A 57671-nucleotide genomic window follows, 5' to 3' on the forward strand; every position below is an offset into this window, starting at 1 on the left:
GGACGGCCGTGGCCAGGTCGGCGTCGGCGCTGACGACCGCGCCCGCGTCGCCGTACGCCCCGAGGTTCTTGCCCGGGTAGAAGCTCGTGGCGGCGATGCCGTCGACGCCCGCGCCGCGCCCGTGCCGGGTAGCGCCCTGGCACTGCGCGGCATCCTCCACGATGGACACATCCTGGCCGGCCAGCCCCTCCCGGAGCCGCTCGACCTCGGCCAACTGGCCGTAGAGGTGTACCGGCACGATCGCCCGGGTGGCCGGCGTGACCGCGGCGAGCGCGGCGTCCACGTCGATCAGGTACGTCCGCGGGTCGCAGTCGACGAGCACCACCGTGCCGCCGGTACGGGCCACCGCCTCGGCGGTCGCGATGAACGTGTTGGCCGGCAGGATCACCTCGCTGCCCGGGCCGACACCGACCGCGCGCAGGGCGAGCTCGAGCGCGTCGGTGCCGTTGGCCACGCCCACGCAGTGCGGTACGCCACTGAACGCCGCGTACTCCTGCTCGAAGGCCGCGACCTCGGCGCCGCCGATGAACGCGGTGCCCGCGATGATCCGCTTGAAGCCGGCCTCGACTTCCTCGGCCACCTCGGCATGTGCGGCCGCGAGATCGACCAGAGGGATCATGGGGCTACTCCTGTCAGGTTGTTCAGGTGGTCAGCGTTGCGCAGCTTGCGGGCGGGGTTGCCCACCCAGATCTCGTCCGGTGGCACGTCGTCGAGGACGACCGAGCCCATCCCGACGAGCGAGCGGGCGCCGATCGTGACACCCTCGCGAACGAGTGCGCCGGAGCCGATGTACGTGCCGCGTTCGAGCAGCGCGCTGCCGCCGAGCCGGGCGCCGGACGCGATCGTCGCGAAGTCGCCGACCACGTCGTCGTGGGTCAGCACGGCCTGCGGCATGACCGCCACGTGCGCGCCGACCGTGACGTCGGCGGTGAGCACCACGCCGGCCAGCAACACCGAGCCCGGCCCGACCACGCTGCCCGAGCCAACCTGGGCGGTGGGGTGGACGACCGTCGCGTACCGCTCGGCGGGCAGCCCGAGCTTGCCCACGACCCGCTCGCGCGTGCCGTAGTGCCGCGGGTTGCCGATGCAGACGACCACAGCCGTCCCGGGCAGGTCGGCCAGGTGGTCGACGCCGCCGAGGATCGGCACGCCGGAGCGCTCGGTGCCGTGCAGAGCCGGGTCGTCGTCGAGGAAGCCGCGCAGCCGCCAGGTGGGGTGCACCTCGTTGATCGCGCGAACGACCGCCGCGGTCTCCCGGGCGAACCCGCCGGCACCGACGATGACCAGGTCTCTCACGAGCTCGCCAGCTTGCGGAGCAGGCCGACGATGTGCTCCTGGTCGTCCTCGGTGAGCCTGTGGTGCAGTGGCAGGATCAGCGAGTCGCGGGTGATTCGCTCGGTCGCCGGCAGGCTGACCGAGGTGACGTCCGCGTACGCCGGCTCCAGGTGGGCGGCCATGATGCCGCGCCGGGCCGAGACGCCGGCCGCGGCCAGCTCGGCCAGGACCTCGTCGCGCCCGACCGGGAACGACTCCAGCAGCACCCAGAAGGACTGGTAGTTCGTCTCGCCGTACGCCGGGTCGCGCACCGGCACAAGGCCGTCGATGTCGGCGAGCAGCTCCTGGTACCGCGCCGCCAGCTCGCGCCGCTGGGCGATCAGCCCGGCCATCCGGTCCAGCTGCACAAGGCCGACCGCGGCCTGGATGTCGGTCATGCGGTAGTTGTAGGCGGTCTCCAGGTAGGCCTCGAGTACCGGCTGGGCGCTCGCGTGGCGGTCGGCCGCCGAGACGTTCATGCCGTGCTCGCGCAGCCTGCGCAGCCGTACCGCCCAGTCGCCGTCGTCGACGGTGAGCATGCCGCCCTCGCCGGTGGTGATCACCTTGCGCGGGTGGAACGACCACGCGGCCAGCGTCGCGCCGGCGCCGACCGGCTTGCCGTACGCCGTCGAGCCGGCCGCACACGCCGCGTCCTCGACAAGCGCCACGCCCCACGACGTGGCTGCCTCCCGCAGGGCCACCACGTCGAACGGCACGCCGCCCTGGTGTACCGCGATCACGGCCCGGGTGCGCGGCGTACGCACGGCGTCGATGGTCTCCACCGTCAGGTTGCCGGTGGCCAGGTCGACGTCGGCGAAGACCGGGGTGGCGCCCACGTAACGCACGGCATTCGCGGTCGCGATGAACGACAGCGACGGGACGATCACCTCGTCGCCGGGGCCGACCTCCAGCAGCACGAGCGAGAGGTGCAGCGCGGTCGTGCAGGAGCTGACCGCGACGCCGTGGTCGGCGCCGACGAGCGCGGCGAACCGGCGCTCGAACTCGGCCACCCGCGGGCCCTGGGCGACCCAGCCGGATCGTACCGCCTCGGCCGCCGCCTGCGCCTCCTCCTCGCCCAGCATCGGGACCATCACAGGGATCTTGCGCTCGCTCATGCGGTGAGGCCCTTGCTCGCGCGCCACCAGTCGACGAGGCCCTGGAGGCCGTCGCGCAGGCTGATCTCGGCCTTGAAGCCGATCTCCTGGAGCGCCGTCGAGGTGTCGGCGAGGCGCCGGGTCACGCCGTTGACCGCGCGGGCCGGACCGTGCTCCGGCGCGAGGTCGGACTTCATGACCTCGCTGAGCGCGGCGGCCAGCTCCTTGAGGCTGGTCTCGGTACCGCTGGCCACGTTGTAGACGGTGTCGGTCACGTCGGCGCTGGCGGCCAGCACGTTGGCGCGGCCGATGTCGGCCACGTGCACGAAGTCCATCGTCTGGAGGCCGTCGCCGAGGATCAGCGGCGGCGTGCCGGACTCGATCCGCTCCATCCAGCGGATCAGCACCTCCGTGTACAGGCCGTAGATGTCCATCCGCGGGCCGTACACGTTGAAGTAGCGCAGAGCCACGTAGTCCAACCCGTACATGCTGTGGAAGCTGCGCAGCATGCCCTCGTTGAACGCCTTCGCCGCACCGTAGAAGGTGTCGTTGTTGTACGGGTGGTGGCGCTCGGTCGTCGGGAACTCCTCGGCCAGGCCGTACACGGAGGCGGACGACGAGGCGATCACCTTGCGCACCCGCTCGGCCGCGGCCGCCTCCAGCACGTTGAACGTGCCGTCGACGAGCACCTCGTTGGCCAGGCGCGGCTCCTCGGCGCACTGCGTGATCCGGATCGCGGCGAGGTGGAACACAAGGTCGGTGCCCTTGGTCAGCTCGTGCACGAGCGCGGCGTCCCGGATGTCGCCCTCGACGACCCGCACCGAGCCGTGCTCGAGCGCCCAGGCCAGGTTTTCCTTGCGGCCGCGCACGAAGTTGTCCAGCACGACGACGTCCGCCGCGCCCCGCGCACGAGCTCGTCCACCACGTGCGAGCCGATCGTGCCGGCACCGCCGGTGACCAGCGCTCGCGTGCCCTGGATCTCCACCCCGAAGTCACACTTCCTCCTCGTTGAACTGGACCATCGTGCCGCCGTTGGCGAGGCTGCGGGACGCCGCCTCGAGGATGCCGAGCACGCGCAGGCCGGCACGGCCGTCGGTCAGGGCCGGGGTGCCGGTGCGGATCGCTCGGGCGTACTCCTCGACCATGGTGCGGAGCGCCTCACGCTCGGTCAGGGCCGGGGCCACCATGTCGCCGGACCGGTACGAGATGAGCATGTCGCGCCGCAGCTCGTCGCCGATCTCGTCCGGCGCGGCCACGTCGACCCCGCGGTCGAAGATGGACAGGCGCTGCGAGGGGTTGAGGTCGTCCCACACCAGCGTCCGCTTCGACCCACCCACGATCGTGGTGCGGACCTTGACCGGAGACAGCCAGTTGACGTGGATGTGGGCGATCGCGCCGGTGCTGAGCTGGAGCGTGAGGTACGCCACGCAGGCCCGCCCCGCGCCGATGCCGTCCGCACCGTGGGCGGCGACCGCCACCGGACGCACGCCGGGCGGCAGCACGAAGTCGAGGATGGACAGGTCGTGCGGCGCCAGGTCCCACAGCACGTCGATGTCGCGCTGCACGAGGCCCAGGTTGATCCGCACCGAGTCGAAGAAGTGCACGTCGCCCAGCTCGCCGGCGTGCAGGAGCTCGCGGATGCGCAGCACCGCCGGCGTGTAGCAGTACGTGTGGTCGCACATGAGGGTCAGGCCGCGCTTGTCGGCCTCCTCGACAAGCTGGCGACCCTCCGCCCGGCTGGCCGCGAGCGGCTTCTCCACCAGCACGTGCTTGCCGGCGCGCAGGGCGGCCAGCGAGACAGGCAGGTGCGTACCGGCCGGTGTGGCGATCGCCACCGCCTGGACCTGGTCGTCGGCCAGTACCTCGTCGAGCTCCGCGGTGGTCTGGACGGTGGAGTACCCACCCAGCACCCGCTTCGCGCGGTCGACGTCCAGGTCGCACAGCCACCGGAGGCGGAAGGCGCTGGAGGACTGGAAGTTGCGTACGAGGTTGGGGCCCCAGTAGCCCGCTCCGATGACCGCGACACCGATGGGCTCTACCGGCGCGGTGGCCGGGACATGGGATGAGGTCACAGAAATCCCGATTCAGTCCGTATCGAGGTGGAATGTGCCGCCGACAACCCGTGCCACGGCAGGGCGGACTCAGATCCGCTCGGGCAGGCTATCGCCCTGCGAGAGAGCCGAACCAGCGAGTGACAGAAATCCGGCAGAGCTACGCGGATCACCTGTACCTTTGGTCCCACGGGTCCGCCCGACGGCCGGTCCCGGCCGCACCCTCGGTCGTTCCGATGGCACGTTCGGCCTGCTCATGCCCCACTGTCGGGCCGGAGGTAGCGCCGCGTCGGTTAGCCGACACCAAGCGGCATGGCGGCAACAATAGGCTGTCGCGGTTGCCTCCTGTGTGGCCGCGTCGCGGCTACCTGCCTAGACGCCTAGACGTAAGGATCCGCACCATGGCCCACTCCGGCGCGCAGGTCGCGCCGAGCGCTGATGTGGACGAGCGCGCCACGATCGGCGACGGCAGCAAGATCTGGCACCTGGCTCAGGTGCGGGAAGATGCCCAGGTCGGACGCAATTGCGTGATTGGCCGCGGGGCGTACGTCGGACCCGGAGTCCGCCTCGGCGACAACGTCAAGCTGCAAAACTATGCCCTCGTGTACGAGCCGGCCCAGCTCGCCGACGGGGTCTTCATCGGACCCGCGGTGGTGCTCACCAACGACGAGTACCCGCGGGCCGTCACCCCGAGGGTCGTCTCAAGGGCGGCGACGACTGGACGGCGGTCGGTGTCGTTATCGGGGAAGGTGCCGCGATCGGCGCCCGCGCCGTCTGCGTGGCACCGGTCAGCATCGGCCGGTGGGCACTCGTCGCCGCGGGTGCCGTGGTGACCAAGGACGTTCCGGACTTCGCGCTCGTCGTCGGCGTGCCCGCCCGTCGTGTGGGCTGGGTGGGTCGCGCGGGCGAGCCACTGGTGGCCAAGGGTGAAGGGCGCTTCGTCTGTCCCCGGACCGGCACTGAGTACCTTGAGTCTGCCGGCCTGCTTACGGAGGTATAGGTAAATGGCGATCCTCGGCTCCAGACGTAGCCGGCTGGTGCTCGGCGCGGTGGCGCTCCTGCTGATCGGCGGAGGCGCTGTCGCCATCGTCACCCAGTCTGACTCCGTGTGGGACCGGTCCCGCGCCGAGCCGGCTTCCCAGCCGGTCGACGACGCCGCGACCGCGGGCGAGCCGACTACCTCGGCGGCCGCCGCCACCCCCTCCGCCACGCCGACTCCTTCGGCATCGCCGTCGCCCTCGCCCAGCCCGACGCCCTCCGCGAGCAAGAGCTCGAAGCCGGCTACGGCAGCTGGCGTCGACGGGCCGTCGGCCTGCCCGCCGTTCCCCGCGTTCCCGGACGAAAACTGCACCGGCTGGAAGCACACCGGCGTCAAGCTGAAGAACTGCAACGGTGACATCCGCAAGAACAACGCGGTCCTCGACAGCTGCTTCTTCCCGCAGGACCTCAAAATCGTCGCGAAGAACGTCACCATCAAGCGCTCGCACGTTCACGGCTCGGTCTACGCGTCGTACATGACCGACTGGGACTTCCAGGGCCTGACGATGATCGACGTCGAGGTCGAGGACGAGGGCAACACAAGCCCCGACCGCGCGGCGATCGGCGGCCCCAACTTCACCTGCATCCGGTGCCACGTGCACAACACGGGTACGGGGATCAGCATGGGCGGCAACGTCACGATCAAGGACTCGTACGCGCACGACTTCACGTACACCGACGGCGCGCACCAGGCCGCCGCGGGTGCCAACGGCGGGGCCAACCTGACGCTCATCCACAACAACCTGGAGTGCGCCCGGACCAACGTGAGCGCCGACAAGCAGGGCTGCTCCTCCGCGCTGTCGCTCTACGACGAGCCGACCATCAAGAACGTGCTGGTCGAGAAGAACCTCTTCAACACCGCGGGCGGCTACTGCACGTACGGCGGCGGGCCCAACGGCACCGACATCCGGTACATCGACAACCGGTTCGGCACGAAGTTCAACAAGAGCTGCGGGAGCTACGGTCCGGTGGCGGCCTGGCACGGGAACAACTCCGGCAACGTGTGGAAGGGCAACGCCTGGCAGGGCACCAACAAGGCGCTCAATCCCTGACACCCCGCGAGACCCCGGCGCGGGGCGCGGTAGCGTCTGGGCATGCTTGACCGTGCCTGGGGGATCGCGCGATCCCTGGTGATCTATCACGGCCAGCCGGCCAAGCACCGGCGGATGCGGCTGCTGTACGCGCAGTTTCTCGGGCCGGGCGACATCGGCTTCGACATCGGCGCCCATGTGGGGAGCCGGGTGCGCGCCTGGCGCAAGCTTGGCGCGCGTGTCGTAGCCGTGGAGCCCCAGCCCGACTGCCTGCGGGTGCTCCGCCTGTTCTTCGCCCGGGACAAGGGCGTCACGATCTTCCCGGGCGCGGTCGGCGCCGAGCCGGGCACCGCCCGCCTGGCGCTCTCCAGCGCGACCCCGACCGTCTCGTCGATGTCCACCGACTGGATGGAGTCGGTGTCGGCGGACAGCAGCTTCCGCAAGGTGCGCTGGGACCGCTCGGTCGAGGTCCAGGTCGCCACGCTCGACGAGCTGATCGCGACACACGGCGAGCCCGCCTTCTGCAAAATCGACGTGGAGGGCTTCGAGGCCGAGGTGCTGGCCGGCCTCAGTCGCCCGGTCCGCGCACTCTCGTTCGAGTACCTGCCGTCCGCGTACGACGCGTCGATCGCCGTGCTGGAGCTGGTCGACAAGCTCGGCGCCACCGCCGGCGGCTACCGCTACAACTACTCGCCCGTGGAGACCTCACGGCTGGTCAGCGACAAGTGGCTGGACGCCGCCGAGCTGCGCCAGCTGATGGACCGCCTCCGCCCCCTAGGCCGCTCCGGCGACGTCTACGCCCGCCTCTCACCCTGAAGCCCTTAAGCCCTTAGAAGATCCGAGCTACCGCGACGCCCGCCGTGGTCCAGACCGCGGTCTGGACCACCGCGGACGTCGCGGTAGCTCAGGTCTTTCGTCGTTGGATCTTTAGCGGACGTAGTCGCAGGGGACGCGGACCTGCCATGGCGGGGTCTGGTCGCGCGGGGTGATCGGCACGGTGGCCTGGTCGGTGGTGGCGCAGGCGGTGCGGGCACGGTCTAGCTCGTCGCTCCACAAGGGGCCGTCCGCGCGGGTGTTGTCGACGCGGAGGTTGACCGCGGCCACCAGGGCGAGCAGCGCGGTCAGGGCGTACAGCGGGACGCGCGAGCCGGCCGGCTGTAGCAGTGCGACCAGCGCGGTGACCACGAGCATCGCGGGCGCCACGGCGTAGCGCGGGGTCGCCGTGCCGGAGAGCAGCACCGGCACCATGTAGAGCGCGGCCGCGTGCAGCCCGGCCACCACGGCGAGGGTCCAGGCCGGGCGGGTGCGGCGGGTGTACGCGACGAGGAGCGCCGCGCCCACCACCAGCCAGGCAATCGCGGCCAGTGCGACCCAGCGGGTGTCGACGTCGTCGCCGAGCCAGCGTTCGCCGATCAGCGGGGCAGGCACCGCGCGGAGCAGGAAGCCGGTGACGGCGAGGACCGGGTCGGGGGTGAGCTCCCGCTCGCTCGAGCCGCTCAGCAGGCCGGCGAACTGGATGAGCAGGCCCGCACCGAGCCCACCGGTCAGCGCGATGCCGTGCCACTCGCGGCGGGCCTCGCCGTCCGGCCGGCGCAGGACGCGCCACAGGGCGAGCGGGACGAAGACGACGGCCACGATGTCGCTGGCCGCCACGAGGAACGTCACCGCCACGGCCAGCGCGCGGCCGGCGGGTCGGGACGGTGTCCAGACAAGCATCCAGAAGAGCGCGTACAGGCCGTACCAGTGGAAGTTGGCGATGGAGTTGAGCACATCGCCCTGCGCGACCGGGACGACCACGACGACGGCCGAGACGAGTACGCGGGAGAGCGTGCCGGTGAGGTGGCTGCCGCTGGCCACGTACACGAGCACGGCCAGCAGCGACACCGCCAGCGCCGCCTGGAGCGCCAGCACCGTCGAGACGGCGCCGGCCGGGAAGAGCAGCGCGATCGCGGCCATCAGGCGGGGTACGACGTGGAAGTAGCCGGCGTACGACGTGAGAAGCGCGTCGAACGGGCCCTGGCGCACCGCCTCGGCGAGGAAGATGCCGCCGTCCTCGGCCCAGATCGTGTCGAGCGCGCCAGCACCCGGCTGCCGCAGGAGACCGAGCGCGGTGCCAGCGGCGACGGCGGCCGCGCCGATGGCGACTCCCCGCCAGCGGGCCGGGCGGGCGGTCTCCACCCGCGCCGGCGCCGCGAACAGGGTCTCCGTGATGGTCACAGCCGTCCGTCGTGTACGGCCTGGGTGACCCAGGGGATGACCTCGTCGAGCATCGTGTCGAGGCTGGTGGTGGCCTCGAACCCGAGCACCTCACGGGCCTTGGTCACGTCCGGGACCCGCTTTTGCACGTCGTACTCGAACGGGTCGTCCGACACGTACCGGAACGGCACGTCCGGGCCCTTGATCTTCCGCCAGATCACCTCGGCCAACTCCAGCACCGTGGTCGACTCCGCGGTCGAGAGGTTGAAGTCCTCGTTCACCGCCGCCGGGTGCTCCATCGCGACCACGATCCCGGCCGCCAGGTCAGCGCCGTAGGTGTAGTGCCGTACCTGGTTGCCCTCGCCCAGGATGTGCAGCGGGTCCTGCCCCTTGACGATCTTCTGCACCAGGTCCGGGACCACGTGCGACATCGCCAGCTTCACATTCCCCGACAGCACCTCGGCCTCACCCAACGCGCGGCCCTCACCGATGCCGACACAGTTGAACGGCCGCACGATCGTGTACGGCAGCTTGTACTGCTCCCACGCCGCCCGCGCGTAGTACTCCACCGCCAACTTCTGAAACCCGTACGACGACAACGGCGGCGGCACCTGCCGCTCGTCACCCTCCGCGGAGGGCCAGTGCGTCGTCGACTCGAACACCATCGACGACGACATGTACGTCACCTTCGACAGCCGGCCGTCCCGGTGCGCGGCGATCGCGGCGTCACACGACGCGGCCATGATCCGCTCATTCGTCGCCAGCAGGTCGTAGGCGTAGGCGTGGAAGTAGGAGATCCCACCGATCATCGCCGCACCCGCGATGAAATGATCACAGTCCGCGGCCAACTCGGTCACCAACGCGGTGTCCCGGGCATCACCCTCGACGAACCGGTACCCCGGATTGTCGTCGTAGCTGTGCGTCACCGGCCCATACTTCGAAAAGTTGTCCAACCCGACCACCTCATGGCCACGGCGAAGCAACTCCTCCACCACGTAACCACCGATGAACCCGGCCGAACCGGTAACCAGAACCTTTGACACGAGAATGTGCTCCTAGCTGAGTGACGCGGGGACTGACGGTGCGGAAACGGCCTCAAGCTCGACCTGGCGTGCCCGGCGCTTGGCGATCTGCTCCATGGTGAGCTTGCGCCCGTACGCGAACCGGTACCACCGCAGGTACGACGGCAGGAACCGGCCCAGGTCGAAGTGGGACTCGCCGAGCTGGCGGTCCAGCCAGATGGTCGGGATCTCGGCGACCGGCAGGCGCAGTCGCCCCGCCTTGGCGGTCAACTCCAGCCCGATCTCGAAACCGGTACGCGACTCGATCCCCACCTTGCGCACGAACTCCGTGTCGTACGCCTTGAAACTGTTCGTCGCATCACGAGTGCCAACGCGGGTGAACCCGTACAGGGTGCGGCCTGCCCAGCGCGACATCATCCGCTTGAGCCGCGGCCCACCGACCTGCTGCCCGCCCGGCATGTACCGCGACGCGGCGGCCACCACGACCCCGCGCTCGACCAAGCGGGCAAGGTCGTCGATCTGCCGCGGGTCGTCGCATCCGTCCGCCATCGTCACCACGGTGACCGGCGCGCGGGCCGCGTCGATGCCGAAGCGGATCGCGTTCGCCGGGCCCCGCCCGTACGTGTTGAGCACCGGCCGCACCTGCGGGTGCGACTCGGCGATCCGCAGCGCGTACGGCACGGTGGTGTCCTCGGGCATGTCGTGCACGAGAAGGATCTCGCTCGGGAGCATGACCTCGCGCAGGATGCGCTCCATGCACCGGATGATCGCTTCGCCCTCGTTGTAGACCGGGATGACGACAGAGATCCGCGGCGTGATGCTCATACCCGGACGCCTTGGCCGGTCAGGCCCCACATGTCCACCACCGGCGTCGCCGTCTCCAGCTCCGCGTACTCCTTGTGCGGGCAGGCGATCACCAGCAGATCCGCCTTCGCCAACACCTCATCCAACGGCAGGAACCGCTCGTCCTTGATGTGCGGATCCGTGCACAGCGTCTCCCGCGCCTTCAACGACAAGATCTTCCGCAGCTTGTAGGCGAGGGACTCACGCGGGTCGTCGCTGCCACCCTTGAACGCCATACCCAGGATCCCGACCGTCATCGACGACAGGTCGTAGCTGTCCTCCAACCGCGACACCAGGTACAACGGCAGACCCTCATTGATAAGCATCGCCGAATGACCGAGCACGAAGTTGTTTCGGTTGAACGCCGCCAACTGCATCGTGTCCTTGAACAGACACGGCCCCGCCGCAAACCCCGGCATCGGCAAATCCGCCGCCCGCGGATAATCGAACGTGATCGCATGCCGAATCCGGGCAAAATCCAACCCGAAATCGTTCGCCATCATCCAAAACTGATTCGCCGTCGCGAACTTGATGTACCGCCACGTATTCGTGAACAGCTTCGCCAGCTCAGCCTCCTCAGGCTCGAGCGGCACGATCTGGTCGGTCAGATTGCGGAAGAACTTCTCGGCGCGACCGACCACATCGGGCGTACGCGCGGAGACGATCTGCGGCAGGTCGAAAAGCTCGGTGAGCGCCTTGCCCTCGGCGATCCGCTCGGGGCAAAAGGCCACGTCGACGCCGACGCCGAGGCCGGCGAGGAGCTTTTCGGTCAGCGCGGTCACACCTGGGTAGACGGTGGAGCGCAGGATCACGAGCTGGCCGTCGCGCAGGTGCTCGGCGCACCGCTCCAGCGCCCGCGGCACCGCGCCGAGGTCAGGGTTGAGGTGCTCGTCGACCGGCGTACCGACCACGACAACGACGTGCTCGGCGGCGGCGACGCTCGCCGGGTCGGTCGTGGCGACCAACCGGCCCGCGCCGACCACCTCGGTGAGCAGCGGGGCGGCCCCCTCCTCGTCGAACGGCATGACGCCGTCGTTGACCGTCGCCACCGCGGCCGCGTTGATGTCGTACAGCGTCACGGAGAGCCCGCGCGAGGCGAGCGCGATGCCGAGTGGCAGGCCCACCCGTCCGCATCCTCCGACGATCACCGCGTCCCGAGAAAACTGATGTGCCCGCACAGGCGCCCCTCCCGCTGAGCGTGCCGAAGCCGAAGAAAAACAAAGACCGCCAGACGGGTCCAGCGAACTGCTAGATGCTATGAAAACCCGTTGCCGGTCCGATTCGACTGTCTGGAACGTGACAGGGGTACCGGCCGACCGGGTGGACTCAGCGCTCCTGCTGGCGAGGAACCACAACCTCACGCAGGATGAGCTGTACCGCGGCGACCGCTGGGATGGCGACGAGAGTGCCGATGACACCGAAGAGGGCGGCGCCGAGCAGGGCCGCCACGATCGCCGCGACGTCGCTGACTTCCACCGAACGGCGCATCACCTTCGGGTAGATCAGATAGTTTTCCACCTGCTGATAGATGGTGAAGAAGACTATGCAGGCGATCCCGACGGTGAGCGAGTTGGCGAAGCCGACAAGGCTGACAACGACCGCGCCCAGCGTCGCCCCGATCTGGCGGAACACCGTGCCGAACACAAGCGAGGCTCCACCGAGGACGCCACCGAGCGCGCGGGTGATGTTGTCCGCGGTGACCGCCGAGGACGCGCGCTCGATGATGTTGTACCGGTCGTTGTGGCGCGACCCGGCGGCGGGCTCGTACGGCGAGGGTGAGGAAAGGGTCAGCCGACCCTCTGGGGAGTCTCCGTCCGCTCCTCAGCGGACTCCTCGGCGTCGGGCTTCTCAGCGCCCTCGGCGCCGGACTCGCCGTCCGTGAGGCCGGCGCTCACCACCTGGGTCTTCTCCGAATCGGACTCGGCGGCGAGCGGCTCGCTCACCTCGGCAGCGGCGTCGCTGGCCTTCTTGACCGTCACCTTTGCCTCGATCACCTTGCGCTCGGCCTCCTCAGTCGTGCGCTGCGCGTCGGAGAGCCGCTGCCGCTCGGCGGCGAGCTGCGCCTGTACCTCATTGAGCGTGCGCCGGAACTGGTCGCCCTCCTGGCGGGTCGCCACCGTCTGCTGCTTGACCTCGGCGAGCGCCTGCTGGGCCTGTGCCACCTGATCCTGCACGTCGCCGAGGAGGTGGCCGGCGGCGGCGGTCTCTTTCTGCGTCGAAGCGAGGTGCGACTGCGTCGCGGCGAGGTGGGCCTGCGCCGTCGCGGCCTGCTCCTCGGTCCTGCGCCGGATGTCCAAGGCGTGCTCTTCGGCATCCCGCCGGACCGTGGCGGCCTGCTCCTCGACCTGGCGCCGGACCTCGGTCGCGTAGCGCTCGGCCTCGGCACTCCGCGCGGCGACCTGCTGCTCGATGTTTGCCCGCCACTGCGTGAACTCCTGCTCGGCCGCCGCCCGCCGCTGGGAGAACTCCTGCTCGGCCGCCGTCCGCCGCTGCGTGAACTCGCGGTCGAAGTCGGCCTGGCGCTGGTTGATCTCCTGCTCGACGCTCCCGCGCCACTGGGCCAGCTCTTGCTGGGCCTGGCCGCGCACGGACTGGACGAACGCCTCGGTCTCCGCCCGGGACCGCTCGGCGAACTCAGTCGCCTCCGCGCTCAGCCGCTGCGCCTCATGGCGCGCGTGTGCCAGCCCGGCCTCCGCCTCGGCGCGCATCCGGTGCGCCTCCTGGCGTGCGTGTGTCAGCCCGGCCTCCGCCTCGGTGCGCATCTGGGCGGCCTGGTCGCGCGTGCTCCCCAGGATCGCCTCGGCCTGCTCCTGCGCCTGGGCCACCGCCGCCTCAGCGGTGGCGCGGCGCTCCGCGGAGGCCTTTTCCTCGTCGGAGCGGCGGGCGGCCAGCGCGATCTCGAAGTCGCGCACCGCGTCGGCGGCGCGTGCCCGTGCCTCTAGCAGCGCCCGATCCGCCTCGGCCCGCCGCTCGGCGAGCTCCTCGCCGGCACTGTCCAGGATCGCCTCGGCCTGCTCCTCCGCCATCGCCAGGATCTGCTCCACCCGGGGCCCGAGGTGGCGAAACGAGATCTTGTCGACGGTCGCCGCCTGGCGCCGCACATTGACCACTTCGGCCTGTAGCTGCTCCACCTGGGCGGCCAGGCTCTGGATCTGCGCGTAAGCCTGCTCGCGCTCTGTGGCGAGCGTGGCTATCTCTCCCTCGGCGCGAGCGACGTAGCGGTCTACCTGGCGTTTGTCGTAGCCCCGCATGGCCGACTCGAAAGTCGGCTCCGCCGACACACCATCACTCAGACCAAAGAGCTCTCCGCCGTGCGACATGCCACCCATCCTCACACGCTCGGCTGAACGGCGCCTGGATACACACCATTCGGCCGAGGGACGCGCGCCACTACCACCGTGCGGGGTGAGGAGGACGCCAACGCAGGCCGCACCGGCGAACCGGTACGGCCTGCGATCGGTCGCATCTGCCCCGCGATGCCGTGACCCTACTCAGCTGTCAGGACCGCGGCCTCAGCTCGCCGCACCCGCGTTGACGCGCTCGCCGTCGCCCTTGCCGGACTTGTCGTCCGCCTTGGCCGCCTGCGGCGCCGTGGGCACGATGCCCGCGAGGCCGGACAGCATCTGGCCGAGCTGAGCGGTGACCGCGTCCTTCTGGCGGGTGAGGTCTTCGACCTCGCGCCGTGCTGCCTGGGTGGTGAGCTCGGCCTCGGTGCGGGCCTCGCTGACGAGACGGTGCGACTCGGCACGGGCCTCGTTGAGGGTCTTTTCCGCCAGGGCCTTGGCCTTGTCGATCGTCTCGCTGGCGTTGCGCTCGGACTCGACCCGGCGGGCCTCGGCGCGCTGCTCGATCTCCTTGGCCCGATCTTCGGCGGCGCGGGCGCGCTCCTCGGCCTCGGCGACAAGCTTCTGCGTCTGGGCCACCTGGGCGGCGTGCCGCTCGGACTCCTCGCGCTCCGACTTCTCGCGGCGCTCGGCGAGCTCCAGCGCGAGTGCCTGGAGGTCCTTGTCGCGCTTGTCGCGGGCGTCGGTCAGCAGCTTGGTCGCCTCGGCGCGCTTTTCCTCGGCCTCACGGGCGGCCTTGGCCCGGAGCTGGGTGATCTCCCGCTCGGCGGTGGCGCGCAGGGTGGCGACCTCACGCTCCACGGTGGACTTGAGCTCGGCCACCTCGTGCGCGGTGACCGTGCGCAGCTGCTTGGTCTCGCGGTCGGCGTCGGCGCGCAGCGTGTCGGCCTCGCGGCGGGCCTGCACGCGAACCTCGGCGGCCTCGCGCTCGGAGGCGGTGCGCACCTGGCCGGCCTCACGCTCGGCGGTCGCCTTCATCGCGGCGGCCTCGGCGCGCGCCTTGTCAGTGATCTCGCGAGCCTCCAGGCGCGCGGCGGACAGGATGCCCTCCGACTCGCGCTTGGCCTCGCCGCGGTGGTCGTTGGCCTGCTCCTCGGCCAGCCGCAGGATCTGCTCGACCCGCGTGCCCAGACCGGAAAGGGTCGGCCGGCTGTTTTCCTCGAGCTGCTTGTTGGTGTCGGTGAGCTTCTGCTCGAGCGAGCCGAGGCGCTGCTCGGCCTGACGGAGCCGGCGCTGCGCATCGTTCATACGCTGCTCGGCCTCGCCGCGGGCCTGCTCGGACTGGGTCAGAGCGGCACTGAGCCGGCCGACGAAGTCGTCGACCTGCCCACGGTCGTACCCCCGTAGGACGACGGTGAAGTCATGTTGCGAGTTCGCGTTTTCGAAGAACGCGAGGGAGGACTGCTGCTGCTGCTGGGGCATTGGGACATACTGGCAGACTCACCGGGGGGCTTCGCAAGGCCGTACGGCCCCATGTCGTCCCCACTTATAAGGTCATCTTTTCGGGTGAATGAGGATGTGATCACCGCTCCCGGAAGCGGTTGATCCCAGCCTTGAAAGTGGACAGTGGCCGTGGATTTCAGGAGCCAGTCCGCGGCGGCTCGACGAGCTCGACGAGGATCCCGCCCGCGTCCTTCGGGTGTACGAAGTTGATCCGCGAGCCACCGGTACCCCGCAGCGGCTCGTCGTACAGCAGGCGCATGCCCCGCTCGCGCAGCCGCGCGCTGGCCGCCTCGACGTCCGTCACTGTGTACGCCACCTGCTGCACGCCCGGCCCGTGCCGCTCCAGGAACTTCGCGATCGTGGACGTTGGCGAGAGCGGCGCCAGGAGCTGGAGCTGCCCACCGGACGGGTCCGGGCCGACCGCGAGCATGGCCTCCTCGACACCCTGCTGCTCGTTCGTCTCCCGGCATACGCAGCGCATGCCGAAGACCCGCGCGTAGAAGTCGATGGCCTCGTCGAGGTCGGCCACCGCTACGCCGACGTGGTCGATACGAAGCAGGCCGATGCCTGTGACATAGTCGGCAACGGGCTCACCGTGGTCGCGCTCAGTCATAGCGTTAGTCTGACCGAACGACCGTTAAGTAGGTACGGGAGGGTGAGCAAAATGACCGGCTCCGTGATCGTGAGTGGCGCGCGTACGCCGATGGGTCGCCTGCTCGGCAACCTCAAGGACTTTCCGGCCACGGCGCTCGGCGGCTTCGCCATCCGGGCGGCGCTGGAGCGGGCCGGGGTCGCCCCCGAGCAGGTGCAGTACGTGATCATGGGACAGGTGCTCCAGGCCGGCGCCGGCCAGATCCCCGCGCGCCAGGCCGCGGTCAACGCCGGCATCCCGATGACCGTACCCGCGCTGACGGTGAACAAGGTCTGCCTCTCCGGCCTCGACGCGATCGCGCTCGCCGACCAGCTGATCCGGGCCGGCGAGTTCGACATCGTGGTCGCCGGCGGCATGGAGTCGATGACCAACGCGCCGCACCTGCTCGTCGGGCAGCGCCAGGGATACAAGTACGGCGACGTGGTGATCCGCGACCACATGGCGCTGGACGGCCTCACCGACCCGTGGGACGCCTGCTCGATGGGCGAGTCGACCGAGCGGCACGGCACGCGGTACGGCGTCAGCCGCGAGGAGCAGGACGCCTTCTCCGCGGCCAGTCACCAGCGCGCGGCGGCGGCACAGAAGAACGGTGCGTTCGCCGACGAGATCGCGCCGGTCGAGGTGCCGCAGCGGAAGGGCGACCCGATCGTGATCGCGGAGGACGAGGGCATCCGGCCGGACGCCACGGTCGAGTCGCTGGGCAAGCTGCGGCCCGCGTTCGCCAAGGACGGCACGATCACCGCGGCCAGCTCGTCGCCGATCTCCGACGGCGCGGCCGCGGTCGTGGTCATGAGCAAGGCGAAGGCCGAGGAGCTGGGTCTGTCCTGGCTGGCCGAGATCGGCGCGCACGGCAACGTGGCCGGCCCCGACAACTCGCTGCACCTCCAGCCGGCCAACGCGATCGAGCAGGCGCTCGGCAAGGCCGGCATGAGCGTGGCCGACCTCGACCTCATCGAGATCAACGAGGCGTTCGCGCAGGTCGGCGTCGCCTCCACCCGCCAGCTCGGGGTCAGCCCCGACATCGTCAACGTCAACGGCGGCGCGATCGCGCTGGGCCACCCGATCGGCATGTCCGGCGCCCGCCTTGTACTCACGCTTGCCCTTGAGCTCAAGCGGCGCGGCGGCGGCACAGGCGCGGCGGCTCTCTGCGGCGGCGGCGGCCAGGGCGACGCTCTCATCATCAAGGTCCCGTAGTCCGGCGCCGCGGCCTCACTTGGCTACTCTCTTCCCGTGGGTACGACGGTGGTGGTCGATGGGCTCTCGGTCGCGTACGGGCGGGGCGAGCCGGTCCTGCGCGACGTCTCTGTCAGTGCGGAGCCCGGCCGGGTGCTCGCGGTAACCGGCCCCTCGGGCGCGGGCAAGACCACGCTGCTCTCGGCGATGGCCGGCCTGCTCCCACCCGCGGCGGGCAGCGTGACCGTCGACGGGCAGGCGCTGCGCGACCGTGACCACGCGGTCGCCCGGGGCGTCGTGCTCGTCCCGCAGGACAATGGGCTCGCCGCGATCCTGACCGCTGGCGAAAACCTCCAGGTCGCGCTCATCGCCACCGGGGTCTCCCCGGCCGAGGCGCGGCGGCTGACCGCGGCCGCGCTGGAGCGGCTCGGGCTGGCCGGGCAGACCGACCAGCTCGTCGAGGAGCTCTCCGGCGGCCAGCAGCAGCGCACCGCGATCGCGCGCGGGCTGGCGCTCGGCGGCGGAGTGCTGCTCGCCGACGAGGTGACCAGCGAGCTGGACGCGGCCAACCGGCAGCGGGTGCTCGAGCTGCTGCACGACGAGGCCGGGCGGGGCGCGGCGGTGGTCTTCGCTACGCACGACCCAGAAGCGGCGGCCTCTTGTGACGCCGAGCTGCATCTCGTCGACGGCCGCGCGGAGCTTGTACGCGCCTAATAACGGGGCGTCACGGCACTCCCCGCGTTCGCCTGTGGCGGGTACGCTCCGGTCGCAGCGGCCCGCCAGTGACACAGGGGGAGAAGTCATGACTGACGTAGCGGCTCACGTGCCGGCGCAGCGCCAGGAGAGCACACCCGACGAGACGGCCGCCCAGGCACCCGTGGCCACCCCGACCGCGTCCCCGGCCACGCCGGCCCCCTCGGCGGCTCCCGCGGTCCCGGCTGAGACCCCCGCGGCCACCACGCCGGCCCCGACTCCCGCTCCCGAGGCCGAGAGCAACGGCGCCGCCGCCAAGGTCAGCGAGAAGATCAGCGACGCGGTGGACCGGGCCGGCGACGCGGTCGAGCGGGCCACAGCGGCATCCGGGCGGGTCGCGTCGCAGGTTGTCGAGCGGCTGCGCAACAACGCCGAGCTCGCCGCGGAGCGGGGCACCACCTCGATCGCCGACGAGGTGGTCGAGAAGATCGCCGGCATCGCCACCCGCGAGGTGCCGGGCGTATATGACCTGGGTGGCGACGTCGCCCGCTTCTTCGCCAACGTCAAGGAGCGGATCGGCCTCGGCGACGCCGACGAGGACGCCGACCGGGGCATGTCGGTGCGGCTGGAGGGGCGCACCGCGGTCATCAACATCACCCTCGTGATCGAGTACGGCTTCGTGGTGCACTCCGTGACCGAGAAGGTCCGCGCCAAGGTGATCAGCTCGGTGGAAAACCTGCTCGGGCTCGAGGTCACCGAGGTGAATATCCGGGTCGACGACGTACACGTGGAGGACGCCGGCCCGGTCGGCGGCGACGAGGCCCGGGCCGCCGGCTACCAGCCGTAGCAGCCATGACTGGACTCGCGGTCGCCTGCCGGCGGGTGGTGCACATCTACCGGGCCGAGGGTGGCGACGTGGTGGCGCTCTCCGGCGTCGACCTCTCCATCAACCCGGGCGAGATGCTCGCACTCGTCGGCCCGTCCGGCTCCGGCAAGTCCACGCTTGTCGCGCTGCTCGGCGGCCTGATGCGTCCGTCCGCGGGGCGGGTCAGCGTCGGCACGTACGACCTGGGCAAGCTCACCGACGCGGAGATCTCCCGGCTGCGCGGTACCGAGATCGGCGTGGTGCTACAGGGCGCGGCGCGCAACCTGTTGCCGTACGCGACGCTGCACCGCAACGTCTGGCTGGCCCAGCGCCGCGCGGCCCGTACCGCCGGTATCGAGTTGGACGACCCGGAGCGGATCCTCGACCTGGTCGGGCTGCGGGGCAAGGCGAACGCGAAGATCGGCGACCTGCCACCCGGCGCCCGGCAGCGGGCCGCGCTCGCGGTGGGCATCGCCGCGTCGCCCGGGCTGCTGCTCGTCGACGAGCCGACAAGCCAGCTCGACACCCACGGCCGCGACGAGGTGCTCGGCGCGCTGGAGACGGTCAACGCGGAGCGCGGTACCACGATCGTGGTCGTGACCCACGACGCCGAGGTCGGCGCGCGGCTCGGGCGGGCGGTGACGATCCGCGACGGGCGGGTGGGCGCCGAGGGGCGCGACGGGCAGGACTTCGCGGTGGTGGCCGGCGACGGCACGATCCAGCTGCCGCCCGAGGTGCTCGGCGAGTTTCCACCCGGCACGCTCTTCACGGTCGACCATGTCGACGGTTCGGTCACCCTTGTGGTGGGCGGTAGCCAGACCGAATCGTGACCTTGGAAGGCCGCTCGCGGGATCGAATTCGATCGCATCCCCGGTTTAAGGTCTCCGCATGCTTGCGGTGGTGCTTGGCGCGATCCGGGCACGCCGGGCGCAGGCTGCCACGCTGTTCCTGCTGACCGCGCTCGCCGTCGCCGCCGCGACCGCCGCCCCGTGGTATGTGGTCTCCGCCGCCCGCTCGGTCGCGATCGCCGACGTCACCGGCGCCCCGGCGGTTCAGCGCGTCGTGCTGGCCACCGCGCGGGTGGAGACCCGCCCGGACGCGGACGCCGCCGTGCGGGCCGAGGCGGGCCGCATCGTCGACATCCGCGGCGGCAGCGGCACCGCGTCGGTGCGGGTCTCCGGCCAGCTGGTGTACGAGGGTGGTGGGCAGGCGGCCACCGTCGCCTTCCGCGACGAGATGTGCGCGCACCTCACGCTCGTGGGTGCCTGCCCCACCGCGGCCGGCGAGGCGCTGGTCAGCGACCGTACGGCGAGCGGCTTCGGGCTGGCGGCGGGCGACACGGTCACGTTCGCGGTGGCCGGCAAGTCCCCGGTCAAGCTGCGGGTCACCGGCACCTACCAGGTCCGCGACCCGCTCGGCCCCTACTGGGCGGCCAGCGTCCTGGGCCGCGCGTCCGGTACCGACACGGCCGCCGGCGCCGGTGACCCGGTCTTCACGACGGCCGAGACGGTGGCCTCGACCCAGGTGGCGGAGCTGTTCGCGGAGTACCACGTGGTGGTCCCGGTCGAGGCGTACCTGGGGCTCGACGGCTACGACCTGGCCGCCGAGATCGACCGCCAGCAGGACCAGGCCGGCGCCCAGTGGCGGGTGGAGAGCCGAGCGCCGGCGCTGGTGAGCCGGGTCGAGCGCGAGCAGTGGCTGGTCAACCTCGGCGTGAGCATCGCGGCGGTGCAGCTGCTGCTGCTCTGCTGGTTCGCGCTCTTCTTCGCCGTGCGGCACAGCGCCGAGCAGCGCCGCCCCGATATCGGCTGGCTCAAGCTCCGCGGCGGGGCACGGTGGCGGGTGTGGGCGCTGGTGTTCCAGCAGAGCGTGCTGCCGATGCTGGCCGGGGCGGTCGCCGGCGCCGCCGCCGGCTTCGGCCTCGCCCGCCTGCTCGGCGAGGTCGACCCCGACCGGGTGGGCTACGCCACCACACTCTCACTGGCCGCCGGGGGCGCGGCGGTCCTGGGCGCGCTTGTCGCCGCCGTGGCCGCCGACCGGGGCGGGATGGGCGCCGGCGTCATCGACCTGCTCCGCCACGTGCCCGCGCGGCGCCGCGGGTGGCGGGCCGACGTGCTTGACCTCATCGTGGTTGTCGTCGCCGTGGCCGGGGTCTACCAGGCGTATGTCACCGACCGCGACCCTGGCGAGTCGACTGGCCTGGTGCTCGTCGCGTCCGCGCTGGTCGGGCTCGCCGTCGCGCTTGTCGCGGCCCGCGCGATCGGGCCGCTGGCCGTGCGGGTCGGCCACCGCGCGCTGCGGGCTGGGCGGCTCCCGCTGGCGATGGCCGCGACGCACCTGGCCCGGCGGCCCGGCACGCACCGGGTGTTCGCGCTGCTCGCGGTCTCCGTCGCGCTGCTCGGGTCGGCCGCCAGCGGGTGGTCGGCCGCGGCCACCGCGCGGGAGGAGCGGGCGACCCACGACGTCGGTGCCGACCGCGTGATCACCGTCCAGGCGCTCAGCCGCGCCCATCTGCTGGCCGCCGTCCGGGCCGCCGACCCCTCGGGCACGCAGGCCGCCGCCGTCGTGCTCAATGGGACGGGCGAGGCCGGGAAGGTGGTGCTCGCCGTCGACAGCGAGCGGTTCGCGCGGGTCGCCAGCTGGCAGGAGGAGTACGGGCCACAGCTACCCGATCTGCTCCGGCAGCTGCGGCCCGAGGCACCGGAGCCGGTGTACCTCGGCGACGGGCAGCTTGTGCTGGACGCCGAGGTGGTCGGCGAGGGTGGCCCGGTCGGTGCCCTCGTGCACCTGGTGAGCGCCGGCGGCACCCCGTTGACCGTCAACTTTGGACAGTTGGCGGCCGGCCGCCGGCCGTACCATATGGATCTTTCCGGTTGTGGCGGTGCATGCCGGCTGGCCGCGATCGAGCTGGCCACCCCCGCGGCGGTCGGCGACACCCCGGCGGACCGCACGGTGCGGATCCATGACCTGACCGACGGCGGCGCCCCGGTGGCCGCGCTGGCCGACGCGAGCCGGTGGCGCGGCCCGGTCCGGGGCGACGTGCGTGGCCCCACGGTCGCCGCGGCCGCTGGCGCCCTGGAGCTGACGACGCCGCCTCAGGTCACGACGACCGGTGTCACCCGCACGGGCCGGGTCTACATTGTCGACTCGCCGGTGCCGCTGCCGGTGGCGCACACCCGCCTCGCCCCACCGAGCGGGCCATCCGGGGATCCACGGCTCTCCCTCTTCGGCGGCGAGGAGGTGCCGGTGCGCTTCGCCGGCGTGGTGACCGCGCTGCCGCAGGTGGCGGAGCGGGGTTATCTCGTCGACCTGGAGTACGCGGACCGCCTCACCCTCGACCCCGGCCTTGGCGACGAGGCGCAGGTGTGGCTGGCCCCCGGCGCGCCGGACAGCGTCGTCGACCGCCTGCGCGAGCAGGGGTTGGCCACGTTCGCCGACGACTCGATCGGCTCTGCCCTCGACCAGTACGGGGAGCAGGGCCCGCCGCTCGCCCTCCGTTTCCAGCTCCTGGCCGGCGCGCTCGGCGTGCTGCTCGCCGCGCTCGCGCTGGCCGTGGCCGCGGCGGTGGAGCGGCCCGACCGCTCGGCCGAGCTGTCCGCGTTGCGCGCGCAAGGGCTGTCGCTGCGGGCGGTACGGCTTATCGCATACGGCGGGTACGCGGTGCTGGTGCTCGCCGGCGTGGTGATCGGCATCGCGGCGGCGGCGCTCGGTGGGACGCTGGTCGAGGCGGCGGTACCGGTGTTCGTCGACGACTGGGCCGTGCTCCCGGTACCCACCGGCCCGCAGGCGCCCGCGCTGCTCGTGGCCGCGCTGGGCGGGCTCGTCGTGCTCGGGGCGACCGGCGCGGTGGCCGCCGGACAGTTGGTACGGGCGACGGGTGGTCGCACATGATCGCGCTGGTGTTCGCCATGCTCGCCGCCCGCCGGGTGCAGGCCGTCACGGTGCTGCTGCTCAGCCTCTTCGCCACCGGCGCGGCCGTGGCCGGACCGACCTACCTGCGCGCGGTCGACCGCGCGGTGGCGCAGACCGAGGTGGGCGAGTCGGACCGGATGGAGCAGACGATCAGCGTCTCCGCGTTCGTGGGCGAAGAGGAGGAGATCACCGCGGAGGGCTTCGACTCGGTCGTACCGCGGACCCTCGACGTGGACCGGTTCGAGGTTGTCTATTCGACGACCTTCGTGGTGCTCGGCGTGGAGCCCGGCCCGACCATCTCCCGGCTCGTATTCCGCTCCGACGTCTGCCCCCACCTGCGGATAGTCGCCGGGCGGTGCCTGATGGGGGCCGGCGAGACGGTGATCGGCGAGAGCACCGCGCGCCGGCTTGGCCTGGCGCCGGGTGGCACGATCACCATCACCTGGGCCACCTACAGCGAGCCGACCCTTCGCTGGGTGCCAGCCGGCGTGCCGACCAAGCTCGCCGTCGTCGGCGTCTACCAGCCGCTCGACGTCGCGGACGGCTACTGGGGACGGTCGGGGTACTTCGCGCCCGGCAGCCCCGACAGCGAGCGCGAGCCGCTCCTTGTCAACCGGCAGACCGCCGACGGCGTCGACCACGGCCAGGACATGCGGGTCGTGGAAGCGGTGCCGGGGCCGGGCGCGCTCGACGCCGACCACCTCGACGAGGTCCGCGCCGACGTCGCCGACCTGCGCGGTGAGCTGGTCGGCGCCGGGGGCGGGTCATCCGTGTTCTTCGCCCAGCTCGCCACCGAGCTCGACGGGCTGCTCGACCGCATCGACCGGTCCCAGGCGCTGGCCCGCCGGGTGGTGCCGGTGGCCGCGGTACCGCTCGTCGGGCTCTGCTGGTTCGTCATCTTCCTCGCCGTGGCGTATGGCACCGCCGGTCGCCGCCACGAGCTGGGCCTTGTCGCCCTCCGCGGCGCCCGCCGGCCGGTGCGCTGGTGGCTGAGCGCGGGCGAGAGCACGCTCGCGATCCTGGCCGGTGCCCCGCTCGGGTACCTGGTCGGCACGCTCGCGGTCTGGCTGGTGGCCCGCGCCCGCTTCGGCGGCGGCGAGCTGACCCTCTCCGCGGACGCGTTGCCGTACGCCGCCCTCGCCACCGCCGGTGCCCTGCTGGCCGCCCTGCTCGCCCAGCGGCAGCAGCTCGCCAGCCCGGTCGCCGACCTGCTCCGCCGGGTGCCGGCCCGTACCGGCACGTGGCGCTCCACCGCGGTCGAGGCGATCGTCGTGGTACTCGCCGTGGTGGCGGTCTTCCAGCTGCGCGGCTTCGAGGGCGAGCTTGTGGGGCTGTCCCTGCTCGTACCGTCCCTTGTCGCGGTCGCCATCGCGCTCGTGGCCGCCCGGCTGCTCATGCCGCTGGCCGGCCGGCTCGGCACCCGCGCGCTGCGCCGTGGCCGGCTGGGCGTCGCCCTCGGCGCGCTGCACGTGACCCGCCGCCCCGGCAGCCACCGCCTCTTCGTGCTGCTGGCGGTGGCGGTGTCGCTGCTCGGCTTCGCCGCGATGGCGGTCGACGTCGCGTCCCGCTCCCGCGCCGAGCGGGCCAGTGTGGAGACCGGTGCCGACCGCGTGGTCACAGTCCTGCCGGTCGACGCGGGCAAGCTGCTCGCCGCGGTGCGCGAGGTCGACCCCGACGGGCGGTACGCGATGGCCGCCGCCGTGGTGCCCCCGGCCACCCCCGCGGGCCGCCCGATGCTGGCGGTGGACACGACGCGGCTGGAGCGGGTCGCGGTGTGGCGGCCGGAGTTCGGGCCGAGCCCCGGCGACGTGACCCGGCTGCTGCGGCCGGCCACCGCCGAGCCGTACGTGCTGCGCGGCACCCGCGTCACCGCCGTCCTCGACAACCCCGGCCAGACCGAGGGGCGGCTGCGGCTCGCCGTGTCGCTGCGGCCGCTCGACGGAAGCCCGACAGAACGGATGACGTTCGGCGTGCTCGACCCGGGCGTCCACACGTACACGGCGGAGGTGGGCGCTTGCGCCGCCGGCTGCCGCCTGCTCGGCTTCGACGCCATCTACGAGCGGAGCGGATCGGAGAAGACCTCCATGGTCATCCGCGAGCTGCCCGGCCTCGTCTCCGCCGAGCAGCTGGCCACGAGCGGGTGGAAGGGTGTCTTCGAGGGCGACATCACTTCCGGGCCGGGCGGGCTCACGGTCAGCGCGACCGCGTCCGGCGCGCGGCAGGAGACCTGGGTGCTGCCGCCGGACGTGCCGACTCCGCTGCCCGTGGTGCCGGTCGGTCAGCTCCCGGACTCGGTGGCGCTGACCGGGCTCGACGCCGACCGGCCCGTCCCGCGGGTCGTCAGCGAGGCGACCACGCTGCCCCGGCTCGGCGCGCACGGGCTGCTGACCGATCTGGAGTACCTCGAACGCCAGACCCTCGGCGCCACGCGACTCACCCAGCCGCAGGTCTGGCTCCGCCCGGACGCCCCGGCCGGGGTCGCCGACCGCCTCGCCGAGCAGGGCCTGGTGGTCACGGGCGACGACACGGTGGCCGAGGCGCGGGCGCTGCTCGACAAGCGGGCGCCGGCGCTGGCGATCTGGTTCCACCTGCTCGCTGCCGGGTTCGCGGTGCTGCTCGGGCTCGGCGGCCTCGCTCTGATGGCGGCCGTCGACCGGCGGCGGAGCACCGAGGACATGCGCGCACTGCGCCTCCAGGGCCTGCCCGCGCGGGTGGTGGGCCGGGCGGCACTGTGGAGCTACCTGCCGGTGGTCGCGGCCGCGCTGGTCACCGGGGCGGTGGCGGCGGTCGCGGCGTGGTGGCTGGCCGGCGGCTACCTGCCCGTGTTCGTGGACGACTCGCTCGTACTGCGGTTGCCGCGCTGGCCGTCGCCCTCGGCCGCGGCGCTGCCGGCGCTTATCGCCGCACTTGGCTTCACCGCCGCCGCCGTAGGTGTGTCGGTGGTGCTCCGCAGGTCCGCCGAAAAGCGTTCTTTGGGGTGAGCTTGTTGCTGCGCTGGGTGGGTTCGCGGGAGGGTCGCGCGTGCGAGACTAGGGAACCATGAGCGACCCACGGACCACTCCGTCGATCTTCACCCGCGGCGCGGTCGATCTCAGCGCGCTGCGTACTCCCGCACCTGCCCCCACCCGCACCGATGCGCCGGCTCGACCGGGCGCGCCCGGTGGTCCGCCTGGCGGTGGCGGCGGCGGTGTCACTGTGATCGACGTCACCGAGGCCACGTTCCAGAGCGAGGTGCTGGAGCGGTCTCTCACCACTCCGGTCGTCATCGACTTCTGGGCCGAGTGGTGCCAGCCGTGCAAGCAGCTCTCGCCGATCCTGGAAAAGCTGGCCGTCGAGGGTGACGGCGCCTGGGTGCTCGCCAAGGTCGACGTCGACACCAACCCGCGGATCGCGCAGATGTTCCGGGTGCAGGGCATCCCGATGGTGTATGCGGTGGTGGGCGGCCAGCCGGTCGACGCGTTCACCGGCGTGGTGCCCGAGCCGCAGCTGCGGCAGTGGATCGACGCGGTACTCAAGGCGGGTGGCGTGCAGCCGCCGGCCGCGCCGGAGGACCCGCGGCTGCTCGATGCCGACGACGCGCTGATGACCGGCGACCTCGACACGGCCGAGCAGGCGTACAAGAAGATTCTCGCCGAGTCGCCGGCCGACAGCGCCGCCGAAGCGGGGCTGGCGCACGTCGCCCTGGCCCGCCGCGTGGTGGGCGTCGACCCGCGAGCCGCGCTCACCGCCGCCGAGGCCAAGCCCGACGACGTGGCCGCCCAGTTGCTCGCGGCCGACGTCGAGGTGCTCAGCGGCCTCGCCGACCAGGCGTACAAGCGGCTGGTCGACCTGGTCCGCCGCACCTTTGGCGACGAGCGCGAGGAGATCCGCAAGCACCTGCTGTCGCTGTTCACCATCGCCGGGCCCGACGACCCGGCGGTCTCCAGCGCACGGCGGGCCCTCGCGAGCGCCCTCTTCTAGCGGTCGCCCATGCGCCGTATCGCCATCCTCGACGCACCGTCGAACCTCGGCCTGCGCCCGCCGACCGAGACGTCGGTGCCGGGCTGTGCGAAGGCGCCCGGCGCGCTGCGCGACCACGACCTGGTGGCCCGCCTCGCCGCCCGTGACGCGGGCTGCCTGACCCCGCCTCGGTACGACCCGGGTGACTGGCGTCCGGGCGACGGGGTGTGCCACGCCGAGCAGATCGCGGCGTACTCGGTCGCGCTTGCCGATCGCATCGGCTCGATTATCGACGCCGGCGAGTTTCCGGTCGTGCTGGGTGGCGACTGCTCCGTCCTGCTCGGCTCCGCGATCGCGATGCACCGGCAGGGGGAGGTGGTGGGCGGCCGGATCGGGCTCGTCTTCGTCGACGGCCACTCCGACTTCCGCCACCCCGGCAACGCCTCGTATGTGGGTGCCGCGGCGGGCGAGGACCTGGCCCTGGCCACCGGTCGCGGGCAGGCGGACCTCGCCGGCATCGAGGGCCGCCGTCCGTATTTCCGGGACGTCGACGTGGTGGTGCTGGGCATCCGCGCCCAGGACGAGTACCGGCTCGACCTCCAGGCGGCGGGCATCATCACCCGCCCGGTGCCCGCCCTGCGCGTGGAGGGCGCGGCCCGCTCCGCGCAGTGGGCCCGTGACCAGCTGAGCGACTGCGCCGGCTACTGGGTGCACGTGGATGTGGACGTGCTCGACCCGGCGGTGATGCCGGCGGTCGACGCCCCGGACCCGGGCGGCATCGCGTTCGCCGAGCTGGAGCTGCTGCTGAGCGGCCTCGTCGACACCCCGCGCTGCCTGGGCGTGGAGATCACGGTCTTCGACCCCGACTACGACCCGGACGGCTCGTACGCCGCGGAGATCGTCGAGACGCTGGTGGCCGGCCTGGCCCCGGTCCGCATGGTCGAGCCGCCGCCCGTGCTCCCGCCGTCCACAGTGGTCCCGCCCCGGCCGCCGTGGTCGAGCTTCCCCCGGCGCCGGATGGTTGGGCGAGCGAGGCCCCGGACAGCGCGCCGGCCTGGCCGGCGCCCGCGGTGGAAGCGGTGCCCGAGCCTTCTCCGCCGCCGGACGATGAGCCGTCGTGGACGCCGGAGCGCGCTTCGCCGGACGGCGCGCCGTCGTGGATGGTGCCGACCGTGGGTGCGATGTCGGAGCCGGGCGGCGCTCCGGTTTGGGCGGAGCCTGCGGTGGAGGCCGTGTCCGAGCCCGCGCCGGCGGCCGACGAGCCCGAGCCCACGCCGGCGGCCGACGAGCCCGAGGCCGAGCCGGCAACGCCGGGGCTTGTCGCACCATCCGCGCGCAAGCCGCTGGATGCGGAGACCGACATCGGCATGGCCGCCGCCACGACGTCCGGCGCGCTCATGGCGTCCGGGTCCGTGGCCCGCACGGCATCCGGCCCGGCCGGCACGTCGAGCGCCGCTACTTCGGATGGTGCGGCACGCCCGCCGGTCCTTGGCGACAGTGCCGCCGCTGAGGTCATGGCCGCTGCCGCAGCGGCGGCGGGCATCCGGATGCCACCGGCCGCGCGCAGGGCCCCCGACGACGACCCCCAGGCAAGGTTGGCCACCACTACCGGGCCGGCCGACTCGGCGCCCGCGCAGGAGGAAGAGCGCCAGGAGCAGGAGAAGCTCGGCGGGCGCGAGGCGCGTGAGGAAGAGCCCGCCGGGCCTGAGATGCCGGCGCAGGAGCCCACCCCGCGCAGGAAGCTCGGCCGGGACTCCAGTGGACGGTGGAAGGCCGAGCCGGATTCCGTGCTGCGCCGCAAGGCGGAGTCGGCATGGATGGACGTCGCCGCCGACCTTGCCGCCCGGCGGGGTACACCGGCGGAGCGGGCCGCGCGCCGGGTCGCCGCCGAGGACCAGGCCGGCCTGCGCCCGTCCGCCGACACCGGCCCGGCGAAGCTGCGCCGAGGTGGCGAGGCCGAGCCGGCGTGGAAGGACGACGAGCCGAAGCCGCCCGCACCCGACGGCGGCAAGGCTGAGCCGCCCGCGAGCGACGAGGCCGATCCGGCCGCCGCCGAGGAGGGCTCGGACGCGCGGGGCAGCGCTGACGGACCGGGCGAGCGCCGGGGGAAGGGTTCGATGCCGGTGCCGGCGTTCGAGCCGTTCGGCCCGCCCGCGAAGGCCGGACCGGGACGCCTGCGCCGCAACAAGAAGGGCCCACCGCCGGCCGAGATCGCCTGATCCCCGGCACTGCCCCGACGGCCATGCCCCGGCCCGGGATGGGCCGGGGCGGACGTGCTCAGGCCAGGCCGCGCAGGAACTTCTCGGCGACCGGTACGGAACTCGTGCCGCTGTCGCCGCCCTTCTCGACGAAGACCGCGAACGCGATGTCGCCCTGCCAGCCGACCCACCAGGCGTGCGTGTTGGCGGGGTTGTTGTCGAACTCGGCGGTACCGGTCTTGCCGTAAACAGGCTCGCCCGGAATGTCCTTCAGCGCGGACCCGGTACCGGTCGTGACCACCTCGCGCATCATCGTGCGGACGGCCTCGACCGAGCCGGCGTTGAGCTCGGGACCGGGCGCCGCCTTCTCGGCGGGTGCGGGGTCGGTCAGGACCACGGGCTGCTGCCACTGGCCGCGGGCGACCGCGGCGGTGGCGGCTGCCATCGCCAGCGGGCTCACCACCGTGGTGCCCTGGCCGAACGAGGCCGAGGCCCGCTCGGTGGCCGAGCCACCCGTGGAGACCTTGCCGGTGAACGCGTTCACGCCCATGTCCCACTTGCCCTCGAGCCCCAGCGCACGGCCGGTCGTGGCCAGGCCGTCGTCGCCGAGCTTCGGGGCGAGGCCGATGAAGGCGGTGTTGCACGAGCGGGCGAAGTCGACGCGGAACGGCACGCTGCCAAGGGCCATGTTGTGCGAGTTCTTGTACGACCGGCCGTCGACCGTGGCGTTCTTCGGGCAGTCGACCTTCGTGTCGAGCGTGACCGCGCCCTTGTCCAGCAGCGCCAGCGCGGAGACCATCTTGAACGTCGAGCCGGGCGGGACCGAGGCGTCGAACGCGAGGTTGACGTCACCGGTGTTGGCGACCGCGGCCACCGTCCCGTCGTGTACCCGCACCGCCACCAGCGCCGCCGCTCGGGGGTTGCCGCGCAGCGCGGCGTCGGCGGCCTGCTGGATCTTCGAGTCGAGCGTGGTCTTCAGCGGGGTACCCGGCTTGGGCTCGGCCTTGAACACCTCAGCCACCTCCTCGGTGGACTTTTCGGGGCCCTCGCCGGTCTTGCGTACGATCTTCACGATCTGCCCGACCCCGCCGCGGAGCTGGTCGTCGTACCGCTCCTGGAGCCCGCCGTGTCCGATGACGTCGCCCACGACGTACTTGCCCGGATTGTTGTCGAGGTCCTCTTTCTGGACGGGGTCCACGGTGCCGAGCAGCGCCCGGGCAAACTCGCGGGTCGGCGCGAGGTAGCGCTCCTGGTCGAGGAAGCGGGTGCCCGGCAGGTCCTGGAGCCGTTGCCGGATCTTCAGGTAGACCTCCTTGCGGAGGGTGACCACCTCGACGAAGTGGGTCGGGTCGGCGGCGGCCGCCCGGGCCGGCAGGTCGGCGATGTCGACCTCGACGCCCACGGACTTGAAGGCCGCGTTCAGGTCCTTGACCAGCTGCTCCATGCCGGCGACCTTGTCGGGCTGGATGCCGACCACGACCACCTCGCGCGACTCCACGACCGGCTTGCCGGCGCCGTCGAGGATCGAGGCCCGGTCGGCGGTCTCCCGTTCGACCGCGAACTCGTCACCATCCGTGAGCTTGTCCTGGACGACCTTCGGCTCCCAGATCACCTGCCACTTGTCGTCGGCGCCCTTCTTCAGCCGGACCGTGGTCGGGTACGTCCAGTGCGCCCCGCCCGGCAGCGTCCAGTCGACGTTGACCGTGCTGGTGGCGATGTCCTGTGTGATCGACGGCTCACCCGCGCGGGTGAGTGCCGGCGGTGTGGCCGCGAGCTCACCGGAGAGTGCCTTGATGTCGGTCGTCACATCCCCGGCTGGGATCTTCTGCCCACCCGGGTCGATGAAACCCACCGCGTCGAGATTGCCCGAACGCCACCCGGATAGGAACGCATCGACGCTTTTCTCCGGCCCGTCACCGCTGCCGCAGGCGGTCAAAACGCCCGCTGCCAGCACAATCGCCGTCACCCCGTAAGTAACACGCATGGGGTGACGGTAATACGACGGCTGAGGTCACCGATGCCCAGCACCGTGCCTATACCGGCTAGGTACGGGTACTCGGCTAGGGCCTAGTCTTTACCAAGGCTGCCCACAACGTGGTGGGCAAGGGGGGAGTGTGCACCCATGGTCCGGCGTCCGGACATTGCGCCAGGTGGCCAGGTTGAAGGCTCAGCATCGGCCGACCGGATCGGTGCCGGCTCGAGCGTCGACACTCTCGCGGATGGCACGCTTCCGGATCTGCCGAGCGCCGACGAGGTCGAAGACGTCGAGATCGACGAGCCCGTTCCCAGCACCGAGCGTTTGGTCGCGCAGGCCGTGACGCTTGCCGGCGACGACGTCGCGGCGGGGGCGCTTGTCGATCGTTTCTGGCGGTTCGCGCCGGACGAGGAGCTGGTCGGCTACACGGCGGACGAGATGCTCGACGCCGCGCGCAGCCACCGCGAGCTGGCCGAGCAGCGGGTGCCGGGCGAGCTGAAGCTGCGGATCAGCGAGCCGGAGGCGGCCGACGACCACACGGTGATCGAGATCGTCACCGACGACATGCCGTTCCTGGTCGACTCGGTGACCGCCCTGCTCACCGCGCACCACCTCGACGTACACCTGCTCGTGCACCCGCTGATCGTCGTGCGCCGCCAGCCGCTCGGACGGCTCGACGAGGTCGCCGCCGAGGTAGAAGCGGACGACGCGATCGACGGCGACATCGTCGAGAGCTGGATGCACATCGAGGTCGACGCGGTCCGCGACGCGGTGGCCCGCGACCAGCTCCGCCGCGAGCTTCAGCGGGTCCTCACCGACGTGCGCGAGGCGGTCGAGGACTGGCCGAAGATGCGCCGCCAGGCGACGGCCATCGCCGACCAGCTCGCCGCCGCGCGGAACACCCCGGACCGCCCGCCGGTGCCGGAAAAGGACATCACGGACTCCGTCGAGCTGTTGCGGTGGCTGTCCGACGACCACTTCACCTTCCTGGGGTACCGGGAGTACAAACTCGTCGACGGCGAGGGTGACGAGAAGCTGCTGGAGGCGGTCCTGGGCACCGGCCTCGGCATCCTCCGGCAGGACCAGACGTCGCCGAGGGTGATCTCCTCGATGACGCCCGAGGCGTACGCGAAAGTGCTGGAGAAGCGCCTCCTGATCATCACGAAGGCGAACTCGCGGGCGACCGTCCACCGCTCGGCGTACCTCGACTACATCGGCATCAAGATCTTCGACGCGGCCGGTGACGTGATCGGCGAGCGGCGCTTCCTCGGGCTGTTTTCCACGGCGGCGTACCGCACGAGCGTGCGCGACCTGCCGGTGGTGCGCCGCAAGGTGGCCGAGGTGCTGGACCGCTCCGGCCTCTCGCCACGCAGCCACTCCGGCAAGGACCTGCTCCAGATCCTGGAGACGTACCCGCGGGACGAGCTCTTCCAGATCAAGACCGACGACCTGTACCAGGCGGTCATCGGCGTGCTGCGCATGGCCGGCCGCCGGCAGTTGCGTCTCTTTCTGCGCCGGGACGGGTACGGGCGGTTCATCTCCTGCCTCATCTACCTGCCCCGCGACAGGTTCACCACGCAGAACAGGCTCAGGATGCAGGAGATCCTGCTCCGCGAGCTGAACGGCATCGGCGTCGACTACACGACCCGCGTGACCGAGTCGACGCTGGCCCGCGTCCACTTCATCGTCCGCACCGAGCCGGGCAACCCGCCGCGCGCGGTCGACCCGGACGCGCTCGCCGAGGAGCTGGCCGACGCGACCCGGCTGTGGGAGGACGACTTCCGGCTGGTGCTGGAGCGCAAGCTCGGCGACGAGCAGGCCAAGCGCCTCTTCAATCACTACGCGGAGGCGTTCCCGGAGGGGTACAAGGACGAGCACGCCCCGTTCGAGGCGGTCAAGGACCTCGCCAAGCTGGAGCTGCTCGACGAGCCGGGCCAGCTGGAGATGCACCTGTTCCGGAAGGACGAGGAGCACGACAACGTCCGGTTCAAGATCTACCGGTACGGCGAGCCGATGGTCCTCTCCAACGTCCTGCCGGTGCTGCACTCGCTCGGCGTGAAGGCGATGGACGAGCGGCCGTACGAGCTGCGCCGCCCCGACGCCGCCGTCTACCTGTACGACTTCGGCCTCCGGCTGCCCGAGGCACACCGTGACCTGGCCGAGGTGCGGGCGCACGTGGAAAACGCGTTCGCGGCCGCCTGGCGGGGTGAAGCCGAGGTCGACGGCCTCAACGAGCTTGTGCTGCGCGCCGGGCTCACCTGGCGGCAGGTCGTGGTGCTGCGGGCGTACGCGAAGTACCTGCGCCAGGCGGGCACGTTCTTCTCGCAGCGGTACATGGAGACCACGTTCACCGAAAACCCGGTGATCGCCGGGCTGCTGGTGCGGCTCTTCGAGACGCGGTTCGCGCCCCGCCCGGCGCTGACCGAGGAGGAGCGGCAGGAGCGCAGCGCCGGGCTGATCGAGGAGATCGGCAAGCAGCTCGACGCGGTGGAGAGCCTCGACCAGGACCGGATCCTGCGCTCGTACCTCACGCTGATCCAGGCCACGCTGCGCACCTCGTTCTTCCAGCGCGGCAACGACGGGCGGCCCAAGTCGTACGTGGCGTTCAAGCTCGACCCGCAGGCGATCCCCGACCTGCCGGCGCCCCGCCCGAAGTTCGAGATCTTCGTGTACTCACCTCGCTTCGAGGGCGTACACCTGCGCTTCGGTCCGGTCGCGCGCGGCGGGCTGCGCTGGTCCGACCGGCGTGAGGACTTCCGTACCGAGGTGCTCGGCCTGGTCAAGGCGCAGACCGTGAAGAACGCGGTGATCGTGCCGGTGGGCGCCAAGGGCGGCTTCGTGCTGAAGAAGAAGCCAGGCGACCGCGACGAGGCGGTGGAGTGCTACAAGCTCTTCATCAACGCGCTGCTCGACGTCACCGACAACTTCGTCGGCGACAAGGTGACGTCGCCGCCGGACGTGGTGCGCCACGACCCGGACGACACGTACCTGGTGGTGGCCGCCGACAAGGGCACCGCGACGTTCTCCGACATCGCCAACGAGATCTCGGTCAAGCGCGGCTTCTGGCTCGGTGACGCCTTCGCGTCCGGCGGCTCGGCCGGCTACGACCACAAGAAGATGGGCATCACCGCGCGCGGTGCGTGGGAGTCGGTGAAGCGGCACTTCCGGGATCTGAACCTGGACACCCAGACCCAGGACTTCACGGTGGTCGGTGTCGGCGACATGTCCGGCGACGTCTTCGGCAACGGGATGCTGCTGTCCCGCCACATCAAGCTCGTGGCCGCCTTCGACCACCGGCACATCATCATCGACCCGACGCCGGACCCCGAACGCACCTATGTGGAGCGGCAGCGACTCTTCGACATGACGCGCTCGTCGTGGGAGGACTACGACGCGGAACTCATCTCGGAGGGTGGCGGCATTTTCCCCCGTACCCTCAAATCCATCCAGATCACGCCGCAGATCCGCGCGGCGCTGGGGATCGACGAGGGGGTGAAGGCCCTTTCGCCGCTGGAGCTGATGCGCGCCATCCTCCAGGCCCCCGTCGATCTACTGTGGAACGGCGGGATCGGCACGTACGTCAAGGCGGCCTCCGAGTCCAACGTGGACGTTGGTGACAAGGCCAACGACGCGATCCGGGTCAACGGTGTGGATCTCCGCGCCAGGGTGGTCGGCGAGGGCGGAAACCTCGGCATGACCCAGCTTGGGCGGGTGGAGTTCGCGCTCAAGGGCGGCCGTATCTACACCGACTTCATCGACAACTCGGCCGGCGTCGACTGCTCCGACCACGAGGTCAACATCAAGATCCTGCTCGGCGGCGCGATCGCCGACGGCGAGATGACCACGCCGGAGCGGGACGCGCTGCTCTTCGAGATGACCGACGAGATCGCCGACCATGTGCTGCGCGACAACTACGACCAGGCGTGCGCGCTCGGCAGCGCGCGGGCGCAGGCGGAGTCGCTGCTGCCCGTACACCGGCGGATGCTGACCGAGCTGGAGCGCTCCGGCGCGCTCAACCGCAAAATCGAGGCCCTCCCACCGGACGAGGAGTTCGACTCGCGGGAGGGCGGCCTGAGCACGCCCGAGTTCGCGGTGCTGCTCGCGTACGTGAAGATCGCGATGGAGAAGGAGCTGCTAGGCGACCCGATCGCCGACGAGGAGTGGGCGGCCGAGGTGCTCGCCGAGTACTTCCCGACGCCGCTGCGCGAACGCTGGTCGAGCCGGATGGGCGGGCACCGGCTGCGCCGCGAGATCGTGGTCACCCAGCTCGTCAACGAGGTCGTCAACCGTGGCGGTACGTCCTTCGTGTTCCGCGCCATCGAGGAGTCCGGTGCGTCGGCCGCCGACATCATCCGGGCGTACGTGGTGGTGCGCGAGGTCTTCGGCCTGCGCGACATCTGGGCGGCCGTGGAGGCGCTCGACAACCAGGTGCCGACCTCCGCGCAGACGATGATCTACCTGGAGACGCGGCGGCTGCTCGACCGCGCGGTGCGGTGGTTGGTCTCATCACGACGGTCCCCATTGGACGTTCCAGGGGAGATCGCGCGGCTGCGCCCCGGCATCGCCGAGCTGATGCCGAAGCTGGAGACGCTCTTCCGCGGCTCCGAGCGGGACACGCTGCACTCCCACGCCGCCGGGCTCGCCTCCCACGGCGTGCCCGAGCCGCTGGCTCAGCAGACCACCCGCCTGGTGTACGGCTTCGGCCTGCTCGACGTGGTGGAGGTGGCCAACAAGACCGGCCACCAGCTGGACAACGTGGCGGAGGTCTACTTCGTACTGTCGGAGAAGTTCTGGGTGGACGGCCTGCTGTCGAAGATCTCGCTGTTGCCCCGTGAGGACCGGTGGCAGACGCTGGCCCGGATGGCGCTCCGCTACGACCTGTACGCCGCGCTGGCCGCGCTCACCGCTGAGGTGCTCAACTCCACCTCCACGGAGCTGCCGGCGCCGGAGCGGGTACATGCCTGGGAGGAGGCGAACGCGACGTCGATCGCCCGCACGCGCAACTCGATCGGGGAGTTCGGCGACTCGCGGGCAGACCTGGCGGCGCTTTCGGTGCTCCTGCGCCAGATCCGCACGCTCGTCCGGACCGCTGCCGCCGCGTGACCCTCACCACAGCAAAGCGCGCGAGGGTGGCACCTGGGCAGGTAAAGTCGGGGCGATGCTCGACAAGCGCCTATACCACCACCTTGTGACCTGGCTGGGCCAGTGGCCCGCCGGTAAGTCGCTGGCCGTGGTCGGTTCCGAGCGGCGCACCCAGCCGGCCTGGGACGGCAAGGTCTACCCGATGGTGGGTGTCGGCGCGCCGACCGGCACGGTCATTTCCGTGCCCCCGCCCCGGGCCGCGGCTGTGCGGGTGCTCAGCGACCAGCCCCTCGACGACCTGCTCGCCAAGCTGCCCACCGCACTCGGCCTCGACGCCGGGCGCCGGGCCTACCGGGGGGTGTACCGCTACTCGCTGGATCCCGTGCGGCTACCCGAGGCGGGTGAGTGGGTGCCACACGACGACGCGGTGGTGCCGGAGTGGTTGTGGCCCTTCGGCGGCGACGTGCTCATCGCCCGCGACCCGGACACCGGGGAGTATCTGGCCGGCGTAGGCATCAAACGGCATGACGCGCACGGCAACGAGCTGTCCGTCGGCACCGAGGCGGCGGCGCGCGGCCGTGGGTTGGCGCGGCGGCTCGTGGCACAGGCCGCCCGCCGGGTGCTCGACGAGGGTGCCGTGCCGACCTACCTGCACGCGCTCGACAACAACGCCTCGGCGAAGGTGGCGGAGGCGGCCGGCTTCCCCGACCGAGGCTGGTCCGTCTACGGGATCTAGAGAGCCTAAGCCGCCCCGGCCGGAGCTAGCTCGTCGGCGGGTGGCTGGCGCTGCTCGGGCGGGGTGGTCGTAGCCGGCGGCGGTGGTGGCGGGCTCGTGGGCGCCTGCTCCCGGCCTGAGGGCTCGGCGCTGGGCACGCGATCGAGCACGGTGTTGGCCTGCCGGTCGACGAGGCGCGTGACGAGCTGCTGGGCGTAGCCGAGCACGAGCGCGTAAGCCACGATCTGCTGTGGACTGTCCAATCCGGACAGCCCCGGGAAGAACTCGCCGCCGAGCAGCAGGAGCCCGCTCAGCGAGACGAGGGCGCCGGCCGGGAGCTTGAGTAGGGCGAGCGCCACGGGCACCCCGTACGGCGTGGAGGTGCCACGCATCCCGCGGATCGCCACCATCGCGCTGAGCGAGCCCCCAGCAGCCCGAGCAGCTCGACGAGGAAGATGTCCCAGCGACCGGGGCCGCTCGCGCCGGCTGGGCAGCTCTGCGCCTCCGCGCCGCCCGATGCGATGTTCGTGAAGCAGAGGCTGATCAGGTCGGGCTTGACCGTGCCGAGCCAGCCCAGGCCCAAGGCGAGCAGGAGCATGAACAGGGCGGAGAAGAGCAGCATGTTGCGGAAGCTGCGCACCCGGGAGTACTGCTCGTCGGAGGCGGCGAAGCCCCACTGGAGCGCGGTACGGTACGCGGCCCGCTCGGTGAGACCGGGCCGCTCGGGGTCACCGGCGGCGGGCCAGTCGTCGATCAGCTGCCGGCGCGCCTCGACGCAGCGCGGGTCCTGCTTACTGAACGTCTGCTCGACGAGCGCGATGGCCGCGTGCCGCCCCGCGGTCAGGTCCTCCTTGGACACCACCGAGACCATCAGCACCTCGGCGTTGTGCAGATGGGCCCAGGCGGAGGTGATGTAGGCGCCGGTCAGCCAGTCGCGCAGCCCGGTCAGGCGCTGCTTTCGGTTGGCGGCTTCCCGTGCGGCGTCGAGATGCTTGTCCACCGACGCTTTTGTGGTGCGCCAAGCCTCGCCGTCCACTCTTGTCGCCTCGAGCTGGGCCGCGATGAGCTCGGCACGGGCGACGACGATCTCCCGCCAGCCACCCACCCGTTTCGGGCTGCGTTTCGGTTTCTGCTGGCGCGCGTGAGGTTCGGCCATGCCCTCCGGAATCCCACGGTTACGGAGGGCTGTCAACCGCAATGTCGTGAAGGTGTCCCTGCTCAGACCGCCGGGGAGATCAACCGGTGTCGCATCGTGCCGAGACCCTCGATCGTCGTCTCCATCACGTCACCGGGCGCGAGGTAGCGCGGAGGCTTGCGACCCATGCCCACCCCCGGCGGGGTACCGGTGAAGATGAGGTCGCCCGGCAGCAGCGTGCATACGCCGGAGAGGTACTCGATCAGCTCGGGGATCGAGAAGACCATCGAGCTGGTGCTGCCGTCCTGCATGACCTCGCCGTTGATCGTGCAGGTCAGCGCCAGGTCGCTCGGGTCGCCGGCTTCGTCCAGCGTGACCAGGTAGGGACCCACCGGCCCGAAGCCCGGGTACGACTTGGCGAGGCTGAACTGCGGCGGCTGCCCGCGCCGCTGCACCTCGCGCTCGGAGATGTCCTGCCCGACGGCGAGCCCGGCGACGTAGTCCCAGGCGTCGGCTGCGCGCACCCCGGTCGCCGGCCGGCCGATCACCGCGACAAGCTCGACCTCCCAGTCCACATTGGTGCTGGGCAGGACGATGTCGCCGGACGGCCCGGCGATGGAGGTGACGAACTTCGTGAAGACCATCGGGTATTCGGGCAGCGGGAGACCGGATTCGGCCGCGTGGTCGGCGTAGTTGAGGCCGATCGCGAAGACCTGCCGCGGGCGGGGCGAGATCGGGCCGAGGGTGCCCTCGTCCAGATCGCCGGTCGGTGCCGGCCCCTGCGCCACCCAGGCCGTGAAGTCGTCCCACGCCTCGTACGCCGCCTGCGGGTCGGGCCCGAACCGGCCCTCGCTCGCCGTAGCCACGTCGACAACCTTGTCGCCCGTCACGATGACGAGACGTCCGCCCTGATTCGCCAGCCGCATGCGAGGCACCCTACTTCAGCGAAATGACGAACCGCGGGCCCGGTCGGGGGTGCTGTCCGGGCCCGCGGTTCGTTTTGACTCCCCAGGTCATGGTCTGTGCTGTGCCGGCAACGCTACGTGCGTGTAAATGGCCTTTCAAGAGGAGAAGGACGGAAATGGTCCGTTCGGCCGAGTAGCACGCGGGCACGGAGAGTCATGCCAGGCCAAGGGCCTCGGCAGCGGCGCGGCCGTTGGCGTAGCTCGCCCCGTACGTGGTGACGAACGCCCGCGCACCCGCCGGCCGCCACAGCGACGGCCAGCCCATCTCCACCACCGTGACCGGGTGGCTGGCGGCCAGCGCCTCGATCAGCGCGCGCGCCTCGGGCATCCGGTGGGCGTGTCGTCCAACCACGACGATCGGCCGGGCACCGGCGCGGCTGAGCAGGTCGGCCGGGATCGCCTCGGCGGCCGCCACGCGCACCTGCTCGGTGCCGTTGATGTGTGGACCGAGGCCCCACGGCACAGGTCCCTCGGCGATCGTCGAGGCGGCCACGATCTGTACGACCAGCGGCGCGCCGAGCCCGGCCATCCCTTCCAAGCTCCCCTCGACCTGGATGGCGCGCCGCGCGGCCGCGTACCCAAGATCGGTCATGGAGCCCTCGCTGCGCTGGCTGGCGCTGGTCCCGCTCGCGCTCGGACCCGGTGCGGAGCGTGACGACCACGCGGCGAGCGCGTCGACGCGGGCGGCGGCCTCCTCGACCCGCGCGAGCGGGAGGCGCCCGCCGGAGATCGCGTCCACGATCTCGGCGGCGACCTCCTCGACCAGCGCCGCGTCCACCTGCGCGCCGATGCAGAGCAGGTCGGCGCCGGCGGCGAGCGCGGGCACGGCGGCGCGCGCGGTGCCACCGGCCGCGAGGGCGGCGCCCTTCATCTCCAGCGCGTCGGTGATGACCGCGCCGGTGAAGCCGAGCTCACCGCGGAGCAGGTCGACAAGCGCGGCGCGGCTGAACGTGGCCGGGTCGTCGCCGGTGAGCTCGGGCACCCGGATGTGCGCTGTCATGATCGACTTGGTGTCGGCCGCGACCACCGCGGCGAACGGCGGCAGGTCGCGGGCGCGCAGCAGGTCGAGCGGGGCGTCCACAGTGGGCAGTTCGAGGTGCGAGTCGGCGACCGTCGCGCCGTGGCCGGGGAAGTGCTTGGCGCAGGCGGCCACCCCGGCGTCCTGGAGACCGGCGACCGCCGCGGCGGCGTGCGCGGCGACCTGCTCGGGGTCGGCGCCGAACGCGCGGGTGCCGATGATGGGGTTTTCCTCGGCCGTGTTGACGTCCACCGTGGGCGCGAGGTTGAGGTTGATGCCGAGCGCGGCCAGCTCGGCGCCGATCGCCTCGTACACCCGTTGCGTCAGCGAGGCGTCACCCACCGCACCGAGGGCGGCGTTTCCGGGGTACGGGCTACCTGTCGCGTGCGCCAGCCGGGTGACGTCGCCACCCTCTTCATCGATCGCGATCAGCACGTCGTGGCGCGCGTCGCGGAGCGCGGCGGTGATGGTGGCGACCTGCGCGGGCTCGGCGATGTTGTACCCGAACAGCGTGTAACCGGCCAGCCCGTCACCGACCAGGTCGACCGCCCAGCCTGGAGCGCTGGTGCCGGGGAAGGCGGCGAGCAGCGTACGCAGGGCAAGTCGGCGCAGGCCAGGATCGAGCGACATGGTGGGAACCCCTTCTGTCCAGCCGGCTGACCGCTGGAGCGGCCCTAGCCGATTACGCTACGCCTATCTGGTTAAGTGAGTAAGGTTTAACTGTTAAGTCTCCTAAATGCTAGAGGACGGTAGATGGGGTCTCCACGCCTACCCGGAACGCCGCGGCTCCTGCGCGCGCTCAACGACCGCGCCGCGCTGGAGCTCCTGCTCACGCGCGGGCCCCTCACCCGTGCCCAGCTTGGCGAGCTGACCGGGCTCAGCAAGGTGACCGCGTCCCAGCTGGTCGAGCGGCTGGAGGAGCGTGGCCTGGTCACGCGCGTGGGCGAGCAGGCCGGCGGTCGAGGGCCGAACGCGCAGCTGTACGCCGTAACGCCAAGTAGCGCCTACGTGATCGGCGCGGTGGTCGAGGCCGACCGCGTTGTCGCGACATGCGCAGACATCACCGGCAACGTGATCGGCGGCGCCGAGCTGTCCACTAAGGACACTGACGAGCCGGTCAAGGTCGTACACAGCGCGGTCGTGCAAGCCGCCGACAGCGCCAACGCCGACCTCAGCGCGGTGCGCCGGGTGGTGCTCGGCACGCCCGGCCTTGTCGACCCGAGCACGGGCGACATCACGTTCGCCTGGAACCTGCCGCGCTGGCACCGCGGCCTGCTCGCCGCCCTCCGGGAGGACCTCAGCACCACGGTCGTCTTCGGCAACGACGTCAACCTCGCCGCCGTGGCCGAGGCGCACGAGGGCGCGGCCAAGGGCGTTGACGACTTCGTGCTGATCTGGGCCGGCGGTGGCATGGGCCTCGCGGTGATGCTCGGCGGGCGGCTGCACGAGGGGAGCACCGGCGCGGCCGGCGAGATCGGCTACCTTCCGGTGCCCGGCGCGCCCATCCCGCGCGACACGTACCGCCGCTCCAAGGGGGCGTTCCAGCAGGTGGCAGGCGCCGACGCGGTGCGCGCGGTGGCCCGCGAGCACGGCTTCCGGGGCAGCAACGCGGCCGAGGCGGTCAAGGCCGCGATCGCCGCCGGCACCCGGGGCGGCCCGCTGCTCGACGAGCTGGCCCGGCGGCTGGCACTCGGTGTGGCGAGCACGTGCGTGGTGCTCGACCCGCCGCTGGTGGTGCTCGCCGGCGAGGTGGGCCAGGCCGGCGGCACGGCACTCGCCGAACGGGTGCAGCACGAGGTCGCCGCGATCACGCTCGTCTCGCCGCGCGTGGTAGCCACCGAGGTGAGCGGCGACCCGGTACTCACCGGCGCCCTGCGCACCGCCCTCAACGCCGTCCGCGACGAGGTGTTCGGATCGACAGTGGGCTGACGAGTCCTTTTCAGGGTCGGGGTCACATTCGATTTCTTGAGACAGGGTATTTGCCCCGGTCCGCGTCAGTCGCAGACCGTATGCTCCCGCGGGCACCGCGCAGGTCGGCGGCTCGCTAGCGCTCGCCGAGATCCCCGACCTCCGCTGCCACGTCCGCGGTCCAAGCCCAACCCGACCGACCCGGGATCGCCGCCGGACAAGGGCCAGAGATGGCTGAGCAGGCGCATTTGCTCTGCTTCCCAAGAGTGGCCGCGCCGACGATCAGCGGCGACCGTTGCCGCCAGGTGGGGGCCTGTGGTCCTGGTGATGCTGATCCCGCAGCGACATCCAGCGCGTAGACGTCCGCGTTCCGACCTGAGGCGAACGGGGTTTGTGTACGCGAGAGATCGTGGTATCCAACCGCCCCTCCAGAGCCTGTCGCAAAATTGCCCGACTACAGCGTGTGTCGAGAAAAACACGGCTGTGTCCGCCGCTGGCCGCCGAACGGCGGCCGGCGAGGGTCAACGAGACCCTCATTTCAAGCGAATCTGGCGATTCTGCGACAGGCTCTCCAGGGGCAACTAGGTACCACGATCTGCCAGACGTCGTCCCGTCCTAGCGCCAATCACCGCAAGACCGAGCGACCTTTGGGCGCGTGTCTGACTTTGGACGGACCCTCCCGCCCAACCGCCCAGCTAGGTCGAAGGTTGGGCTTGGAGCGCGGACCGGCGGCGAAGGTCGCGGTCGGCCGACCGCGACCCAGGGGTGAGCTTGCCCAACCGCGGAGGGTGAGGCCGCGGGAGCGACGGTCTGGACCACCACGGACGTCGCGGTAGCTCGACTTCCTTGATTTTGGATCTTTATCCGCGACCAAGACGCCGAGGCCACCCAACTCCAAAGCTCCCTAGACCGTTGCTCCCGCCTCACGGCCAGCATGGCCGCCGGTTGGGCGCGGCCCCGCGCCCGACCGGCGGCCATGGAGTCAGCCGGCCACGGTCACCGAGAACGACCGGGTGAAGCCCGAGGTCGTGCCGTCGGCGAACAGGACCGAGAACCAGAAGTAGTGCCAGCCCGCCTGGGTCGGGGTAAATGTGAACCGGGCCTTGCCGTCGGCGTCCAGCGGCACGGTCACCGGGGACTCCAGCCCGGTGTGGTAGACGCTCACCCCGGTTGCGCCCTGGGAGATCGTCGGCGTCACGGTGAAGAGCCCGGCGGTCCCGACACCGCCGCCGGTGCCGTCGATCGGGTAGACACCGTCCGAGGTCACCGCGGGTGAGTCGTCGACGTAGAAGTACGTCTCCACCATCGGGATCTCGACGCCGTCGGCGGTCGTGCCGCCGTACGACAACCGGTGCTCACCGCCCCGCATCGGGGCCAGTGGAGTCTCGGTGACACCGTCCGCGCCGACCGGCACCGAGTGCTCGGCACCATCGTCCACTTTGTACTTGAAGGTGGTGATGCCGTTGCCCCGCTGGGTGGAGAAGCGCATCGTGACGACCATGCCGCTACCCGTGGGATCGACGGTCTGCGCCGTGCTCCCCGCGTTGATCCGCAGATCCCGGACGTGGTACGCGTAGGCGCGCACCGGCGACGCGTTGCCCGCCTTGTCCACGCCGACCACGTAGAGCGTCTGCGGCCCGGCATCCCGCGGGGTCCACTGGATCGTGGCGGCACCGCCGGGCTGGTCGGCCGGCACCCGGTTCCACATATCGAACCGGGACGGGCCGTACCGGAACTCGACCACGTCCGCCGATCCGTTGGCGGTGAAGAGGAACGTACCCGCCATGTGCGCGGCACCGGTCGGGTTCGGCGGGTTCTCCGGATACTCCGGCGAGGCCACCGTGGGCGCGGCCGACGGCGCCGTGCGGTCGACCGTGAACGGGCACGCGTCGCTCCACGGCGAGTACGTGCGCTGGTCGTACGTCCGGGCATGCCATGCGTACCGGCCGTCGGCGAGGGTGCTCACCGGCACGTCGCCGATCCCGTGCTGCCCGTTGCCGCCACTGGAGGTTCCCCAGGTCATCGGCGTCGTGGCGGTCGGGTCAGCGAGCGGCCAGAACTCGAACTCCGGCGTGAGCAGGTCGTACGGGTCACGGTCCCGGTCGGTCATTTTCGCGTAGCCGTTGAAGTCGCTGTTCGCGGCGAAGTCGGCAGAGCACGGCGTTTCCGGGTTCTGGACCCCGAGCGGGCTCGGCTTCAGCGGTGCGGTGTTGGTCAGTTCGACCTCGAACCGGAACTCGTTCGTCATGAGCCGGCGAAGGGATTCCGGCCGGCTCTCGTCGCGCTGCGGTACCCGGATCTCCAACCAGAGTCGCGAATCGCCGCGCCGTACCGCGTTGTCGAGCTGGCTGCTGAGGTCCCAGGTGGTGCAGTTCGTGGCGTTCGCCGGGACCGCCTTTCCCCGGGTGGCCGGCGGCTGGGCCCAGTTGTTCGACTCGGTGAACTCCTCGGTCGCCTGCGCGGTCATCGGGCGGGGCGCGTCGCAGCCGGGGCCCGACTCCTGCTGGGCGACCAGCGTGGCCCGGTGCAGCCGGACCCGGTTCAGGCCGCCGATGTCGAAGGCGACGTAGACGCGTGACGTGTGCCGCGCGCCGTCCTCGTCGGTCCAGGTGCCGACCTCCAGCGATCCGCCGCTGGGGTAGAAGTCCGTCGTGTCCGGCGTGGCCGAGTCGGTCTTGGCGAGGAACGCCGAGGTGAAGACGTGGTGCGGTTCGGCGGCGGATGCCGGGAGCGCCGGCAGCACGAGGACGGCCGCGAGCGCAGCGGCGGTCATCGTCCTGATCGAGGCTCGCCCGCGCCCCCGAGCTTCGCGGGTGGTTCTGAACAAAGTGGACACTCCTTCGATCGAAGGGTCACCCACCGCATGGCAGGCGACCCGGATTGTAGTTATGGGTCGCCAGCAAACAGCGCTTGTGCCGGCTGCCTAATGTCGACCGGAGGTGGCGCTGTTACCTCGATGAACGGGGGAAACGTGGGCAGATTCCGCAAGACGTCCGCCGGCGGCGTGGTCGCCGCGGCGGTCGCACTCGTCATGACAATCTCGGCCTCACCCGCACACGCGGACGATCCCGCGCCAGGTGCGGTCACCGGCCGGGTCGTCACCGAGGCCCCAGGAGCGGTCACGGTGAATCTCTTCACCACTGGAGGTGCCAGTGCCGGGCAGGTCCGGACGGGCACCGACGGTTCGTACACCTTCCCGGCTGTACCGCCGGGGACCTACAAGATCCAGTACGGTTTCCTCGGCCGCTTCCAGTGGTCGCACCAAAAGCTCGGCTTCTCCGCCGCCGACGTTGTCGCGGTCACCTCCGGGCAGAGCACGACCGTGGTCGAGGAGACGATGCTGCTGCCCGGAGTCGTCGAGGTGGTCGCCACCGACGCGGTGTCCGGGGCACCCGTCGACGCGATCTGCGCCGGGACGTCTGAGTTCGGGCAGCAGTGCGGCGCCACCGGCGGCGTGCTGCGGCTGACCAACTTGGCGGCCGGACCGCACACGATCCAGGTCCGTTCGTCCGACGGCCTGCACGCCCGCGCGCAGGTCGCCGGCGTCTACGTGGTGCTCGGCCAGGCGACCAGGGTCGAGGTGTCCCTCGCCCCGACCACCGCGATCAGCACGACCGTGGTGGACCGGGCCAGTGGCCAGCCGGTCTCCGACGTCTGCGTCCTGGCGCTGCCGATGGTCTTCCATGAAGTCGATGACGAGGCCTGCCAGTGGGGCGGCGACAACCGCACCGACGAGCACGGGCGAGTCACGATCGGCGAGCTGCCTGCGGCCGAGTACACGCTGCTGGCGGTGCCGGAGTTCGGTGAGCACGGCGTGCAGTGGGTCGGACGCAGGGGCGGCGTCGGGCGGCAGCACAACGCGTTGAAGATCCAGGGCCAGGCCGGGGTCGCAAACACGGTGCCGGCGGTCAAGCTCGACCCGATGGCCTCGATCACCGGTGTCATCCGGGACGCGGCCACCGGCGAGCCGATTCTGGGCAACGGCTGTGCCTCGGTCGTCCCGGGGCTCGGGCGCTACTGCACCGACTTCGACGGCGTCTACACGATCCCGAACCTGGGGCCGTACGACTGGCCGGTGCAGTTCTCGTACTACTACCCCCACGAGCCGTACGCCTCGATCTGGTCCGGTGGGGCGACCGACCGGCGGCAGGCCACTCCGGTCCGGGCCGGCACCGACGTCCCGGGGCAGGCCGACGCGGCCCTGGCCAAGACCGGGACCCGGCTGGAGATCCGCGCCACCACCGCGGATGGGCAGCCCTACAACCGCTGGCTCGCCGTACGGGTCTACAACGCCCGGACCGGTGACCTGATCAAGGAGTTCTCCGGCCAGAACACCCCCATCGACGGCATCGCCGACCAGCCGGTCCGGATCTGGTACGTGCCGGAGTCGCCGTGGGCCGCCGGCTGGTACGGCGGCACCGACTTCGCCTCGGCCAAGTCGGTACGGCTTGAGGGCGGCGCGACGAAGCAGATCAAGTTGGTCCTGCCGGACCCAGCCTGACCGGTCCTGCGGACGTTCTAAACCGGGGCACCACCGCACGAGCGGTGGTGCCCCGGCCGATTCTTCAGGCCAGGTCGCGGTGGCGGAAGGTGGCGAAGGCGCCGCCGACGATCGCGGCGAGCGTGATCGCGAAGACGGCGGCGGCGTGTATCCAGGTCAGCTCGTACTCGCGGCTACAGAGCGAGCCGAACCCGTTCGTGCACGCGAACTGGTCGTAGAAGGACGCGCGGCCGGCCATCCAGGCGCCGATGTAGCTGCTGAGCATGTACCGCTCGGGGCGGCTCGCCTCGGTGACCTGGAAGACGATCCGGGCGCCGATCTCCCAGACGATCGCGTAGGTCGCGATCAGCCCGAGCGCCGCCGCGGTGTGCCGGCCGAGCGTGGCCGCGCCGAAGCCGATCGCCGCCGCGAAGAGCACAAGCCCTAAACCGCGCAGGACCGTCAGCACGAGGTCGCTCCAGAACTCCCCGTCGAGGTCGCCTGGCAAGCCGCCGATCTCGGCGAGGGCGTAGAACGCGCCGATGTAGAGGACGCTCGCGACGATCGAGAGGGCGAGCACCGCCGCCAGTACCGTGGCCAGCTTGGTGCCGAGCACGGTGATCCGCTGCGGCCGCCACAGCAGCAGGTTTGTCATGCCGCCCGAGGTCAGCTCCGCCCCGACGAACGACGCCGCGATCAAGAAGGCGAACAACGCCAGGAACGCGATCATGAAGTAGACCAGGTCAAGGATCTCGTCGGAGAAGATGAAGACGCCGTAGAGGTAGTCCTCGATCCGCGGCTTTTGCTGCGCGTACGCGTCGCAGAAGCTCAGGTTGGGCGACCGCTGCTCGCAATTCTGCCGGAGCGGCTCGAGCTGTATCTCCGCGACGCGGACCTCCTGCTCGGCCCGCTGTAGCTCCGCGGCCGTGGGCTTGTGTGTGCTGGCGACGGTGGTCGCCACCGTGACGCCGAACGCCGCGATCAGCAGTACGGCCATCAGCTGGACGAACCGGCGAGCGAGCAGCCGGCTCAGCTCCGCGAGGGCGAGGTTCACGGCTGTACTCCAAGGTCGATCGTGCCGGGCTGGATCGCCTCGTCCACCTGCCTCGTCGGGACGGGCTCGGGCGCGCTGTTCGTGAGCTGGAGGAAGACGCTCTCGAGGTCAGGGGTGAGCGGGGTCAGCTCGGACACCCACATGCCGCGCTGCCCGAGCTGCTCGGCGATCCACGCCGCGTCGCCGACATCGGCGACCACGAGGTGGTCCTCTTTCCGGGTCACCGGCAGGCCGGCGGTGGTCAGCACGCCGGCGGCCCGGTCGAGGTCGGCGACCCGGACCCGGTACTCACCCTTGTCGAAGCCGGACAGGACCGCGGCGACCGGCCCGGTGGCGACCCGCTGGCCCCGCGAGATGATGGTCACGTGGTCGCAGATCAGCTCGATCTCGGCCAGGATGTGGCTGGAGACGAGCACCGTGATGCCGGCCGTGGAGAGCTCCCGCATCAGGTCGCGCATCTCCCGGATGCCGGCCGGGTCGAGGCCGTTGGCCGGCTCGTCGAGGATCAGCAGCTCGGGTTGCTTGAGCAGGGCGGACGCCACGGCGAGGCGCTGCTTCATGCCCAGCGAGTACGCCTTGACCCGCTCGTTGCCCCGGTCGCGGAGCCCGACCTGGGTGAGCACCGCCTCCACCCGCTCGGCCGGCACGCCACCCGCGCGGGCCAGCAGCCGGAGGGTACGGCGGCCGGTGAAGTTGCCGAAGAACTGCGGGCTCTCCACGATCGCGCCCAGCCGCGGGGCGACCGCCGGCAACGCATCCGGCGCCGGGTGGCCGAGGATCGACATCCGCCCGTCGTCGGCGCGGACCAGGCCGAGCAGCGTACGCAAGGTGGTGGTCTTGCCTGACCCGTTGGGCCCCAGGAATCCATGGATTTGGCCCGCCTCGACCGTCATGTCGAAGCCGTTGAGCGCCACCCGCGCGCCGCCCCGCATCGTGCGGAACGTCTTGCGCAGCCCCTCGATATGGATGACGGCCGTCATGTGCCAGAACCATACGGTGCTGGTCACATCCTTGGGGGGCCGGCAGGGCGAACATGGTTGGATGGTTGCGTGGCCTCGTCCGAAGATCTCGTGGTTGACCTCGACAGCATCGGTGTCGTGCGCACCGGCTCGCACCTGGTGCAAGATCTCACGTGGAAGGTCGAGCTGGACGAACGGTGGGTCGTCCTCGGGCCGAACGGCGCCGGGAAGACCACACTCCTCAACATCGCCGCCGCCCGGCTGTACCCCAGCACCGGCACCGCCCGCGTGCTCGGCGAGCAGCTCGGCCGCACCGATGTCAACGAGCTGCGTACCCGCATCGGCATAGCCAGCGCGGCGTTGGCCGAGCGGATCCCCGGCGAGGAGCGGGTCGCCGACGTCGTGATGACCGCGTCGTGGGGCGTGGTCGGCCGGTGGCGCGAGCGGTACGAGTCGATGGACGAGGTGCGCGCCCGGGCGCTGCTGGAGCAGTTCGGGGTGGGCGGGCTGGCCGACCGGGCGTACGGGACGCTGTCCGAGGGCGAGCGCAAGCGGGTTCAGATCGCCCGCGCGCTCATGACCGACCCCGAGCTGCTGCTGCTCGACGAGCCGGCGGCCGGGCTCGACCTGGGCGCCCGCGAGGACCTGGTGGCGCGGCTGGCCGAGCTGGCGTACGACCCGGACGCCCCGGCACTCGTGCTCGTCACCCACCACGTCGAGGAGATCCCGCCCGGCTTCACGCACGCGCTTCTGCTCCGCGGCGGCGCGGTGGTGGCCCAGGGTCTGATCGACGACACCGTAACCGGGGAAAACCTGTCCAAGACGTTCGACGTGCCGCTGACGCTGGAGCGTTCGGGCTCGCGCTTCGCCGCGCGGGCTGCTTAGCTTCTCGTATGCGTGCGCCTCGGGTGGTCGTGGCCGGCAGCGCCAACATGGATCTCGTGGCCACCGCGCCGGTGCTGCCCCGGCCCGGTGAGACGGTGCTCGGCAAGGACTTCGCGATGGTGCCCGGCGGCAAGGGTGCCAACCAGGCGATCGCGGCCGCCCGCGCGGGTGCCTCGTGTGCCTTCCTCGGTGCGATCGGCTCGGACTCCTTCGGCGTGACGCTCAAGGCCCGCCTCGCCGCGTCCGGAGTGGACAGTGCACATGCGAGGGTGGTGTACGGGTCGTCCGGCGTCGCGCTGGTCGTCGTCGACGGCGGGGGTGAGAACACCATCGTCGCCACACCGGGCGCCAACGCCGCGTTCACGTCGCTCACCGAGGCCGAGCTTTCGACGGTACGCGGGGCGGACGTGCTCGTGGCCCAGCTGGAGATTCCGGTCGAGACGGTGACCGAGGCGGCGCTGGCGGCCCGGGCGGCGGGCGTGCGCGTGCTGCTGAACGCCGCACCCGCCCGCGTGCTCCCCGCCGAGCTGCTCGACGCGGTCGACCTGCTCGTGGTCAACGAGGGCGAGGCGCTGACGATCAGCGGGCGGGGGCGCGAGGACCGTGGGGCGTTGCTCTCCATGGTGCCGCGCGCGGTGGTCACGATGGGCGACGAGGGCGCCTGGTACGGGGACCGCGACGGCACGTCGGTGCACGTGCCCGCGTTCAAGGTGGACACGGTCGACTCGACGGCGGCGGGTGACGCGTTCAGCGGCGCGCTGGCGGTGGCCTGGGGCGAGGGCCGCGAGATGGTCGAGGCGGTGCGGTGGGCCTGCGCCGCCGGTGCCGCCTGCGCCCGCCACCTGGGTGCCTCGGTGTCGCTGCCCCAGCGCGCCGAGATAGACGCGCTCTTCGCCTCGGCGGCTTGATCGGCTGAGGGATGCTGGAGTCATGCTCCGCCTCATCCTCAACCTGCTGTGGCTGGTCTTCGGAAGCGGGATCGTGCTGGCCATCGGCTATGGCCTGGCCGCGCTGATCTGCTTCGCCCTGATCGTCACCATCCCGTTCGGCGTCGCCTCACTGCGGCTGGCGTACTACTCGCTGTGGCCCTTCGGCCGGACGCTGGTCACCAGGCCAAGCGCCGGCCTCGCCTCGGGCATCGCCAACGTGCTGTGGGTGGTCGTCGCCGGCTGGTGGCTGGCCCTGGCCCACATCCTGGCCGGCATCGCCCAGTGCGTCACGGTCATCGGCATCCCGTTCGGCATCGCCAACTTCAAGCTGGTACCGGCCGCCTTCTGGCCGCTCGGCCGCGAGGTGGTCGACCTAGACTGACCCACCCAGCCCGACGGTGGCTCAGGTCGGCGCGACCCAGTAGGTCTGCTTGTGGCCGCGCGCTTCCATGGTCGCCGCAACGGCGTCCGCTTCCGCACGCGTGTCGTGGCGGGAGACCTCGTACTGGTTGCCGTTGTCATCCTGCCGCCACACGGTCCAAGACCGCGCCGCGCCAGCTCCCGACCCGCCCGTGCCTACGCCTTCCACGCGACAAGGATCGCTCCCACCACCTGCACGCCGCTACCCGACCCTCGCTATCCACAATGGTGGCCGCAGATCAAATTCAGGACAGAGACTTGAGCTACCGCGATGTCCGCGGTGGTCCAGACCGCTGCGGGAGCGGCGGTCTGGACCACCGCGGACATCGCGGTAGCTCAATCTCTATTGTGGAGTCGGGGTGTGGACAGGGGCTAGTGCTGGGGGCCGGTGATGCCGGGGACCAGGACGCTCAGACAGGTTACGCAGCCTTCGAGCTTTTCGAACTCGCTCACGTCGACCACGACGGGGGTGAAGCCGAGGTCTTCTAGCAGCGAGGTGGTCTTCGGGGCGGAGGCGCTGATCATCACCTTGTCGCCGCCGAGGCAGACTACGTGGCAGCCGGCGTCCTCCTCGACCGTGCGGACCGCCGGGAAGATGCCGACGTCGACGAGTCCCGGCGAGGCGACCACGGTGCCGTCCGGCAGCGCGGTCACGGCCGACTTGAGGTGGAGCACGCGGCCGAGCGGTACGGCCACCACGCGGCGGTCGGCGAGCAGGCCACGCAGCTGGCGGATCGCCGCGCCGTTGGTGCGGCCGCCCTGCCCGACGTAGACGGTGTCGCCGATCTGGAGCACGTCGCCGCCGTCCAGCGTGCCGGGTGACGAGATCTTGTCGACCTCCAGGCCCACGGCGCGTACGGCCGACTCGGTGCCGGCCACCTCGGGGCGGCGCTGCTGCGCGCCGGGGCGGGCGAGGATGGCCCGCGACCCGCACACCACCACCGTGTCCTCGACGAAGACGGAGTCGGGGCAGTGATCGGCGGGTACGACGTCCAGCACGCTCCAGCCGGCGTCGGCGAGGGCGGCACAGTACGCGTCGTGCTGGCGCCGGGCGAGGTCGACGTCCACAGTCGACCGTTCGATGTGGGTGACCAGCCCTTCGGCGAGGCGGCTGCTGGGCCGCCGCACGAGCGCGATGCCTCGGCTCATGGGATGTGGGACCTCCTGGATCATGGGGTTCCACATCATGTCATGTCCAGTGGGTGGAATTACTCACTCTGCTCCAAGGCGCGCTGTAACGCGCGATAAATCTGCCCGAAACGCAACGCGTCATTCGTCCGGACGAGCAGGACGTCCATGCCGCGGCACTGCACCCAGATTTCGTGCACCGCCGAGCCGCGGTCGTATGACCGTTCGAGCGCCATGAGCGGAAACTCCGACAGCGGCGTGAACGTGAAGACAAGGCCGAGTAGGAACGCGAGCCCGACCAGCGTGAGGCCGACCGCGCCGCTCCAGTCGGTGAGGATCCAGAGCACGCTGACCGCGACCGGCGCGGTGAGCAGCGTGACCAGCGCCCACCGTCCGGCGATCCGGCCACCCACGCGCAGGTCGCGCCGGGTACGCCGGTGCCACACATAAGAGAGATCAGAAAGCGGGTACGAGAGTCCGTACGCCTGCACCCACGACGACGTCACACGCACCGTATCGTCGCGATAGTAAAGGGTCACTCGCCAAGTGTTACCTATCCAGGACAGGTCGATTCCCACGAAAAGGAACGCGGACGCTACCTGACCGCGGAGCTCTCCAGGGCGCGCTGGAGAGCGCGATAGATCTGGCCGAAGCGCAGCGCGTCGCCGGTCTGCAACAGCAGCACCGGCTGGCCACGCCAGGTCGCCCAGATCTCCAGCGAGCGGGAGCCCCGCGCGTACGACCGGTCCATGCGCTCCAGCATCACGTCGGCGAGCGGGCCGACGCCGAGGCCGAGCAGGCACGACACGCCGACGATGGCGATCGTCACGTCGAGCGAGGTGTGCAGGGTGAGCGCCACGGCGATGCCGATGCCGGCCGCCGCCAAGGGCCCGAGCAGCGCGATGCCGATGGCGCCCCGGCCGGCGACCGCGCGCCAGGAGCGGGCACCCTTGGCGTGCCACACCCGGGCCAGCTCGCCCAGCGGATACCGCCGGTCACCGACGCGGATGGCATCCGACGTGACCTGCACCAACTTGTCGCTGTAGTACGTGACCATCGCCCAACTAGCCTAGCTGCATGGCTGACTTTGTGCGCGTGGAGAATAAGGACGGCATCGGCACCATCCGGCTCGACCGTCCTCCCATCAACGCCCTGAACATCCAGGTGCAGGAGGAGCTGCGCGCCGCTGCCACCGCCTTCTCCGCCGACCCCGAGGTCCGCGCGGTCATCGTGTACGGCGGTGAGAAGGTCTTCGCCGCCGGTGCGGACATAAAGGAGATGGCGGACATGTCGTATGTGGACATGGCCGCCCGCGCCGCCGCCCTCTCCTCTGCCCTCGGCATCCTCGCCGGCATCCCCAAGCCGGTCGTCGCCGCGATCACCGGGTACGCGCTGGGCGGCGGCTGCGAGCTCGCCCTCGCCTGCGACTGGCGGGTGGTCGCCGACGACGCCAAGCTCGGCCAGCCTGAGGTCAAGCTCGGCGTCATCCCCGGTGGCGGCGGCACCCAGCGGCTGGCCCGCCTGGTCGGCCCGGCCCGCGCCAAAGATCTGGTTTTCTCTGGCCGGATGGTCGACGCCGAGGAGGCGCTGCGCATCGGGCTCGCCGATCGGGTCGTGCCGGCCGCCGAGGTGTACGACACGGCCGTCGCGCTCGTCCGCCCGTACACAGAGGGTCCGGCCCAGGCCCTACGCGCCGGAAAGCTGGCCATTGACGGCGGCCTGGAGATGGATCTCGCCTCGGGCCTGGCTTGGGAGAGCCAGCTGTTCGCCGGCCTCTTCGCGACCGAGGACAAGCGGGAGGGGATGGCCGCTTTCGTAGAGAAGCGAAAGCCGCGCTTTACCGGACGGTGATGGATAGTGGGCGGCTCGTAGACTGATCGCCATGTCAACGGACCGGACGCCGACCTCGGGGTATGCCCTGGGGATCGACTTCGGGACGTCGCACACCGTGGCGGTGGTCCGGTGGCCGGACGGGCGCGGGCGCCCGCTGCTGCTCGACGGCTCGCCGCTGCTCCCCTCCGCGGTCTACGCCGAGCCCGGCGGCGCCCTGATCGTGGGGCGCGACGCGGTGCACAGCGCCCGCCTCGACCCGGCCCGCTTCGAGCCCAACCCCAAGCGCCGCATCGACGACGGCACGCTGCTGCTCGGCGACCGCGAGGTGCCACTCGGTGACCTGGTCACGGCCGTGCTCGCCCGGGTGGCCGAGGAGTGGGACCGCACCGTCGGCCGGGCCCGCCCCGAGGTGACGCTGACCTGCCCGGCCACGTGGGGAGCCACCCGCCGCCGGCTGCTCGCCGACGCCGCCGCGCGGGCCGGCTTCGAGGGGGTACGGCTGGTGGCCGAGCCGGTCGCCGCCGCCACCTACTTCGCCAAGGTGCTCGGCCGCGAAGTGCCGATCGGGTCGGTCGTGGTGGTGCACGACTTCGGAGCGGGCACGTTCGACGCGAGCGTGGTGGCCCGCAAGGCCGACGGCTTCGAGGTGCTGGCGGTCGACGGGCGCGACGACACCGGCGGCCTCGACGTCGACGCGGCGATCATCGCGCACCTCGAAACGACGTATGCGGACCGTGACCGGGCCGCCTGGACCCGCCTGGAAAATCCGTCCACAGCGGAGGAGCGGCGGGCCAAGCGCCAGCTGTGGGACGACGTGCGGGTGGCCAAGGAGCGCCTCTCCCGCAGCCCGTCCGCCGACCTGATGCTGCCGCTGCTCGACCTGGACGTGCACCTGACACGGGCGGAGCTGGAGCAGCTGGCGACGCCGATCCTGGAGCAGACCGTGCGGGTGACGCAGGGCGTCATGCGCTGGGCCAATCTGCCCGAGGGCCAGGTGGCCGGGGTGTTCCTGGTCGGCGGTTCCAGCCGGATGCCGCTGATGGCGACGCTGCTGCACCGAGCGCTGGGCGAGGCGCCCGAGGTGATCGAGCAGCCCGAGCTCGTAGTGGCCGAGGGGAGCATCCTGGCCGGCGAGGCGCTGCTGGCGAGCGCACCGCCCGCGCCCGGCCCGGCGACCTCGCAGATGCGGCTCGGCGACCTGTCCGGCGGTTCGCGCCCGGTCTCCCCGGCCGTCCCACCCGTCACCTCGGCGCCTCCGGTGCCGGCCGCTGGGTCACTCCCGCCCGGATCGACGCGCATGCTGCCCCCGACGAGCTGCCGTCGAACACCCCGTCCAGTGGCGTGCCGGCGGCAGCTGGCTCCGCGCCGGGAGGCACGGCCACCGGGGGAGCTTCGCCACCGGCGGGCGCGGGCACGCCCGCGCGGACCGTCGGGCGGGTGATCGTGCCGGGCGCACAGCCGCCTTCCGGCCGCCCGCGCGCACAGGCGCCGCCGCCGTCCGCGACCAAGCACCTCCCGCGCTACGAGGAGCCGACCGCGCCGCCCACCTACCCGCCGACCGGCCCGACCGGCGGTTACGCGGCGCCGAGCCAGCCCTACTCGCCACCGAGCCCGCCCTACCAGCCGCCGAACGCGCCGTACTCGCCGCCCAGCCCGCCCTACTCGCCGCCACCGGCACCGCCGCGTTACCCGGTCACGAGCCAGCCGAGGTACTCGCCGCCGCCCCCACCGGCGCGGGCGCCCCAACGGCCGCTTGTCGCGCCGCCCAGCCCGCCGCGCATGCCACCCCAGGCGCGGATCCGCCGGCGTCCGGGGTTCGTCGTGCGCGCGATCCGAGCCCTGGTGATCACCGCGCTGCTCATCGTCGTGCCGGTCGGTGCCGGCATCTTCGCCTTCGCCACCGCCCGCGACCAGCCTCCCGGCGAGGTCGTGCAGGACATCGTCAGCTGGATCCAGGGGCAAACCGGGTCGGAGTGACTGGGCGGTAACCTTCCCCCATGACATCACCCGAGCGGATCGAAGGACACGGCGGCGAGCTGGCGCTGGCGGCGCTGCGGGCGTATGGCGTCACGGAGATGTTCACCCTCTCCGGCGGCCACGTTTTCCCGCTCTACGACGCGGCCCACAAGACCGGCTTCCCGATCTTCGACGTGCGGCACGAGCAGTCGGCGGTGTTCGCGGCCGAGGCGGTCGCCAAGCTCCAGCGCCGGCCGGGCCTCGCCGTGCTCACCGCCGGGCCGGGTGTCACCAACGGCATCTCCGGGCTGACGAGCGCCTACTTCAACGGGTCGCCGGTGCTGGTGATCGGCGGCCGGGCGCCGGCCTTCCGCTGGGGCTCGGGGAGCCTCCAGGAGATCGACCACCTGCCGCTTGTCGCGCCGGTCACCAAGTACGCCGCCACGGTCGGCTCCGGCGAGGAGATCCCGGGGGCCGTGGCCGCCGCGCTGACCGCCGCGCTCACCGCACACCGAGGGCCCGCCTTCCTCGACCTCCCGCTCGAAGTGATCTTCTCCGCCGCTGACGCGGACGCGCTCGCGGCGCCGGACGTACCCAAGATGGAGCCGGACCCCGACGAGGTGGCCCGGGCCGCGCAGCTGATCGCCTCCGCCGAGCGGCCCGTGATCATCGCCGGCTCCGACGTGTACGCCGGTGGCGCGGTCGCCGCCCTCCGCGAGGCCGCCGAAGCCCTCCACGTGCCGGTCTTCGCCAACGGCATGGGCCGCGGCGCGCTGCCGCCCGAGCACCAGCTCGCGTTCGCCAAGTCGCGCCGCACCGCGCTCACCGGCGCCGACGTGATCGTGGTGATCGGCACGCCGCTCGACTTCCGGCTCAGCTTCGGCGACTTCGGCGGCGCCCAGGTGGTGCACATCGTGGACGCACCCACGCAGCGGGCGTCGCACGTCACCCCCGCCGTCTCACCCGCCGGTGATCTGCGGCTGATCCTGTCCGCGCTCGCCGACTACGAGGGCGTCCGCGAGGACCACGCCGAGTGGATCGCCAAGCTGCGCATGGCCGAGGACGCGGCCAAGGCCCGCGACGCCGAGGAGATGGCCGCCGAGACCGACCCGATCCGCCCGGCCCGGGTCTACGGTGAGCTGCGGAAGGTGCTGGCCCGCGACGCGGTGACGATCGGCGACGGCGGCGACTTCGTGTCGTACGCCGGCAAGTACCTGGAGCCCGCCGAGCCCGGCACCTGGCTGGACCCCGGCCCGTACGGCTGCCTCGGCACCGGCATGGGCTACGCGATGGGGGCCCGGATCACGTACCCCGACCGCCAGGTCTGCGTGCTGATGGGCGACGGCGCGGCCGGCTTCTCGCTGATGGACGCCGAGTCACTTGCCCGCCAGGGCCTGCCGGTCGTGATCGTGGTCGGCAACAACGGCATCTGGGGCCTGGAGAAGCACCCGATGCGCGCGATGTACGGCTACGACGTGGCCGCCGACCTCCAGCCCGAACTGCGGTACGACGACGTGGTGAAGGCGCTGGGCGGCGCGGGCGAGACGGTGGCGAAGGCGAGCGAGCTGGGGCCTGCGCTGGCGCGCGCGTTCGACGCGGGCGTGCCCTACGTGGTCAACGTCCTCACCGACCCCGCCGACGCGTATCCCCGCTCGTCCAACCTGGCCTGACGATCAAGTTCAAGAGCCAAATCCGAGCTACCGCGATGTCCGCGGTGGTCCGGACCGCTGCTCCCGCGGCCGCACCCTCCGCGGTTGGGCAAGCTGACCCCTGGGTCGTGGTCGGCGGTCCGCGCCGTCGCCGACCTGGTGGCAAGGTCGCCTTTGACCGCCGGCGCGGCCACTCTAGGGAAGCAGAGCAAATGCGCCTGCGCACCCAGTCGGGTCGGGGTTGGGCTTGGACCGCGGGCCTGGCAGCGTAGGTCGGGGATTTCGGCGAGCGCTAGCGAGCCGCCGGCCTGCGCGGTGCCCGCGGGAGCATACGGTCTGCGACTGACGCGGACCGGGGCAAATATAGGTCTCAAGAATGATTCAAATAAATACTTGAGTTTGTCGATACGTCAAACTATTGTTAACGCGACCGGTGTGGGAGCCGAAACGTAGCCGGCGTGGGGAGCTAGGGCACTCTCCGCGTCTCTGTGTCTACTGTGGAGGTCCAATGTCGACAGTCAAGCACGCGCGCCGCACCGCGACGGTCGTGTTTGCCGCACTGATCCTGCTCACCACCGCACTCGTGAGCACTCCGGGCGCCGCCTCCGCCCATGGCTCGGCGATCGGGCCCGAGTCGCGCAACTACGGCTGCTGGAAGCGCTGGGGCAACGACTTCCAGAATCCCGCCATGGCCACCCAGGACCCGATGTGCTGGCAGGCCTGGCAAGCGGACTCCACCGCGATGTGGAACTGGAACTCGCTCTACCGCGAC

General features: G+C 71.4%; 46 protein-coding genes and 3 pseudogenes (2 of these 49 running past the window's edge). 24 read left to right on the plus strand and 25 right to left on the minus strand.

Features of this window, described 5'->3' with window-relative positions; all coding sequences use genetic code 11:
- The 5 genes from Pflav_RS39665 to Pflav_RS39685 all read right to left on the minus strand — a co-directional run.
- A protein-coding gene (locus Pflav_RS39665) for a DegT/DnrJ/EryC1/StrS family aminotransferase (protein ID WP_173041677.1) crosses the window boundary here: on the minus strand, nucleotides 1–619 show its 5' portion. The gene continues 476 nt to the left of window position 1, outside the view; 619 of the gene's 1095 nt are visible here — the first part of the coding sequence; the start codon lies at nucleotides 617–619; the stop codon falls past the left edge of the window.
- Complete coding sequence (locus Pflav_RS39670; protein ID WP_173041678.1) at nucleotides 616–1296, minus strand: acetyltransferase; 681 nt, start codon at nucleotides 1294–1296, stop codon at nucleotides 616–618. The genes Pflav_RS39665 and Pflav_RS39670 overlap by 4 nt, the downstream gene beginning before the upstream one ends.
- Nucleotides 1293–2429 (minus strand): DegT/DnrJ/EryC1/StrS family aminotransferase, encoded by a 1137-nt coding sequence (locus Pflav_RS39675; protein WP_232072473.1) that lies wholly within the window; start codon nucleotides 2427–2429, stop codon nucleotides 1293–1295. The genes Pflav_RS39670 and Pflav_RS39675 overlap by 4 nt, the downstream gene beginning before the upstream one ends.
- Entirely contained in the window at nucleotides 2426–3292 is an 867-nt protein-coding gene (locus Pflav_RS39680) for an NAD-dependent epimerase/dehydratase family protein (RefSeq protein WP_197938864.1), read from the minus strand. Before Pflav_RS39680 ends, Pflav_RS39675 begins: the two co-directional genes overlap by 4 nt.
- A gap of 108 nt (nucleotides 3293–3400) precedes the next feature.
- Complete coding sequence (locus Pflav_RS39685; RefSeq protein WP_173041679.1) at nucleotides 3401–4480, minus strand: Gfo/Idh/MocA family protein; 1080 nt, start codon at nucleotides 4478–4480, stop codon at nucleotides 3401–3403.
- A gap of 380 nt (nucleotides 4481–4860) precedes the next feature.
- Here Pflav_RS39685 and Pflav_RS39690 point away from each other — a divergent pair.
- The 3 genes and pseudogenes from Pflav_RS39690 to Pflav_RS39700 all read left to right on the plus strand — a co-directional run bounded on the left by Pflav_RS39690 (nucleotide 4861) and on the right by Pflav_RS39700 (nucleotide 7344).
- Nucleotides 4861–5459 (plus strand): annotated as a pseudogene (locus tag Pflav_RS39690) (acyltransferase).
- A gap of 4 nt (nucleotides 5460–5463) precedes the next feature.
- Complete coding sequence (locus Pflav_RS39695) at nucleotides 5464–6549, plus strand: hypothetical protein (RefSeq protein ID WP_173041680.1); 1086 nt, start codon at nucleotides 5464–5466, stop codon at nucleotides 6547–6549.
- A 42-nt stretch (nucleotides 6550–6591) separates the two neighbouring features.
- Nucleotides 6592–7344: an FkbM family methyltransferase gene (locus Pflav_RS39700; RefSeq protein WP_173041681.1), complete on the plus strand. Its 753-nt coding sequence runs from the start codon at nucleotides 6592–6594 to the stop codon at nucleotides 7342–7344.
- 111 nt (nucleotides 7345–7455) lie between these two features.
- Here Pflav_RS39700 and Pflav_RS39705 read toward each other — a convergent pair whose 3' ends face one another.
- The 8 genes and pseudogenes from Pflav_RS39705 to mce all read right to left on the minus strand — a co-directional run bounded on the left by Pflav_RS39705 (nucleotide 7456) and on the right by mce (nucleotide 15989).
- Nucleotides 7456–8745: a hypothetical protein gene (locus Pflav_RS39705; RefSeq protein ID WP_173041682.1), complete on the minus strand. Its 1290-nt coding sequence runs from the start codon at nucleotides 8743–8745 to the stop codon at nucleotides 7456–7458.
- Nucleotides 8742–9767, minus strand: a complete 1026-nt coding sequence (locus Pflav_RS39710) for an NAD-dependent epimerase/dehydratase family protein (RefSeq protein ID WP_173041683.1) — start codon at nucleotides 9765–9767, stop codon at nucleotides 8742–8744. The genes Pflav_RS39705 and Pflav_RS39710 overlap by 4 nt, the downstream gene beginning before the upstream one ends.
- A gap of 12 nt (nucleotides 9768–9779) precedes the next feature.
- Nucleotides 9780–10571, minus strand: coding sequence for a glycosyltransferase family 2 protein (locus Pflav_RS39715; protein ID WP_173041684.1), 792 nt, complete (start codon nucleotides 10569–10571; stop codon nucleotides 9780–9782).
- Nucleotides 10568–11767 carry a nucleotide sugar dehydrogenase gene (locus Pflav_RS39720; RefSeq protein ID WP_173042903.1) on the minus strand — a complete coding sequence of 400 codons (1200 nt, stop codon included), beginning with the start codon at nucleotides 11765–11767 and terminating at the stop codon, nucleotides 10568–10570. Before Pflav_RS39720 ends, Pflav_RS39715 begins: the two co-directional genes overlap by 4 nt.
- Before the next feature lie 148 nt (nucleotides 11768–11915).
- Nucleotides 11916–12212, minus strand: a pseudogene (locus tag Pflav_RS39725) (AI-2E family transporter); the annotation flags it as partial.
- 164 nt (nucleotides 12213–12376) lie between these two features.
- Entirely contained in the window at nucleotides 12377–13840 is a 1464-nt protein-coding gene (locus Pflav_RS39730) for a coiled-coil domain-containing protein (protein ID WP_173041685.1), read from the minus strand.
- Between the two features lie 261 nt (nucleotides 13841–14101).
- A complete protein-coding gene (locus Pflav_RS39735) occupies nucleotides 14102–15355 on the minus strand; it encodes a DivIVA domain-containing protein (RefSeq protein WP_173041686.1) in 1254 nt (417 codons plus the stop codon).
- 157 nt (nucleotides 15356–15512) lie between these two features.
- Nucleotides 15513–15989 carry a methylmalonyl-CoA epimerase gene (mce, locus tag Pflav_RS39740; protein ID WP_173041687.1) on the minus strand — a complete coding sequence of 159 codons (477 nt, stop codon included), beginning with the start codon at nucleotides 15987–15989 and terminating at the stop codon, nucleotides 15513–15515.
- Nucleotides 15990–16040: 51 nt separating this feature from the next.
- On the opposite strand from mce, the gene Pflav_RS39745 reads away from it, so the two are divergent.
- From Pflav_RS39745 to Pflav_RS39785, 9 genes and pseudogenes are all read left to right on the plus strand, one after another.
- Nucleotides 16041–17222 (plus strand): acetyl-CoA C-acetyltransferase, encoded by a 1182-nt coding sequence (locus tag Pflav_RS39745; RefSeq protein WP_173041688.1) that lies wholly within the window; start codon nucleotides 16041–16043, stop codon nucleotides 17220–17222.
- A gap of 36 nt (nucleotides 17223–17258) precedes the next feature.
- Nucleotides 17259–17915 carry an ABC transporter ATP-binding protein gene (locus tag Pflav_RS39750; protein ID WP_173041689.1) on the plus strand — a complete coding sequence of 219 codons (657 nt, stop codon included), beginning with the start codon at nucleotides 17259–17261 and terminating at the stop codon, nucleotides 17913–17915.
- Between the two features lie 88 nt (nucleotides 17916–18003).
- A complete protein-coding gene (locus tag Pflav_RS43000; RefSeq protein WP_180201301.1) occupies nucleotides 18004–18741 on the plus strand; it encodes an Asp23/Gls24 family envelope stress response protein in 738 nt (245 codons plus the stop codon).
- A gap of 5 nt (nucleotides 18742–18746) precedes the next feature.
- Nucleotides 18747–19589 (plus strand): ABC transporter ATP-binding protein, encoded by an 843-nt coding sequence (locus Pflav_RS39760; protein ID WP_173041690.1) that lies wholly within the window; start codon nucleotides 18747–18749, stop codon nucleotides 19587–19589.
- 58 nt (nucleotides 19590–19647) lie between these two features.
- A complete protein-coding gene (locus Pflav_RS39765) occupies nucleotides 19648–22650 on the plus strand; it encodes an ABC transporter permease (protein ID WP_173041691.1) in 3003 nt (1000 codons plus the stop codon).
- A complete protein-coding gene (locus Pflav_RS39770) occupies nucleotides 22647–25652 on the plus strand; it encodes a hypothetical protein (RefSeq protein WP_173041692.1) in 3006 nt (1001 codons plus the stop codon). The genes Pflav_RS39765 and Pflav_RS39770 overlap by 4 nt, the downstream gene beginning before the upstream one ends.
- A 58-nt stretch (nucleotides 25653–25710) precedes the next feature.
- Nucleotides 25711–26631, plus strand: a complete 921-nt coding sequence (locus Pflav_RS39775; protein ID WP_173041693.1) for a tetratricopeptide repeat protein — start codon at nucleotides 25711–25713, stop codon at nucleotides 26629–26631.
- Between the two features lie 9 nt (nucleotides 26632–26640).
- A pseudogene (locus Pflav_RS39780) lies at nucleotides 26641–27663 on the plus strand (arginase family protein); the annotation flags it as partial.
- The gene (locus Pflav_RS39785; protein WP_173041694.1) at nucleotides 27603–28829 is read left to right on the plus strand and encodes a hypothetical protein; all 1227 of its coding nucleotides are present in this window, start codon (nucleotides 27603–27605) and stop codon (nucleotides 28827–28829) included. The pseudogene Pflav_RS39780 and the gene Pflav_RS39785, both read left to right, overlap by 61 nt.
- A 58-nt stretch (nucleotides 28830–28887) precedes the next feature.
- Here Pflav_RS39785 and Pflav_RS39790 read toward each other — a convergent pair whose 3' ends face one another.
- Complete coding sequence (locus Pflav_RS39790; protein WP_173041695.1) at nucleotides 28888–30792, minus strand: penicillin-binding transpeptidase domain-containing protein; 1905 nt, start codon at nucleotides 30790–30792, stop codon at nucleotides 28888–28890.
- Between the two features lie 138 nt (nucleotides 30793–30930).
- Between Pflav_RS39790 and Pflav_RS39795 the strand changes: the two genes are divergently transcribed.
- Together Pflav_RS39795 and Pflav_RS39800 are read left to right on the plus strand one after the other, a co-directional pair.
- Entirely contained in the window at nucleotides 30931–35886 is a 4956-nt protein-coding gene (locus Pflav_RS39795) for an NAD-glutamate dehydrogenase (RefSeq protein WP_173041696.1), read from the plus strand.
- Between the two features lie 55 nt (nucleotides 35887–35941).
- On the plus strand, nucleotides 35942–36601 hold the full coding sequence (locus tag Pflav_RS39800) for a GNAT family N-acetyltransferase (RefSeq protein WP_173041697.1): 660 nt from the start codon (nucleotides 35942–35944) through the stop codon (nucleotides 36599–36601).
- A gap of 5 nt (nucleotides 36602–36606) precedes the next feature.
- On the opposite strand, the gene Pflav_RS39805 is transcribed toward Pflav_RS39800, so the two are convergent.
- The 4 genes from Pflav_RS39805 to Pflav_RS39820 all read right to left on the minus strand — a co-directional run bounded on the left by Pflav_RS39805 (nucleotide 36607) and on the right by Pflav_RS39820 (nucleotide 40328).
- Nucleotides 36607–36939 (minus strand): hypothetical protein, encoded by a 333-nt coding sequence (locus Pflav_RS39805; protein WP_173041698.1) that lies wholly within the window; start codon nucleotides 36937–36939, stop codon nucleotides 36607–36609.
- A complete protein-coding gene (locus Pflav_RS39810) occupies nucleotides 36891–37685 on the minus strand; it encodes a hypothetical protein (RefSeq protein ID WP_173041699.1) in 795 nt (264 codons plus the stop codon). The genes Pflav_RS39805 and Pflav_RS39810 overlap by 49 nt, the downstream gene beginning before the upstream one ends.
- Nucleotides 37686–37798: 113 nt before the next feature.
- Nucleotides 37799–38641 carry a fumarylacetoacetate hydrolase family protein gene (locus Pflav_RS39815; protein ID WP_173041700.1) on the minus strand — a complete coding sequence of 281 codons (843 nt, stop codon included), beginning with the start codon at nucleotides 38639–38641 and terminating at the stop codon, nucleotides 37799–37801.
- Between the two features lie 193 nt (nucleotides 38642–38834).
- The gene (locus tag Pflav_RS39820; protein ID WP_173041701.1) at nucleotides 38835–40328 is read right to left on the minus strand and encodes a glycoside hydrolase family 3 protein; all 1494 of its coding nucleotides are present in this window, start codon (nucleotides 40326–40328) and stop codon (nucleotides 38835–38837) included.
- 123 nt (nucleotides 40329–40451) lie between these two features.
- Between Pflav_RS39820 and Pflav_RS39825 the strand changes: the two genes are divergently transcribed.
- Complete coding sequence (locus Pflav_RS39825; protein WP_173041702.1) at nucleotides 40452–41627, plus strand: ROK family transcriptional regulator; 1176 nt, start codon at nucleotides 40452–40454, stop codon at nucleotides 41625–41627.
- Between the two features lie 961 nt (nucleotides 41628–42588).
- Here Pflav_RS39825 and Pflav_RS39830 read toward each other — a convergent pair.
- On the minus strand, nucleotides 42589–44379 hold the full coding sequence (locus tag Pflav_RS39830) for a hypothetical protein (RefSeq protein ID WP_173041703.1): 1791 nt from the start codon (nucleotides 44377–44379) through the stop codon (nucleotides 42589–42591).
- Nucleotides 44380–44577: 198 nt separating this feature from the next.
- Here Pflav_RS39830 and Pflav_RS39835 point away from each other — a divergent pair, with 198 nt between their 5' ends.
- Nucleotides 44578–46107: a carboxypeptidase regulatory-like domain-containing protein gene (locus Pflav_RS39835; RefSeq protein WP_232072475.1), complete on the plus strand. Its 1530-nt coding sequence runs from the start codon at nucleotides 44578–44580 to the stop codon at nucleotides 46105–46107.
- Between the two features lie 64 nt (nucleotides 46108–46171).
- On the opposite strand, the gene Pflav_RS39840 is transcribed toward Pflav_RS39835, so the two are convergent.
- Both Pflav_RS39840 and Pflav_RS39845 read right to left on the minus strand, forming a co-directional pair.
- Nucleotides 46172–47140 carry an ABC transporter permease subunit gene (locus tag Pflav_RS39840; RefSeq protein WP_173041705.1) on the minus strand — a complete coding sequence of 323 codons (969 nt, stop codon included), beginning with the start codon at nucleotides 47138–47140 and terminating at the stop codon, nucleotides 46172–46174.
- Nucleotides 47137–48120 (minus strand): ABC transporter ATP-binding protein, encoded by a 984-nt coding sequence (locus Pflav_RS39845; RefSeq protein WP_173041706.1) that lies wholly within the window; start codon nucleotides 48118–48120, stop codon nucleotides 47137–47139. Before Pflav_RS39845 ends, Pflav_RS39840 begins: the two co-directional genes overlap by 4 nt.
- On the opposite strand from Pflav_RS39845, the gene Pflav_RS39850 reads away from it, so the two are divergent.
- The 3 genes from Pflav_RS39850 to Pflav_RS39860 are packed head-to-tail and all read left to right on the plus strand — an operon-like array spanning nucleotide 48103 to nucleotide 50295.
- Entirely contained in the window at nucleotides 48103–48984 is an 882-nt protein-coding gene (locus Pflav_RS39850; protein WP_173041707.1) for an ABC transporter ATP-binding protein, read from the plus strand. The two genes, Pflav_RS39845 and Pflav_RS39850, sit on opposite strands and share 18 nt — an antisense overlap.
- Nucleotides 48985–48992: 8 nt before the next feature.
- Nucleotides 48993–49892 (plus strand): ribokinase, encoded by a 900-nt coding sequence (locus Pflav_RS39855; protein ID WP_173041708.1) that lies wholly within the window; start codon nucleotides 48993–48995, stop codon nucleotides 49890–49892.
- Between the two features lie 22 nt (nucleotides 49893–49914).
- Nucleotides 49915–50295, plus strand: coding sequence for a YccF domain-containing protein (locus tag Pflav_RS39860; RefSeq protein ID WP_173041709.1), 381 nt, complete (start codon nucleotides 49915–49917; stop codon nucleotides 50293–50295).
- 21 nt (nucleotides 50296–50316) lie between these two features.
- Here Pflav_RS39860 and Pflav_RS47745 read toward each other — a convergent pair whose 3' ends face one another.
- The 4 genes from Pflav_RS47745 to Pflav_RS39875 all read right to left on the minus strand — a co-directional run bounded on the left by Pflav_RS47745 (nucleotide 50317) and on the right by Pflav_RS39875 (nucleotide 52518).
- Complete coding sequence (locus Pflav_RS47745) at nucleotides 50317–50448, minus strand: hypothetical protein (protein WP_269474585.1); 132 nt, start codon at nucleotides 50446–50448, stop codon at nucleotides 50317–50319.
- Nucleotides 50449–50705: 257 nt separating this feature from the next.
- The gene (gene ddaH / locus Pflav_RS39865; protein WP_173041710.1) at nucleotides 50706–51482 is read right to left on the minus strand and encodes a dimethylargininase; all 777 of its coding nucleotides are present in this window, start codon (nucleotides 51480–51482) and stop codon (nucleotides 50706–50708) included.
- Between the two features lie 59 nt (nucleotides 51483–51541).
- Complete coding sequence (locus Pflav_RS39870; RefSeq protein ID WP_173041711.1) at nucleotides 51542–52000, minus strand: DUF6232 family protein; 459 nt, start codon at nucleotides 51998–52000, stop codon at nucleotides 51542–51544.
- A 56-nt stretch (nucleotides 52001–52056) separates the two neighbouring features.
- Nucleotides 52057–52518 carry a DUF6232 family protein gene (locus Pflav_RS39875; protein WP_173041712.1) on the minus strand — a complete coding sequence of 154 codons (462 nt, stop codon included), beginning with the start codon at nucleotides 52516–52518 and terminating at the stop codon, nucleotides 52057–52059.
- A gap of 20 nt (nucleotides 52519–52538) precedes the next feature.
- On the opposite strand from Pflav_RS39875, the gene Pflav_RS39880 reads away from it, so the two are divergent.
- The 5 genes from Pflav_RS39880 to Pflav_RS39900 form a co-directional block, all read left to right on the plus strand.
- Nucleotides 52539–53312: an enoyl-CoA hydratase/isomerase family protein gene (locus tag Pflav_RS39880; RefSeq protein WP_173041713.1), complete on the plus strand. Its 774-nt coding sequence runs from the start codon at nucleotides 52539–52541 to the stop codon at nucleotides 53310–53312.
- A 31-nt stretch (nucleotides 53313–53343) separates the two neighbouring features.
- Nucleotides 53344–54735, plus strand: coding sequence for an Hsp70 family protein (locus tag Pflav_RS39885; protein WP_173041714.1), 1392 nt, complete (start codon nucleotides 53344–53346; stop codon nucleotides 54733–54735).
- Nucleotides 54732–55271: a hypothetical protein gene (locus Pflav_RS39890; RefSeq protein ID WP_173041715.1), complete on the plus strand. Its 540-nt coding sequence runs from the start codon at nucleotides 54732–54734 to the stop codon at nucleotides 55269–55271. Before Pflav_RS39885 ends, Pflav_RS39890 begins: the two co-directional genes overlap by 4 nt.
- Nucleotides 55272–55291: 20 nt before the next feature.
- The gene (locus tag Pflav_RS39895) at nucleotides 55292–56920 is read left to right on the plus strand and encodes an acetolactate synthase (RefSeq protein ID WP_173041716.1); all 1629 of its coding nucleotides are present in this window, start codon (nucleotides 55292–55294) and stop codon (nucleotides 56918–56920) included.
- A 487-nt stretch (nucleotides 56921–57407) separates the two neighbouring features.
- A protein-coding gene (locus Pflav_RS39900; protein ID WP_173041717.1) for a lytic polysaccharide monooxygenase auxiliary activity family 9 protein crosses the window boundary here: on the plus strand, nucleotides 57408–57671 show its start. 846 nt of this gene lie beyond the right edge of the window; 264 of the gene's 1110 nt are visible here — the first part of the coding sequence; its start codon is at nucleotides 57408–57410; its stop codon lies beyond the right edge, outside the window.

Origin of the sequence: Phytohabitans flavus, from assembly GCF_011764545.1 — a bacterium.
GTDB lineage: Bacteria > Actinomycetota > Actinomycetes > Mycobacteriales > Micromonosporaceae > Phytohabitans > Phytohabitans flavus.

Coding starts and splice junctions, on each gene's coding strand:
- Pflav_RS39765 (WP_173041691.1), top strand. CDS start 19,648: ATGCTTGCGGTGGTGCTTGGCGCGATCCGGGCACGCCGGGCGCAGGCT.
- Pflav_RS39795 (WP_173041696.1), top strand. CDS start 30,931: ATGGTCCGGCGTCCGGACATTGCGCCAGGTGGCCAGGTTGAAGGCTCA.
- Pflav_RS39885 (WP_173041714.1), top strand. CDS start 53,344: ATGTCAACGGACCGGACGCCGACCTCGGGGTATGCCCTGGGGATCGAC.
- Pflav_RS39880 (WP_173041713.1), top strand. CDS start 52,539: ATGGCTGACTTTGTGCGCGTGGAGAATAAGGACGGCATCGGCACCATC.
- Pflav_RS39830 (WP_173041703.1), bottom strand. CDS start 44,379: ATGACCGCCGCTGCGCTCGCGGCCGTCCTCGTGCTGCCGGCGCTCCCG.
- Pflav_RS39775 (WP_173041693.1), top strand. CDS start 25,711: ATGAGCGACCCACGGACCACTCCGTCGATCTTCACCCGCGGCGCGGTC.
- Pflav_RS39760 (WP_173041690.1), top strand. CDS start 18,747: ATGACTGGACTCGCGGTCGCCTGCCGGCGGGTGGTGCACATCTACCGG.
- Pflav_RS39700 (WP_173041681.1), top strand. CDS start 6,592: ATGCTTGACCGTGCCTGGGGGATCGCGCGATCCCTGGTGATCTATCAC.
- Pflav_RS39675 (WP_232072473.1), bottom strand. CDS start 2,429: ATGAGCGAGCGCAAGATCCCTGTGATGGTCCCGATGCTGGGCGAGGAG.
- Pflav_RS39895 (WP_173041716.1), top strand. CDS start 55,292: ATGACATCACCCGAGCGGATCGAAGGACACGGCGGCGAGCTGGCGCTG.
- Pflav_RS43000 (WP_180201301.1), top strand. CDS start 18,004: ATGACTGACGTAGCGGCTCACGTGCCGGCGCAGCGCCAGGAGAGCACA.
- mce (WP_173041687.1), bottom strand. CDS start 15,989: ATGACTGAGCGCGACCACGGTGAGCCCGTTGCCGACTATGTCACAGGC.
- Pflav_RS39730 (WP_173041685.1), bottom strand. CDS start 13,840: ATGCGGGGCTACGACAAACGCCAGGTAGACCGCTACGTCGCTCGCGCC.
- Pflav_RS39695 (WP_173041680.1), top strand. CDS start 5,464: ATGGCGATCCTCGGCTCCAGACGTAGCCGGCTGGTGCTCGGCGCGGTG.
- Pflav_RS39745 (WP_173041688.1), top strand. CDS start 16,041: ATGACCGGCTCCGTGATCGTGAGTGGCGCGCGTACGCCGATGGGTCGC.
- Pflav_RS39845 (WP_173041706.1), bottom strand. CDS start 48,120: ATGACGGCCGTCATCCATATCGAGGGGCTGCGCAAGACGTTCCGCACG.
- Pflav_RS39715 (WP_173041684.1), bottom strand. CDS start 10,571: ATGAGCATCACGCCGCGGATCTCTGTCGTCATCCCGGTCTACAACGAG.
- Pflav_RS39800 (WP_173041697.1), top strand. CDS start 35,942: ATGCTCGACAAGCGCCTATACCACCACCTTGTGACCTGGCTGGGCCAG.
- Pflav_RS39860 (WP_173041709.1), top strand. CDS start 49,915: ATGCTCCGCCTCATCCTCAACCTGCTGTGGCTGGTCTTCGGAAGCGGG.
- Pflav_RS39790 (WP_173041695.1), bottom strand. CDS start 30,792: ATGCGTGTTACTTACGGGGTGACGGCGATTGTGCTGGCAGCGGGCGTT.
- Pflav_RS39850 (WP_173041707.1), top strand. CDS start 48,103: ATGGATGACGGCCGTCATGTGCCAGAACCATACGGTGCTGGTCACATC.
- ddaH (WP_173041710.1), bottom strand. CDS start 51,482: ATGAGCCGAGGCATCGCGCTCGTGCGGCGGCCCAGCAGCCGCCTCGCC.
- Pflav_RS39815 (WP_173041700.1), bottom strand. CDS start 38,641: ATGCGGCTGGCGAATCAGGGCGGACGTCTCGTCATCGTGACGGGCGAC.
- Pflav_RS39735 (WP_173041686.1), bottom strand. CDS start 15,355: ATGCCCCAGCAGCAGCAGCAGTCCTCCCTCGCGTTCTTCGAAAACGCG.
- Pflav_RS39825 (WP_173041702.1), top strand. CDS start 40,452: ATGGGGTCTCCACGCCTACCCGGAACGCCGCGGCTCCTGCGCGCGCTC.
- Pflav_RS39770 (WP_173041692.1), top strand. CDS start 22,647: ATGATCGCGCTGGTGTTCGCCATGCTCGCCGCCCGCCGGGTGCAGGCC.
- Pflav_RS39855 (WP_173041708.1), top strand. CDS start 48,993: ATGCGTGCGCCTCGGGTGGTCGTGGCCGGCAGCGCCAACATGGATCTC.
- Pflav_RS39875 (WP_173041712.1), bottom strand. CDS start 52,518: ATGGTCACGTACTACAGCGACAAGTTGGTGCAGGTCACGTCGGATGCC.
- Pflav_RS39820 (WP_173041701.1), bottom strand. CDS start 40,328: ATGTCGCTCGATCCTGGCCTGCGCCGACTTGCCCTGCGTACGCTGCTC.